Raw genomic sequence first — 57,671 nt, forward strand, 5'->3', positions numbered from 1 at the left:
GCCGCCTCACGCCGCGCCACATCACCTTCATGGCGCTTGGCATGGCCATCGGTGCCGGCCTGTTCCTCGGTTCCGCCGATGCCATCAAGCTCGCTGGCCCGTCCGTGTTGTTCGCCTACATGGTCGGCGGCGTGATGATCTTCATCATCATGCGTGCGCTGGGCGAGATGACCGTGCACGATCCGGTACCCGGCTCGTTCAGCGTATATGCGCAGCGCTATCTGGGCTCGTTTGCGGGTTATCTCACCGGCTGGAACTACTGGCTGCTGATGGTCGGCGTGGGCATGGCCGAGGCCACCGCGGTAGGTGCGTACATGCAGGCGTGGTTTCCCGACTGGCCGCGCTGGATCTGGGTGCTGGGCAGCGTGCTGATGATCGGCGGCCTGAACCTGCTCAGCGTGAAGATCTACGGCGAGATGGAGTTCTGGTTCACCCTGATAAAGGTGGTGACCGTGCTGGCGATGATCGCCGGCGGCCTTGCCATCATCTTCCTGGGCTGGGGCAATGGTGGCCAGCCGACCGGGCTTTCTAACCTGTGGTCGCATGGTGGCTGGTTTCCCCACGGCGTGATGGGCATGGTGCTGGCGCTGCCCGTGGTGGTGTTTTCCTTCGGTGGCGTGGAAACCGTCGGCATCGCCGCGGGCGAGGCTGCGCAACCCGAGCGCACCATTCCCCGCGCTGTGAATTCGGTGCTGTGGCGCATTCTGATCTTCTACGTGGGCGCGCTGTTCGTGATCATGGCGATCTATCCGTGGACCGGGCTGGGCGAGCACGGCAGCCCGTTCGTCACCACGTTCGCCAAGCTCGGCATTCCGCAGGCGGCCGGCCTGATCAACTTCGTGGTGATCACCGCCGCGCTGTCCGGCTTCAACAGCACCACGTTCAGCGGCAGCCGCATGCTGTACAGCCTGGCGACCAAGGGGCAGGCGCCGGCGGCGCTGGGCACGGTAAATACGCATGGCGTGCCGCTGCGCGCGATTCTGGCGACGTTGGCGGTGCTGCTGCTCGCGGTGTTGTTGAACTACCTGCTGCCCGCCAAGGTGTTCGGCATGATGATGTCGATCCTGTCGTTCAACACCGTGTGGACGTGGACCATGGTGCTGCTGGCGCATTACAGCTTCCGGCGCCGCATGCGCCTTCGCGGTGAAGCGCCTTCGGGCTTCAGGTTGCGCTGGTGGCCGTTCACCGGCCTGGTGTGCCTGGCGTTCTTCGCCTTCGTGGTGGTGATGCTCGGGGTCAATCCCGACACGCGTGTGGCGCTGTATGTCGGCGCGGCGTGGATTGCACTGCTTGCCGGCACGTATCGGTGGGGCAATGTGCGGCGGTCGGAGCAGCCTGCCTCTGCCTGAGCGGTTTCACTGACTCAAATCATGGAGGCCCCGGGCTTGCGCGGCCCATGCTGTCGTGGTCCATCCAACCGGGGCTTCCCATGGCATCACCGTTCCCGCGTGAAACCGTGCATATCTTCGACGCGCGTGGCGTGGCGCGTCGCTTCCGTCACTCCGCCATCTTCGGCGCGCTGGGCGCATTGCAGCCGGGCGAAGCCATGCGCTTCGTTAACGACCACGATCCGTTGCCACTGATCGAGCAGTTGCAGCAGCGCTTCGGTGATGCGCTCACCGTCAGCTATGTGCAGCGCGACGAGCACGCCGTGGTGATCGATTTCGGCGTGGTGGCCTGAACGCAGGCATTTAACTGCGGGACGCTGCCTTTGCCGTGTCGCAGTGGTGTGCCATGGATTTCTCCCCGCGTCCTGAATGACGCGGGGCAGCGTCGAGCTGTAGGTGGCTTATCGCAGTGCGAGGAAGTCGGGGCTCACCACGAAACGCACCGCGTCGAGGCGCAGGCGCGATTCCGGCAACGCCTTCAGCAGTGCGGTGCGTTCATCCGCCACGGCGGCGATTTCGGCTTCGCTGATGGCGGGATTCACGGCGCGCAGGCCAAGCAGGCGTGCCAGTTCCGCATCGAGTGCATCGGTGGCCTGCGCCACCGCTTCCTCGACGTTCACCCGTGAACGCTCCTGCACGATGGCCTCGGCCTTCTCCAGCATGGGCGGTACCAGCTTGCCGAGGAACTTGCGGTAGCGCGCCACTTCGATGTTGCGGTCCGCGGCCTTGCGCAGGGCGACTTCGCTGGGGCGGAAGTCGGCGCGCTCGGCAAGGCGCGTGTCGATGGTCACCATGATCGGTTGCGCGGGCAGGAAGCGCTCGACGTCGAGCGCACGGTCTGCCACGCATTCGAGCAGGAACACGGCCTGCAACAACGCGCTGCGCGGCGGCAATGCGTCATCCACCAGGAACGCGGCGTTGCCCTGTTCGTTGGACAGCGTGAGGTCGAGCGCGCCCTGCACCATCGGATGGTCCAGACGCAGCAGCGGCAGTTCTTCGCGGGCCAGTGCCACTTCACGGGCGAAGGTGACGGCCTGCGGACCTTCGGCAAAGCCGGGCAGGGCGTCGGTGGAGAGGTATTGCGGATCGAGCAGCAGCACCTTGCCGCCCAGTTCTTCGGCGTGGATGCCGAAGCGTTCCAGCAGGGCCTGGATGAAGGTGTCGCGGCTGGGATCGTGATCTTCGCGCGTGAACGCCTGCTGCAATTCGTCGGCATGCAGGTCGCGGCTGGCGGCGAGTTCGAGCAGATGGTCGCGACCATCGCGGATCAGTGCGGCCATTTCCTCGTGGGCGCCGCGCGTTTCCGCCAGCAGTACTTCGAGTTCCTGGTCGCGGTTGTCATCGTCGCGCGCGTGCTCGCTGGCCAGGCGGGTCAGGGCCTCGCCGAAGCGGCGCAGCAGTTCGCGGCCATCGGCCGGGCTGGAGCGGAACGCATCCACGCCTTCGTCGTACCAGCGGGCCAGCACGTGCTGCGCGCTGTCGGCGACGGCGAGGATATGGATGCTGATGTCGTGTTTCTGGCCGATGCGATCGAGGCGGCCGATGCGCTGTTCCAGCAGGTCCGGATCGAGCGGCAGGTCCCACAGCACCAGGCGATGCGCGAACTGGAAGTTGCGGCCTTCCGACCCGATCTCCGAGCAGAGCAGCAGGCGCGCACCGTCGGGCTGCGCGAAGTAGGCCGCGTTGCGATCGCGCTGCACGATGCCCAGCCCTTCGTGGAAGCGCGCCACGCCCACGCCGCTGCGGGTGCGTAGTGCTTCCTCAAGCGCGACCACCTTGGCCTGGCTACGGCAGATCAACAGGAATTTGTCCTGCGGGTGCGCGTCGAGCAGACCGACCAGCGCGTCCAGGCGCGGGTCGCTGGCGTAATCGATCTCGATCGCGGGTGCGGGCTGCTGGATGTCCGCGTGGAATTCGGCGAGCAGGCTCTGCCGGCGATCCGCGCTGAGCGTATCGGCATCGAGCAGATGCCACACCGGCAGGCGCTTCGGGAAGCCGCCGATGCTCGCGCGGCGATTGCGGAACATGGCGCGACCGGTGCCATGGCGATCGATCAGGGCCGCCAGGATCTCGCGCAGGTTGTCCGGCTTTGCCGTGTCGGCCAGGCGCGCGAGCAGCGCTTCGTCGCCGGCAAAGGCTTCGCGCAGGAGGGCGAGCTGCGCCTCGTCCAGCGGCTGGCTTTCGAGCAGGCGGTCGGCAATCTTCGACAGGTTGTGGAACCGGTCGGATTCGGACAGGTAGATGTCCAGGTCGTGGTAACGCTGCGGGTCGAGCAGGCGCAGGCGCGCAAAGTGGCCGCTGCGGCCCAGCTGTTCCGGCGTGGCGGTAAGCAGGATGACGCCGGGCGTGGCCGCGGCGAGCTTTTCCACCAGGGTGTAGCGGGGACTGGCCGCCTCCGGCGTCCAGGCCAGGTGATGGGCTTCGTCCACCACCAGCAGGTCCCAGCGGGCGTCCAGCAGTTGCTGCGCGCGTCGGGGCGAATGCTCGAGGAAGCTGAAGTCGGCGATGACCAGCTGCTCGTCCTCGAACGGGTTGAGACTGGCGTCGGACTGCTCCAGCGCCTCGCAGCGCTCCTCGTCATAAATGGCGAAGCTGAGGTTGAAGCGGCGCAGCAGCTCCACGAACCACTGGTAGACCAGGGTGTCGGGCAACAGGATCAGGGTACGACCGGCCCGGCCCGTGGCCAGCTGGCGGGCAATGATCATGCCCGCCTCGATGGTCTTGCCCAGGCCTACCTCGTCCGCCAGCAGCACGCGGGGAGGGCGCCGCGCCGAGGCGATGCCGGCGACACGGAGCTGGTGCGGCACCAGGCCGATGCGGGACGCACCCAGGCCCCATGCCGGCGACTGGCGGGCGTCTGCGCGGCGGCGCAGGCCTTCCAGGCGCAGCTCGAAATGCGAGGCGGGGTCGGTACGGCCGCCGATAAGGCGGTCGTCAGCCTGGCTCACGCTCTGTTCGTCGTCGAGCTGGCCTTCCTCGAGTTCGCGCCCTTCGCCGCGGTAGATCAGCAGGTCTTCACGTATTTCCACGCGTTCGACCAGGAAGGCGATGCCCTTGCCCGCCACGCGCTGGCCCGCTCGGAACTCCGCTCGCACCAGCGGTGCCGAGTCGACGGCATAGGGGCGCAACACCCCGGCCTTCGCAAACAGCACCTGCACGCCGCGCCCTTCGACGCGAAGCACGGTGCCGAGGCCGAGCTCAGGCTCGGCGGTGGAGATCCATCGTTGACCGGGTACAAACATCAGGGAGGGGGCCACAAGCTGCAAGGACCCCCGATTATCCCCGTTGCGGGCGTCAATGCACAGCGAAAAGGGACCTGGGAGGCAGCGCCCCGGGCCTCGCAGCCTGTGATCCGAATCACCCGCAGACGCGTCCAGGACTCCGCTTGTCGGCCAAATCCCCCCGCTGATCGACTGCCATCTGGCGGTGGGGATGGCTGCGAGTAGATTGCGCAATCGCAGTCACAGGGGGATTTCATGCGCGTTCCGTCGCAATCGCGGAGTATTCCGTCTACCGGCATGCCCTGTCGTGTGCGCGGCTTCACCATGGTCGAGTTGATGATCACGCTCGCCGTGGCGGCGATCCTGACGATGATTGCCGTGCCGAGCTTCAGCAACATGATCAACGCCAACCGGCTCACGACGGCGACCAACGCGATGGTCGGCGCGCTCAACAGCGCGCGGATGGAGGCGATCAAGCGTAATGGCTCCGTGCAGTTCTGCAGCAATGTGGCCGCCACCAATACGGCGGGTGCGAGCGACGCGCTGGGCAATGCCTGTGCGACCAATGCGGGCGCCGTTCTCGCACTCACTGGTACCACCGTGACTCAGGTGCTGGCGGCTCCGTCGGCGTTGTCGATCCCCTCCATCCAGGTGCGCGGCACCATGGCGGCCATTCGCTACAACGGAACGGGTCTCGGTTATGCGCCCGGTTCGACCACGCCCTTTGGCACGGGTGCCAACGGCAGTACGGTCGTGGAGCTCTGTTCGACGGCACTCAGCAGCAACAACGACATTCAGATCGATATGGCGACCGGCAGCATCATCACCTCGTCGCCCCCTTCCACGGTGACTTGCCCATGACCATGCGCATGCAATCCGCCCGCCTCGGGCGGCGCCCTGGTTTGCTCCCCGGAGCGGTCCGCCAGGCCGGCGTCGGCCTTATTGAGGTTCTGATCGCTGTGCTGGTGCTGTCCATCGGCTTCATCGGCATGGCCGCGCTGCAGGCGCGTTCGCTGTCCACCAACAACAGTGCGATGGCGCGCAGCATGGCCACGGTGGCGACCTATTCCATCCTCGATGCGATGCGCGCCGATCTCGTCAATGCGAAGAACGGGGCATATAACAGCAGCGCTACCGGTGCAGTCGTAGCGAATGCGTGTCCCGCTGCAGCGGGAACGCTGGTAAGCGTGCAGATCAACCAATGGTGCAAGACAGACCTGGCGCCACTGGGCGTCAGTGCCGATACCACCGGCACGATCACCTGCACTCCGGTTACCGGCACCAATACCGCGAACTGCACCATCATCGTCCAGTTCAATGACAGTCGCGCCGCCCTGGGCGGTAGCCAGACGCAGCAAGTCGTCACGCAGGCCATGCTATGAGCAGGAAGCGTATGAGCTATCGGCAACACCGAGGCTGTGGCGTATCCGCACGCGGCTTCACCCTGGTCGAGCTGATGATAGCGATGCTGCTCGGCCTGATCGTGATCGGCGGCGTCATAAGCGTCTTCCTCGCCGGCCAGCAGACGTATCGCGCCAACGAGGCATTGGGCGATGTGGAGGACGGTTCACGTACCGCCTTTGAAATGCTGACGCGTGATCTGCGCGACGTAGGCTTCACCGGTTGCGACAACACCAGCGGTCGCGTTGCGAATGTAATCAACACCAATACCACGCTTTGGTATGCCAACTGGGCGGTACCGTTGCAGGGCTACGACGACGCGAGCACCGATCCCGCTCTGTCTTCCCTCACTGGTGCCGGCGCTCCGCTGGTGGGCAGCAGCTCAGTGCGCATCCTCGGTACCGTCAGCTCGGACGTGTCCGTAGGCAGCGCATCCGGTAGCCCCACGAGTTTCAACATCAATGCGACGAGCACCCAGCTGGCTGCCGGCGACATCATCATGGTGTGTGACTTCGACCATGCCACGCTGATGCAGATCGGTACATACAGCGGCACGTCCGTCGGATTCACCAACGCCACCACGCCCACGCCCGGCAATTGCTCCACGGGACTGGGCTATCCGACCATCTGCACCAGCACGGGCAACGCATACACCTTCCTGCCCAACGCTCGCATCAACATCCTGACCGCGGTCGACTGGTACATCGGCACCAATGCGGCGGGCACGCACTCGTTGTACCGGTTGCCTGTGACTTACAGCGCAGCGGGCGCCTCGGTGGCGACACCTCAGGAGATGGTGCGCAACGTCGACACCATGCAGATCAACTATCTGCAGTCGTCGGGGGCGACTTTTGGGAACGCTGCGGCCGTGGGTGCCAACTGGGGGGCGGTCAATGCCGCGCAGGTCACGCTTACCGTGAAGAGCACGAATGCACATGCCAGCGTCAACGCAGAGCCTCTCGCGCGGACCTTCACTTCCACCACCACCATGCGCAACCGGGTGCAATGAGATGACCGCGACGAATGTTTTCCATCGCGCCCAGCGGGTATCGTCCGGCGCCAGCGCGCAGCGTGGTGTTGCGCTGGTGGTGGCACTGATCCTGCTGGTGTTGATTACCCTGGTGGGATTGGCCGCGGTGCACGGCACCATCATGCAGCAGAAAATGACGGCCAATCAGTATGATCGTGAACAGGCGTTCCAGAGCGCCGAGGCCGCGGTGCGCGTGGCGTCCGCCATGATCCCGACTACGCCGAACCTCAGTTGGCACAATTGTCAGGCCGGTGGCATCACCTGTCTGCCCAATCCGTTCAACGACCCGACGCTCACAACCGACGCTATTCATTCGGTGGCGCAAGGGACCGGGGCAGGCCAGTACACCGCCAGCGCGACGGCAGCCGGCCAGCCGCAGTTCGTGGTGGAGAACATGGGCAACTGGGTGGACCAGACCACCAATACCGGCTTTGGCCAGACCGGCAACTCGCGCAACTACGGCGTGCAGGGCAGCTCAGGTACGGCTGTGTTCTACCGCATCACCGCGCGTAGCGGCGACCCCGCCCTCGTGGGCGATCGCGCCGTGGTGGTCGTGCAGGCCATCGTCAAGCAAGGCTGATCCATTACCGCGCTCGCCGCCATGGTCGACGAGCGACAAACCGATCGAATCCAGGACACTCCTCGATGAACACGAAGCCGCACGCACTGCGCCGCAGGAGCTCCGCCGCCATCAGGGCGATGGGCACCATGTTGGTCGTATGGATGCTGGGTTCCCTCTACACGCCTGCCGTGGCCGCAACGACCACGGTGACCGTGGATCAGCAACCGCTGACCGTGCAGCCGATGATTCCTCCGAACGTCGTGCTGATGCTCGATGACTCGGGATCGATGTCCGCCGACTACATGCCAGACCTGTCGTATCTGAACAACAACACGAACAACGATGCGCTCATCGATTCGAGCAACAACGGTCTCTACTACAACCCGACGGTGATCTATACGCCGCCGCCTTTGGTGAGTGGCGTAACCAATACCACGTACACCGATATGACCGCAGTGCCGCATGATGGCCTTGCTGCCACGCTCGTCAACGTCAATCTGTTTACATACAACGGCTCATACGAATGCAGCGATACGCAAAGTTGCGGTACCGGTAAGGGTTCAATCGCGTTCAATACCTCGACCCAGCACGCTGTTCTTACCGGTGGAACGACAAACTATAGCCAGACGGTGACTTCCTCGGGCTCTGGAGGTAGCACCATCTATGCTGATGCGGTGTGCCAGAACACTGCGAATACGTATACGGGCGTCACCAATTATCAGTTCACGGGGACTACGAAAAATTCCGGCGGTAAATGGACGAAGGGTACCTGCACCTTTACTTACCAGAACACTACCCAGAAGACGGTCAATTACTTCCAGTATTCAACCGGCCCCGCCGCTGGAACCTACACGGATTATTACGTCGCGCTAAATACCGGCGACTGCGCATATGCGCCGACACCGGCCAACTGCGTGTTGGTTGGTGACACAACCGGCGCTGCGGCGCCCGCCAAGGATGCATCTGGCAATCAGCTGACCGCCGGCCAGAACATTGCCAACTGGTTTGCCTATTACCACACGCGCATCCTGATGGCGAAGAGCGGCCTGATGACCGTTTTTGCCTCGGTGGATCCGTCGTTTCGCGTGGGGTTCGGATCGATCAATGGCAGCGGAGCGAGCTGGATCAGTAGCAACATCAATAGTAACAAGTACTCGTTTTCCACTACGACGAATTCGAGCAACTATCTTGCTCAGGTATCGCCGTTTGGTGATGGCAAGACGGGCGTCCAAAGGGCAAATTTCTGGAATTGGATCAGCCAGTTGAGCCCTGGCAACAGTACGCCGCTGCGCATGGCGCTGGCCGCTGTCGGCAGCTATTACAAAACGAGCCAGCCATGGTCGACGTTGTCGAGCGATCCCACTTACGGGACGGCCAATGCATCGACGAATATTGCTTGCCGTCAGTCCTACACGATCATGACCACGGACGGTTTCTGGAACGAGAGTTACAGTTCCACCACGATAGCCGGAGCCACTAATGCTGCGTGGGCAAGCGTCCCGGGACCCAACGGTCAGTCGTGGCCGACCCCGGCGGGAAGCAAGCCAGGCGTACCATTTGCCGGCGGCACCACGGGGACCACCGGAAACCCGTCGCTTGCCGACGTGGCCCTGTACTACTGGGAAAACGATTTGGCCGATGGCAAAGGCTCCGATCCCAACATCGCCAACGAAGTGCCGACCAGCAAGGATGACCCTGCGTTCTGGCAGCACATGGTCACGTTCACCATGGGCTTGGGCTTTACCCCGACGGGAATTTCCGGCACGGCATCGAATGGCGATTCGCCGCCAACCACCGACGATATTTTCAATGCGGTGAGCGGCAAGACGACGCTCAGCAATTTCAGCTGGCCGGTGCCCAGCGGAAGCAACAATGGCTCTATCAACAATATCGCTGACTTGGAGCACGCGGGCGTGAACGGTCACGGTGGCTTCTTTTCCGCGACCAGTCCGCAGACGTTTGTCAGTGGTCTGACCAATGCCTTGAACCGTGCATCGTCTCGCGTGGGTAGCGGCGCCAGCCTGGCGGCCAATTCCACCCAGCTCACCAATGGTACGGTGGCTTACCAGGCGCAATATCACACGGTGGAGTGGACCGGTGAACTGATGGCCCTGCCGATCAACTCGAGCACGGGAGCCATCAGCACGACGGCCAATTGGTCGGCGACGACGCAGTTGCTGAAGAGCGCCACGGTGACGGGTTCTGTGATCACGTATCCGAGTCGGAAGATCTGGACCTACGTGCCACCGGCCTCGCCCACCAGCAGCGGCACTTTCGTGAGTTTCGCCAACAGCAGCTCTACCTCGCCCCCGTCCCTGTCCACCGCCGAACTGAATGCGCTGGGCAGCACGGCGACCGCGCAGGCGACGATGGTGAACTATCTGCGCGGCGATAACACCTCAGAACAGGGGAATAGCGGCACGCTTCGTACCCGTACAACCCCGCTCGGGGACATCGTGGATTCGCAGCCGGTGTATTCCGGCGCACCCAACCCCAATGAGTTCGAGAACCAGCTGTTTACCGGTATGAGCAATACCGCGTCGACCGGTGACAACTCGTTCCAGGCCTTTTCGGTCGGCACCACCACGGCTGGCGTTACCACGCCCAGCGTCGCCTCCACCCGTGCGGGCTTGGTGTTCGTGGCGGCCAATGACGGCATGCTGCATGCGTTCGATGCCAGCACGGGTAATGAGGTTTACGCCTACTTGCCGGGTGCAGTCATCACGGCCGGAAACGTGATGCAGCTGTCGAATACCAGCTACGGTTCAACCACGAGCAGCACCGCGCCACACCAGTACTACAACGACGGTGAGCTGACCATCGCCGATGCGTTCTTCGGCTCTGCCTGGCACACGGTGCTGGTGGGCACGACGGGCCGCGGCTTGGCCAAGGCCGTGTATGCGTTGGATATCACTGACCCCACCAAGATCACCCCGCTGTGGGAGCGTTCCGCAGGCGATGGTCTGCCCAACAGCAACTACATCGGCCAGATGGTGGGCAAGCCGGTGATCGCCAAGGTGCAGGATCTCGGCACCAGCGATGATTGGCAGGTGCTGATCGGCAATGGCTACAACAGCAGCATCGGGCAGGCAGCCCTGCTGGAGTTCAATCTCGCTACCGGTGCGCTCAGCGTACACACCACGGATTCGACTACGGCCAACGGTCTCGCGGCGCCGGTAACGTGGATGGACAACCCGGCCAATGGCATCAGCATGGAAGCCTATGCGGGCGATCTGGGCGGGCGCGTGTGGCTGTTCCCGTTGGACACCGCGACCACCAAAACCTCCGGCACGACCACGACGACGACCTATGCCGCCGATCTCAGTACGGGAGGCACCAAGGAGTTTAGTGCCACCGATCCCAGCGGTACTGCACAACCCATCACCGCCGGCATGCTCGCGGGCCGCGATCCGGTGACGGGCTACGTATGGGTGTTCTTTGGCACGGGCCAATACTTGACCAGTGCCGACACCACCAACACCCAGGTGCAGAGCTGGTACGGCGTGATTGTCCAGCCCGCCTCGAACGCGTCGCCCTTGCCGGACCTGCCCGCAAAGACGTCGGACAGCAGCATGGTGCAGCGCTACATTACCTACGAGCAGGACGGCGATCCCACTGCCACGCCGCCTACGCTGGGCGTGCGGACAGTGACCACGCTTCCCGTGCCGAGCGACATGGCAGGCAAGCGCGGTTGGTACATGAACTTGCAGCAGCCCGCCATTAGTCCCACAGGCAGCGTGAGCTACAACAAGCAGGGCGAACGCATGGTTTCGCCCAACCAGTTCCAGGGCAACCTGTTGCTGGGTACCACGCGCATTCCCCAAGGGGCATCCAGTTCCGATATTTGCAACCCGTCGGGCAGTGGCTGGGTCATGGCGGTCGATCCGTTCACCGGCACCAACCCGAGTGGTAATTTCTTCATGGTCAACGGCACCGCCGGGTCCGTGACTCTGCCCAATGGAAGCGTGGTGGCCGCCGCTGGTGTGGGCTTCAGCTCGCTGCCCAACAACCCCATCTTCGTAGGCGGAGACATGTTGATGAGCTTCGACAACGGCACGACGTCCAGCCTGAGTACCTCGGGTGCGGCGGGCTTCCCCCAGCGCGTTTCCTGGAAGGAACTGGTGAACCCATGAGCAACGTCATCATGAATCGGTCTGAGAACGATGGCCGCTGGCAGCTGGGCTTCACCTTGGTCGAGCTGATGATCGTGGTGGCGATCATCGCGATCTTGGCGGCGATTGCTTACCCTTCGTACGTCAAGTCCATCACCAAGACGAACCGCGCAGCGGCCGAAGGATGCTTGTCGGAGTACGCCAATTACATGGAGCGTTACTACACGACCAACCTCAGCTATTCGCAGGACACGTCCACCCCGGCAAACCCGAACGTGCTGCCAACGCTGGATTGCGCCAATCAGACGGCCAGTAACTACAAGTATCAATTCGCAGCCGGCTCACCGGCACCTGCCACGTTTGTCGTACAGGCGGTGCCCCAGGGTGCACAGCTCGCCAGGGATACGCAGTGCGGCACGCTTACGCTGGACCAGACCGGCACTCGTCTGGACCTGGGGACAGACACGACCGTGAGCGATTGCTGGTAACGAGTTCGCCTGACACATCTGCGCTTTCACGCTTAGGCTCGTCGGTTCCTCCTTCAATGCAACACCCATCACGGGGCATGAGCTAGTCTCGGCCCCGTGATTTATTTGGAGGGTGTGGCATGCGTATTCTGACCGTGGGTGCCGGAGCTACCGGCGGGTATTTTGGTGGGAGGCTGCTGCAGGCGGGGCAGGACGTCACCTTCCTGGTCAGGGCGCATCGTGCCTCTCAGCTGGCCCAGCATGGGCTGGTCATCCGCAGTGCGCTGGGCAACGTGGAGCTTCCGGCTCCTGCGACCGTGCAGGCCGGCAAGCTGGGCGAACCCTTCGACCTCATTCTGCTCAGCTGCAAGGCCTATCACCTGCCACAGGTGATCGAAGACATCGCACCTGCAGTCGGACCGCAAACGATGATCGCGCCGCTGCTCAATGGCATGCGGCATCTCGAAGTGCTGGATGCACGATTCGGGGCGGAGCATGTACTCGGTGGGCAGTGCGTGATCGCGGCAACGCTGGACAAGCACGGCGTCGTGCATCACCTCAATCAGTCGCACTCGTTGACGTTCGGCGAGCGCGACGGTTCGCGATCGGAGCGTGTGGAACGCGTGCTCGCGGCGATGTCGCAGGCGCGGTTCGATCCGCGCCTGAGCACGACGATCCTGCAGGACATGTGGGACAAGTGGGTGTTCTTGGCTTCGTTGGCGGGTATTACTTGTCTGATGCGTGCGCCGGTGGGCGACATCATGGCGGCTGCCGGTGGCGAGGCCGCCACGCTGCAATTGCTGGAGGATTGCCGTAGCGTCGCTGCGCTCAATCACCATGCGCCCGCCGATGCGGTGCTCGCGCGCGCGTGCAGTGTGCTCACCGAGAAAGGCTCGAAGCTGAGCGCGTCGATGATGCGCGACCTGGAACAGGGCGGTCAGATCGAGGCCGATCATGTGATTGGCGACATGCTGGCTCGCGCTGGTGCCGAAGCAGAGTCGCTGTCGATGCTGCGCACTGCATACGCGCACCTCAAGGCATACGAAGCCCGGCGCGACGGCAACGCTTGAATGTTCAGTGCCCCTGCGGCGTGATCGCCGGGTCTTCCGTCGGACAGGAGGGCGGCCCTTTCGGTGGTGTGCTGTGCGCCATCAGGTTGCGGCGCAGGCCTTGTTCGGGTGTCACCCATAGCTTGCCCTGTTCGGCGCAGTTGGCCGCGTAGTCGAACAGCGCGCGCATGTTCGCCGGATTGAAATCGATGAAGCTCGTCTCCGGATAGTCGACCGGGATCGATGTCATCAGGAAACGGATGCCCAGTTGCCGGCTGATCGCAATGGTCTCGGCGATCGCCTCGCGCGTCTTGAAGGTGAGGCCCGCGCCGAAGCTGCTGATCAGCAGCGGTAGCGTCTTCACGGGTGTGGTCTTCGGGAAGCGATGGACCTGGCTGTTGACGATCATGTACAGGTTGGCGCCGTGCAGCATCGATAGCGTTTCCGGGTGCAGCTCGGCAATCAGTGGCGTGGTGAATACCGGTGTGGTCACGCTGCCGTCGACATGCAGTTCGTCATAATGGTGCTCGCCGTCCTGCACGTGGATCAGCACCGGTGGAAACATGCCGGGTACGCTGGCCGAAGCGACCAGCACGTCGCGGAAGGTGGCGCGTGCGACCTCACCGCCACGGGCGGCAATCGCGCCCATGTCCCACAGCACGGTTTCGCTCTTGTCGAGGTCCGTGGTGGCGACGACCAGCCGCCGCCCCTTGGCGTTCTCGCGCGCCACAGCTTCGACCATGGCCGGCGTCACGAAGTGGTCGACGAGCTGGTACAGCGAGCCATGGTGATGGCCCATCGGTGAAATGAGTCGCGCAAGCAACGTACTTCGTGGCGAGCCGAGCAGGTGTGTCGTGGCGTCGCCACCGAAGGCCTGCTGCATGGCGTCGTCCCAGTCCGTTCCCAGATAGGCAAATGGCGCGAGCAAGGCGCCCACGCTGACGCCAGTCACCAGTTCGTACTGCGGATGCGTATGCGCACGGCTGAGGCCGGTGAGCGCGCCTACGCCAAAGGCACCGCCCGCACCGCCGCCGGAGAGCGCCAGGATGTCGATACTGCCGTCGGTCGAGGAGTCGCGGATGCCCTGGAAGAACTCGGGCGAGCGCTTGGCGAACTGCTCGACATCGGAGGCGAGCAGGCGCACGTGTTCCGTATAGCCTTCGGGTACAGCGCCAGAGATCAGGCGGGGCGGGGCAGGGCGGCGCGTCGGCGCGCTGCAGGCGGTGAGCAGCGCCAGGGCCATCAGCAGCGGCGCGGTTCGGTGCAAGGCCTTCCCCCAGGCATGGATGCAGGGGCGATTGGGCCATGCGGGGTGTGCATCCTGTGTGTGGGCCTCGGGTGCGTGCACGGTGTCGTCCCTGTATAGGTTGTTCGCGCACAGGGTGCGCTCCTACAAGAGACGGAGCGGGGCAAAGAAAAAGGCGCCGCGTTTGCACGCGGCGCCTTCGGGTCGGTCACGCGGACCGGCTGGGAGTTACCAGATCTTCACCTGCTTGTCGCCCGAACGCACCATCGGATCGGTCGGCTTGCACTGGTACGCGGTAGCGAACGCTTCCATGTTGGACGGAGCGCCGATCGCACGCAGCGAAGCAGGAGCATGCGGGTCGGTGTTCAGACGCAGCAGTGCTTCCTTCTCGCGGATGTTGCCGCGCCACACGCGGGCCCAGTTGAGGAAGAAGCGCTGGTCCTGGGTGTAGCCGTCGATCTTCTCGCCGGCTTCCTGCGGGTTCTTCTTCAGCGCCATCTGCAGCGCGTCGTAGGCCGAGTTGAGGCCGCCGAGGTCACCGATGTTCTCGCCCAGGGTCAGCTTGCCGTTGACGTGTGCGTCCGGCTTGTCCTGGATCGGCGTGTAGTCGTTGAACTGCTGCACCAACTTGTCGCTGCGCTCGTCGAACTTCTCGCGATCGGCCTTGGTCCACCAGTTGACGTTGTTGCCTTCGCCATCGAACTGGCTGCCTTCGTCATCGAAGCCATGGCTGGCTTCGTGGCCGATGACGGCACCGATACCGCCGTAGTTGATCGCGTCGTCGCCATTGGCATAGAAGAACGGCGGCTGCAGGATCGCGGCCGGGAAGTTGATGGTGTTGTCGGTCGGGTTGTAATAGGCGTTGACCGTCTGCGGGGTCATGCCCCACTCGAGGCGGTCGGTCGGCTTGCCGATCTTGTTGAGGTCGTACTGGTAGTTGAACTTGGCGGCGGCCATCACGTTGCCGTAGTAGTCGCCCTGCTTGACGTCCAGGCCCGACCAGTCACGCCACTTGTCCGGGTAGCCGATCTTCGGCAGGAAGGTGTTCCACTTGGCGATGGCCTTCTGCTTGGTCTCGTCGCTCATCCAGTCGAGGTTCTCGATGCGCGCCTTGAGGGCGTTGCGCACGTTGTCGACCAGCACCTGGGCACGCTCCTTGGCTTCGGGCGTGAACATCTTGGCCACGTACAGCTGGCCGAGCGCTTCACCCATCGACTCGTTCACGCCACCCAGCACGCGCTTCCAGCGCGGCTTCTGTTCCGGCTGGCCGGAGAGGGTCTTGCCGTAGAAGTCGAAGCGGTTGTCCTGGAATGCCTTGCTGAGGAAGGGCGAGGCATCGTTGATGGTGTGGAAGCGCAGGTAGGCCTGCCACTGGTCGACCGGTGCGCTGGCGAGCAGCTTGTCGACTTCGGCCATGAACTTCGGCTGCGACAGCGAGAAGCCCTTGTCGACGGTGACGCCCTGGGCCTTGAAGAAATCTTCCCAGCTGAAGTGCGGGGTGATCTTGTCCGCTTCCTTCACGGTGACGAAGTGGTACTGGTTGGCCGGGTCGCGCAGTTCAACCGGTGCCAGCGAGGCCTTGGCCAGTTCGGTCTCGAACGCGAGCACCTGGTCGGCCTGCTTCTTCGCATCGGCTTCGGACACGCCGGTCAGCTGCAACGCCTGGGCAATGTGTGCCACGTAGGCGTCGCGAATGTCCTTGTACTTGTCGTTGAGGTAGTAGTCCTTGGTCGGCAGACCCAGGCCACTCTGGAAGACGACACCGATCTGCATCTTGGCGTTCTTGAAGTCGGCGCTGGAGCCGAACTGGAACACCTGCATGTCACCCTCGGCGAAGCTCTGGGTGAGGTAGTTGGCCACGTCCTTGCCGCTCTTGAGGGCGGCGATGGCGTCGAGCTTGGGCTTGATCGGGTCGAAGCCGGCCTTCTCGATGGCGGCGTCGTCCATGCCCGAGGCGTACAGGTAGCCGATCTTCTGCTCGATCGAACCGGCCTTGGCGTTGGCGGCGTCCTTGGCGGCGGCGTCGACGATGTCGTGCTGGGTGTTGAGGCTGTCCTCGGCCAGCTTGTCGAACGCGCCCCAGCGGGTGCGGTCGTTCGGGATCGGGTTGGCGGCGACCCACTTCGCGTTGACGAAACCGTTGAAGTCCTGGCAGGCCTGGCCGTTGTCACCCAGCTCGGTCACGTCGAACACCTTCGGCGCGGGAGCCGCAGCCGGTGCGGTCGAAGCGGGGGCAGGGGCCTGGGCGGTCTGCTCGGCCTGCTCGTGCTTGCCGCAGGCGGTGAGCGACAGGGCCAGGCTGACGGCGAGCGCCAGGGGCTTCAGATACGGTTTGGTCATGGGATTCCCTCTCGTGGTTCGCCCAGCGGGCGCTAAGTGATGCCGGTGGCCACGCGCTGCGCAGCGACCGAGTCGGCAATCGTGACCCATCAGGCTAGGCCGGAGGTCACGGTGCAGACAGTGTCAAAGGTCAGGGGCGCGTCCTGCAACCAGGGCCAGCCAGGCCCGCGCGGCCGGGGACAGCGTCGCGTCCTGGCGCCAGGCCAGCACCATGTTCCAGCGCAGGTCGCTGGTAGCGAGCGGAAGGGGCACCAGGCCGCTGAGCGAGCGCCCTTCGACCACCAGGCGGGGTAGCAGGGCCACGCCGCCGCCCGCGGCGACCAGGGCCAGGATGAAGTCGACCTGCGCGCTGCGCACCGTTTCCTGCGGGGCCACGCCATGGCGGGCACAGGCCTCGCGGATCAGCCGGTTCAGGGCGAAACCTTCCTCGAACAGGATCAGCGGGGTTTCGGCGAGCCATTCGAGGCGGAACCGTTTCGCGCCTGCACGCGGGTGCGATTGCGGCAGCAGGGCGAGCATGGGCTCGTCGCGCACGGGTTGGTGGGCGAGCCCTTCACCAACCGGTGTCAGCGTGGCGGCGACTTCGATCTCGCCGGCCAGCACGGCCTGCTCCAGCCGGCGGCTGCCATGCTCGAGCAACTGGATATCGATGTGCGGATGCTGCTGGCGGTAGCGCGCCAGCAGCGGCGCAAACAGCACGCTGCTGCCCAGCGGAGGCAGGCCGAGCCGCAGCGTGCCCGCTTTCAGCCCGCGAAGCGCGTCGAGTTCTTCATGCAGTCGAGCAGCCTCGCCCAGCATGGCCAGCGCATGCCGATGCACCACTTCGCCGGCCGAGGTGAGCCGCACGCCACCGCGGCCGCGTTCGAGCAAGCGTGCATCCAGTTCGTCTTCAAGCTGGGCGATGGCCTTGCTCAGCGTGGGCTGGCTCGCGTGGGCGTGCGTGCTGGCGCGGGCAAAGCCGCCGTGGCGCACCACTTCAATGAAGTAACGCAGGCTGCGCAGATCCATGAATATTCCAATATGGAATGCATGTGATGGAAACAATTCATTTCCATCATAGATGGGGCGGGACTAGCCTGCATCCATGAACTCCCTACATGTCCGCATGCGCTGGCTCGCCTGGCGCCGGCCGCTCGTGGCGCGCTGGGCACAAGTGCTGCTGATCGTGCTGGTATGGCAGGCCTGCGATCAGCTGAGTCGCCACCTCCACCTGCCCATGCCGGGCAGCCTGCTCGCCATGGCCCTGCTGCTGGCGATGCTGCTTGCCGGCGCCGTGCCGGCGGCCAGCCTGCGCCGCGGTGCGGACTGGCTGCTGGCGGAAATGCTGCTGTTCTTCATTCCTGCGGTGATGGCGGTATGGGAACACCTGCCGCTGATGCGTCAGCAGGGCGCGCGCATCCTCGTCGTGATCCTCGTGGGCACGATGCTGGTGATGGGCACGACGGCCTTGCTGGTCGACCTGATGTTCCGCTGGAGGCTGCGTCGTGCGCGCTGAGTGGCTCTCGCTGCTGTGGCTGGCCGCCACGCTGGGTGGCTATTACGCGTTGAAGCCCCTGTATCGGCGCCATCCCTGTTGGTGGACATCGCCGCTGCTCACGGTGCCGCTGCTGCTCGCCTTGCTCGGGCTGCTGCTCGGCATGAACTACCCGGTGTACATCCGCGATACGCATTGGCTGGTGCTGATGCTGGGCCCGGCGACGGCGGCGTTTGCGTTGCCGATCTTTCGTCATCGCGCGTTGATTCGTGCGCACTGGCCCGCCTTGCTGGTCGGTGTGCTGGGCGGCAGCACGATGGCGATCGCCAGCGCGTGGGGGCTTGCCACGTGGTGTGGCCTCGACGATGAAGTGAGGCGCAGCCTGCTGGCGCGCTCCATCACCACGCCCTTGGCCATGCTGATGTCGGCCGATATCGGTGGCGTGCCGGAACTCACCGCGCTGTTCGTGGTGATCACCGGCGTCGCCGGCATCGCGCTTGGTGAACTGTTGCTGCGCTATCTGCCGTTGCGTTCTGCGCTGGCACGCGGCGCGCTGTTCGGCGTCGGCGCGCATGGCGCGGGTACGGCGAAGGCATATGACGTGGGCAAGGAAGAGGGCAGCGTGGCAAGTCTCGCCATGGTGCTTGCGGGCTTGCTCAATGTATTGCTCGCCCCGACGCTCGCGAGCCTGCTGCGGTGATGCGCCAAGTGTAAAAATCGCAGGAAAATGCGTCGTTTTCCTGTTATTCGACTGTCACTTTCGCAGCCTATCGTTCGTCGAATCCAGCGCTTGGGATAGCCTGATACGGGGATCCCACAGGGGGGCGCTTCACCGCGACCGTAGGGAGCCTTCCATGCGAAATCACCTCGCAGTCTGCATTGCCGCGTGTGTCCTCAGCCTGTCCGCTGTATCGCTAGCCCAGCTTCCCGTCCATGCCGAAGAAGCGTCGAACGCTTCGTGGCACCGTGACAAGGACGACCACACGTCCACGCCCATCAAGCATCTCGTGGTGATCTTCCAGGAGAACGTCTCCTTCGATCATTACTTCGGCACCTATCCTTATGCCGCCAATGCGCCGGGTGAACCGAGCTTCTATGCGCGTCCGTTCACGCCGAAGGCCAATGGCCTGACCGCCAGCCTGCTCAACCACAATCCGAACCAGCAGAACAGCGCGAACGGCGCGAGTGCGATCAACCCGTTCCGTCTGTCGCGCGCCCAGGCGGCCACCGCCGACCAGGATCACGATTACGGTCCGGAACAGCAGGCGTTCCATGGTGGCGCCATGGACCTGTTCCCCAAGTACACCGGTTCGGGCGAAACCCTGCCCGGCGCGCCGGCTGACGAGAACGGCACCGGCCAGGTGATGGGTTACTACGACGGCAACACGGTCACCGCGTTGTGGAACTACGCGCAGTGGTTCTCGCTGAACGACAACAGCTACAACACCACGTTCGGTCCTTCCACGCCGGGCGCGCTGAACCTGATTTCCGGACAGACCAACGGCATCACGCAGACGCTCAACGGCACCGGCGAAGAGATCGACGACGGACAGGGTGGACTCACCCTGATCGGTGACGCGGATCCGGTCGGTGACGTGTGTTCGTCGCCCAGCGGCAACCAGGTGCAGATGAGCGGCCGCAACGTCGGCGACCTGCTGAACGATGCGCATGTCTCCTGGGGCTTCTTCGAAGGCGGCTTCGACCTCACGCAGGTCAACGCCAACGGCACCACGGGCTGCAAGCGCACGACGGTGTCGGCAGTGACCCAGACCACCAAGGCGGATTACATCCCGCATCACCAGCCGTTCCAGTACTACGCCTCCACCGCCAATCCGACGCACGTGCGCCCCACCTCGGCCTCGACGGTCGGCCACGAGGGTGATGCCGCCAACCACCAGTACGACCTGTCGGACTTCTACGCCGCGGTGCAAGCCGGCAATTTCCCGGCCGTGAGCTTCCTCAAGGCGCCGGGCTACCAGGACGGCCACGCCGGCTATTCCGATCCGCTCGACGAACAGCAGTTCATCGTGCACGTGATCAACTTCCTGCAGCAGCAGCCTGAGTGGCGCGATACCGCCGTGGTCATTGCCTACGACGATTCCGACGGCTGGTACGACCATCAGGCGGCACCGCGGGCGAATGCCTCGGCTTCGGCGGCAGATGCGCTGGACGGCGCAGGCGTGTGCAATGCGCGCGGCACGCTGGCGGGCACCGACAGCAAGGGCAAGCCGGTGCAGGGTCGTTGCGGCTATGGTCCGCGCCTGCCGTTGCTGGTGATCTCGCCGTGGGCACGCAGCAACCATGTCGACCACACGCTGACCGACCAGTCTTCCGTCACTCGTTTCATCGAGGACAACTGGTTGCATGGCAAGCGTCTCGGCGGCGGTTCGTTCGATGCCCAGGCCGGTTCGCTGGAGCACATGTTCGATTTCTTCCAGCCGTTCCCCGGTCATCGCAAGCTGGTGCTGGATGAGCAGACCGGCTTGCCTGTGCAGCAGCCCTCGCCCTGGCCGTGGGCGAGCGCACCGCACGGACATCACGGCTGATTGATTGACGTGTCGTCAGCGCCCCGGCAGTGCCGGGGCGCTTCGTCGTTTCTGCAAGCGGAGTTGCCCGAACGTGCCATCCTCGCGTCGCCGTTTCTTGCAAGGCGTCGGCCTGATCGCCGGCAGTGGAGTGCTGCGCGCCTGGGGGGCGCCGATGTCGATGGCCATGCCGAAGAAAAGCGGCGGCTTGTGCCAGCACGACATTGCCGAGCAGACGAACGTGCCCCGCCTGCTCGATCCTGCGCAGCTCACGCCGTATGTTGATCATCTGCCACTTCCACCCGTGTTGCGGCCATCGCATGGCGAGGTGTTGCGCATCGCCATGCGCGAGACCATGCAACGCCTGCATCGTGACCTTCCGCCGACACGCCTGTGGACCTATGGCGGCTCGCTGCCCGGGCCGACCATCGAGGCGCGCAGCGGCACTGCGCTGAAGGTGGAGTGGATCAACCAGTTGCCGAAGAAGCATTTCCTGCCGGTGGATCACCATATCTGCGGTGCCGAGCCGGAGCTGCCGGAAGTACGCAGCGTCGTGCACGTGCATGGCGCGCGCGTGCCGGCGTCGGAGGACGGTTATCCCACCGACTGGTTCGTGCCCGGTCAGTCGCGTCGTCAGAACTATCCCAATGGCCAGGATGCCGCCACGCTGTGGTACCACGACCACACGATGGGCATCGAACGGCTGAATCTCTACGCCGGCATGTTCGGCATGTACCTGCTGCGCGACGAACATGAGACCTCGCTGGGTTTGCCTTCCGGCGAGTTCGAGTGGCCGCTGGTGTTGAGCGATCGCCTGCTCACCGAGGATGGCCAGCTGTACTACCCGGTGTCAGGCGTGGCGGATGCGCCGTGGGTGCCGGAGGTGTTCGGCAACGTCATGCTGGTCAATGGCGCGGTGTTGCCCAGGCTCGATGTGCGCGCCCGCCGTTATCGCTTTCGCGTGCTGAATGCGGCGAACGGCCGCTTCTTTCGGCTGAGCCTGCGCGGACAGCGGCCCTTCCTGCAGATTGGCAGCGATCAAGGTTTGCTGGCGGCTCCGGTCAGGCAACGCAGCTTGTTTCTCGGACCAGGCGAGCGCGCCGACCTCGTGATCGACTTTGCAGACATGGCCGGCAGCCAGGTCGAACTGATGAACGACAGCCTGCCAATGATGCGTTTCGATATCGCATCCACCAGTGAGCATGACACCAGCAACATTCCCGTGGTGCTGCGCGAGGTGTCGCGCATGGCGGAAAGTTGCGCCACGCAGACGCGGGTACTGAGTATCGACGAATACGCCGACTGCGTGGCCGAGCCCATGCTGATGCTGCTCGATGGCAAGCATTGGCACGACCCGGTAAGTGAAAAGCCTCGACTGGGCAGCACGGAAATATGGAGCCTGGTGAACCTGACGGGGGACACGCACCCGATCCACCTGCACCTGGTTCGCTTCCAGATCCTCGACCGTCGTCCGTTCGACGTGAATGCCTATCTGGATTCGAAAACGTTGCGCTATACCGGGCCTGCGCAACCGCCACCGCCGCACGAAGCCGGCTGGAAAGACACCGCGCAGGTCTACCCGGGCATGGTGACGCGCTACATCATCAAGTTCGAAGGCTATACCGGCCGCTATGTGTGGCACTGCCACCTGCTGGAGCATGCGTCCAACGAGATGATGCGGCCGTTCGAAGTGGTGGCCTGAAGGAAGGGTGATCGCGCACTGGGTGCGCTCCTACAACAAGGCTTCGCTGTAGGAGCGCACCCAGTGCGCGATCGCAACGTACCGGATTACTGCTGCACCTGCTTCAACGCCGCCGCGTCCAGCTTCACGATCGGATACGCGCCCACGTCCTGTGCGGTGTACCACGGCGAGCGCTCGAAGAAGAACATCAGTCGCGCCATGGGGCTGGCCGCGAAGGTGGCATCGCTCTTCAATTTCTGCTCGAACTCCGCCTTCAGGGCCGGGTCCTTTGCCATCATGTCGCGCGCGAGCTTCTCCAGCACGCGCGGCTCGCCGTACTCCTTGGGCTCGAAGATGGCGTTGAGGAAGCCCCAGCGCAGCAGCGAATCAGCGGCCTGCGGCTCCAGCAGATTGATCGCCACGTTCGCACCGCGCTGGTTCATCGGCACGATCACCGAGCCGGCCGGCAGTTCCACTTCGTGCGTTGCTTCGCTCAGCTTGAAGTCGTGCAACATCAGGTGGCTTTCGAACGGCTTGCTTGCCCACTGCGGCTGATCAAGCTGATATGTCGTTGCCTTGACCTTCATCGGCCTGGCGAGACGCTGGTAAGCCACGCCGTGCGCGTCCAGCCTGGCGATGACCTCGGTCCACTGCACCGGAACGGCATAAGCCGCTGGCGGCGTGATCGAGATGTCGGGCAGCAGGCCATTCCAGTCAGGAATGGTGTAGGTCTGCTTGTGGGTGGGGTCGTACTGGATCCAGTCGCTGTTGGAGACGTCGCTGTGCGTGATGCTGAACCGGTAACCTTTCAGCTCGTACATCGTCGAGTTCGGATCGCCCTTGAAGGTCACCGGCACGCTGGCGTGGGCGTCCGCGACGCGCGCGATCACGTTGGCGTCCGCCTTGCGATTGAGGGCGATCAGCGCAGCGGCATCCCTGGCGACCTGTTCCAGCGTCAGATCGACCAGATCGTAGGTGGCGCGCACACGGACTTCATAAGACTTGAGCATGTGCGTCTCGACCAGCAGCGCGGGGCGGTTCTGCAACGCAACGTAGCCGGTCGAAAAGCGCTGGCCGGAACCGAAATTCTCGATGCCCTTGCGCGGATCGCGGCCGTCCTTGAATTCGAGATAGCTCGACTGCAGATGACCGCGCCTGTCGTAGGCAGGCATCACCTTGTTGACGAAGAAATCCTGCTGCCACGCGCTGGTCGCCGGGTCGAGCTTGTGGGGATCCTCCAGGTACCAGGTCAGGTCGTACTGGTAGTCGGCACCGTCGGTGGTGTGGATGTCCATGAACAGGTCGGGCAGCCAGCGCTGCCACAGCTTCAGCCAGTCGCGCATCTCCGGCGCGTCGGCCTTGACGTAGTCGCGGTTGAGGTTGAGGTACTGCGACTGGCCGCGGAAGCCCATGCTCCCCGGACCGTTCTGGTTGATGCGGTGATACGGCGAGGAGTTTTCGTGGCCATCCACGCTGAACACGGGGATGTAGACCAGCACCACGTTGTCGAGCAGGTGCGGGAGCTTGCCGGTGGCAGCGAAGTCGCGCAGCAGCATCAGGCCCGCGTCCTTGCCCTCGATCTCGCCCGGATGGATGCCGGCCTGCACCAGCACCACGGGCCTGCCTTTGGCATGGGCCGCCGCGGGATCGAACGTGCCGTCGCCGCTGGCGATCACCACCGTCATCGGCCGTCCCTGCGGCGAGGTGCCGTAGGACTCGATCCTGATCTTGCCCGGCGCAGCGGCCGCCAGGCGCTGCAGGTACGACAGCGTGTCGGCGTAGCTTGGCGTGGTGCGGAAGTGCGAGGCCTCGGCGGGCGTGGTCCAGTCGGTGGCTTGCGCGGTGAGCGTGGCGAGGCTCAGCAGCGTCAAACCAAGCAGGCGAGGTGGCTTCATGCGGAGTCCTGATGATCGTCGCGCAGCGACACGGGGGATGCTGGCAAGGTATCGGGGGCAACCGCGCCGCCGGAAATGATGAACGCCATGGCCTGGTCCATGGTCCAGTCGGTGGGTGTGAGTTCGTCCACCGCCACGACCTCGAGATAGCCGCCGGTTGGATTGGGCGTGGTGGGGATATAGACGGCGGCCATCTCGCGGCCGGTGCCTTCCTCCGTCATCACGCGCGTGACGAAGCCCACCACTTTCATGCCCCTGCGCGGAAAGTCGATCAGCACGACGCGCTGTACACCCGACGGCTTCTGCTGCAGCACGGCCATCAGCTTCTTGGTGCCGCCGTAGATCGTCTGCACCAGCGGAATGCGTGCCAGCACGGCGTCAAAGCCATCGATCAGGCGCTGGCCGATGACGCGGTTGGCGAGCCAGCCGATCAGGTAGAGCACCAGCAGGGTGAGCAGCAGGGCAAGCACGAACAGGACGGTGTCGCTGTTGAGCGCGGCCTCGGCTTTCGACGAATGCGGCGAGAACGAGCCGAGCAGGGTCGTGACCAACGGGGCGCCGATACCGGCGAGCAGGCTCAGCACGAACTTGAACACCACCCACGTCACCCACAGCGGGATGACGGTAAGCAGGCCGGTGATCAGATAACGTTTGACGCGTAGACGCTTCATGGGCAATGCCGTGAACCAAGGGGACACGGCATTCTCACACGGGGACTAGCTTTGCGCCGAAGGGGAGATGTCGCTCCGGTCGCAGCTGCGCTTCACTCGCAGGTAGCGCAAGTCTCCGCCGGTGCTTCGGCGCGGGCCTTGGGCTTCAGTCGCACATAGAGCTGCTTGCGAACCCGGGCCACGACTTCGCCGCTGGCGGTGGTAACCGGCACGTCGAACCAGCGCAACACTTTTTCTCCGTTCGCTGCGGCGATCCGCAGTTCATCCACCATCGACGCGCTCAGCCGGAAATGTGCGTAGACGTCCTCGCGTCCCGGAGCAACGAAGTCGATGGCGCCGGCCTTGTCCCACACGTAGTAGTCGTCGCCAAGCTGGTGCATGGCCAGCAGCATCCAGAACGGATCAGTCATCGCGAACAGGTTGCCGCCGAACTGGGTGCGCACGTAGTTGCGGTTCCAGGGGCGTAGCCGCAGCACTACCTTCAGCTCCGACCAGTCCTCGGCGACGTGCTGGACGCGGATGCTGTTGAAGAGGAAGGGTGGCCACAGGTTCATCAGGCGGCGAAAAGTGGAGGCACGCATAAAGGGGCGGGTATCGGGGCGGGCCCCCTAAGATACCTCAAACATACGGATGCGTATGTTTTGCCGCCAACCACCCGAACAGAGGGGGGGCGAAGTCCGGCACGCCCGATATCGTTCCGTTCGGCTTCGTGCCTGGCTTGCATCCACACGGGAGGGGAAAAGTGCGGGGCCGGACCAGCGATCGGGCTGGTGGTGCCTGCAGAACGGGAATGACTCCATACGCCATCACCGGCGATCGGCGATGGCCGGGCGGCTCATACCTTGGTCGAATCTTCGCGCGCGACCGCGCCGGAATGGCTGCCAACGCTTGTGGTGGCGCGTTTCAGGGCCCGTCGGCGCAGGGTGAAGGCGCTGGCCTCGTTTGGGACTCGCTGGTGTGGGGCATTACAATGACGGGCTGAAGACGCGGATGGGTCATCGTGTCTTCTGTCATGGGTGAAATGTTCGCCTTCATCGCCGACGCACGGGGATAGAACGGTCACTTCCATCCGCCCGGGCGTGCGCGGCATCGGTCCATGAGGCGAGCCGCACGCGCCGATCGAGCAGCGGCGCGCGCAGCCGGCGGGTGCGTGCCGTGTGTCGCGACCTGCGGTCCGCCGAACGTCACATCTAGGGTTCCCCACATCATGAACAACGCCTACCGCCAATCCCTTCCCGGCACGTCGCTGGATTATTTCGATGCGCGCGCCGCCGTGGAGGCGATCCAGCCGGGTGCCTATGACGGGCTGCCGTATACCTCGCGCGTGCTCGCCGAGAACCTGGTGCGCCGCTGCGATCCCGCGATCCTCGCCGATTCGCTCAAGCAGATCATCGAGCGCAAGCGCGAACGCGATTTCCCGTGGTTCCCGGCACGCGTCGTGTGCCACGACATCCTCGGCCAGACGGCGCTGGTGGACCTCGCCGGCCTGCGCGACGCGATCGCCGAGCGTGGTGGTGACCCGGCCAAGGTGAACCCGGTGGTGCCGGTGCAGCTGATCGTGGACCACTCGCTGGCGGTGGAGTGTGGTGGTTTTGATCCGAATGCGTTCGCCAAGAACCGCGCCATCGAGGATCGCCGCAACGAGGATCGCTTCCACTTCATCGAGTGGACCAAGAAGGCGTTCGAGAACGTCGACGTGATCCCGCCGGGCAACGGCATCATGCACCAGATCAATCTGGAGAAGATGTCGCCGGTGATCCAGGTGCAGGACGGCGTGGCTTATCCCGACACCTGCGTGGGCACCGACAGCCATACGCCGCACGTGGACGCACTCGGCGTCATCGCCATTGGCGTGGGCGGCCTGGAAGCTGAGAACGTGATGCTCGGCCGCGCCTCGTGGATGCGCCTGCCTGACATCATCGGCGTGGAGCTCACCGGCAAGCGCCAGCCCGGCATTACCGCCACCGATATCGTGCTCGCGCTCACCGAGTTCCTGCGCAAGGAAAAGGTGGTCGGTGCGTACCTCGAATTCCGCGGTGAAGGCGCATCCAGCCTGACCTTGGGCGATCGCGCGACCATTTCCAACATGGCACCGGAATACGGCGCCACCGCCGCGATGTTCTTCATCGACGGCCAGACCACCGACTACCTGCGCCTCACCGGTCGCAGCGACGAGCAGGTCAAGCTGGTGGAAACCTATGCCAAGGCCGCCGGCCTGTGGGCCGACACGCTGGCGAACGCGCAGTACGAACGCACTCTGACGTTCGACCTCTCGTCGGTCGTGCGCAACATGGCTGGCCCGTCCAATCCGCACAAGCGCCTGCCGACGTCCGATCTCGCCGCGCGCGGCATCGCGGGTGAATGGACCGAGCAGCCGGGCCAGATGCCCGATGGCGCGGTGATCATCGCCGCCATCACCAGCTGCACCAACACCAGCAATCCTCGCAACGTGATTGCCGCCGCGCTGCTGGCGCGCAACGCCAATGCGCGCGGTCTCACGCGCAAGCCGTGGGTGAAGAGTTCGCTCGCACCCGGCTCCAAGGCGGTGCAGTTGTACCTGGAAGAAGCGAACCTGCTGCCGGATCTGGAAAAGCTCGGCTTCGGCATCGTCGCGTTCGCCTGCACCACCTGCAACGGCATGTCCGGCGCGCTCGATCCCAAGATCCAGCAGGAGATCATCGACCGCGACCTGTACGCCACCGCCGTTTTGTCGGGCAATCGCAACTTCGACGGTCGTATCCACCCGTACGCGAAGCAGGCCTTCCTGGCTTCGCCGCCGCTGGTGGTCGCCTACGCCATCGCCGGCACCATCCGCTTCGACATCGAGAAGGACGTGCTGGGCCACGATGCGAACGGCCAGCCGGTAACGCTCAAGGACATCTGGCCCTCGGACGAGGAGATCGATGCGATCGTGTCGTCCAGCGTGAAGCCGGAGCAGTTCCGCAAGGTCTACGAGCCCATGTTTGCTCGCACCGGTCACACCGGCACCAGCGCCGCACCGCTGTATGCCTGGCGCCCGCAGAGCACCTACATCCGCCGTCCGCCGTACTGGGAAGGTGCGCTTGCGGGTGAACGCACGCTCAGCGGCATGCGTCCGCTGGCCGTGCTCGGCGACAACATCACCACCGACCACCTGTCGCCGTCGAACGCGATCATGCTCAACAGCGCCGCGGGCGAATACCTCGCCAAGATGGGCCTGCCGGAAGAGGACTTCAATTCGTACGCAACCCATCGCGGCGACCACCTCACCGCGCAGCGCGCCACTTTCGCCAACCCCACGTTGACCAACGAGATGGCCGTGGTCGATGGCGAAGTAAAGAAGGGTTCGCTGGCCCGCGTGGAGCCGGAAGGCAAGGTCATGCGCATGTGGGAAGCGATCGAAACCTACATGGAGCGCAAGCAGCCGCTGATCATCATCGCCGGTGCCGACTACGGCCAGGGTTCGTCGCGTGACTGGGCGGCGAAGGGCGTGCGCCTCGCAGGCGTGGAGGCCATCGCGGCCGAAGGCTTCGAGCGCATCCACCGCACCAACCTGATCGGCATGGGCGTGCTGCCGCTGGAGTTCAAGCCGGGTACCAACCGCAAGACGCTGGATATCGATGGCACCGAAACGTTCGACGTGATGGGTGCGCGCACGCCGCGTGCGGACCTCGCCTTGGTCATCCATCGCAAGAATGGCGACCGCGTCGAAGTGCCGGTGACCTGTCGCCTGGATACCGCCGAGGAAGTGTCGATCTACGAGGCAGGCGGCGTGCTGCAGCGCTTCGCGCAGGACTTCATCGAGGCTTCGCAGGCTGCTTGACCGCACGTCGCCGGGTTTCGCAGCCTTGTTCGTCATTCCTGCGAAAGCAGGAATCCAGCGCCTCTGCTTTTGGAAGGCAGGAAAGTCGCTGGATTCCCGCCTTCGCGGGAATGACGGATTCATTGCGGGGTTTATGAGTTATTAGAGGCGCCTGGCTGGCACCCCTCACATTGATGGCCCCGCTAACGCGTAGCGCGCGGAGTCCAGTCACTACAGGACAAAAAACGATGGCACACGCTCCCCAGATCCGCATCCCCGCCACCTACCTTCGCGGCGGTACCAGCAAGGGCGTGTTTTTCCGCCTGCAGGACCTGCCGGAGTCGGCACAGGTGCCGGGCGCTGCGCGCGATGCGCTGCTGCAGCGTGTGATCGGCAGCCCCGATCCGTATGGCAAGCAGATCGACGGCATGGGTGGCGCCACCTCAAGCACCAGCAAGACGGTGATCGTGTCCAAGAGCGGCCGGCCGGATCACGACGTGGACTACCTGTTCGGCCAGGTGGCGATCGACAAGGCGTTCGTCGACTGGAGCGGCAACTGCGGCAACCTCTCGGCGGCGGTCGGTCCGTTCGCCATCGCCGGCGGCCTGATGGATCCCGCGCACGTGCCGCATGACGGCGTCGCCATCGTACGCATCTGGCAGGCCAATATCGGCAAGACCATCATCGCGCATGTGCCGATCGCCAACGGCGCCGTGCAGGAAACCGGCGATTTCGAACTCGATGGCGTGACGTTCCCCGCCGCCGAAGTGCAACTGGAATTCATGGATCCGGCCGCCGAAGAAGAAGGTGCCGGTGGCGCGATGTTCCCGACGGGTCATCTCGTTGACGACCTGGAAGTTCCCGGGGTCGGTACGCTCAAGGCCACCATGATCAACGCCGGCATCCCGACGATCTTCGTCGAGGCCTCCGCGATCGGCTACACCGGTACCGAACTGCAGGATGCGATCAACAGCGACGCCAAGGCGCTGGCGATGTTCGAGACCATTCGCGCGCACGGTGCGTTGCGCATGGGCCTGATCAAGTCGCTCGACGAGATCGCCACGCGCCAGCACACGCCGAAGGTCGCCTTCGTTGCCAAGCCGGCCGACTATGTCGCGTCGAGCGGCAAGCCGGTGGCAGCGGGGGATATCGACCTGCTCGTGCGCGCCATGTCGATGGGCAAGCTGCACCACGCGATGATGGGTACGGCGGCGGTGGCCATCGGTACGGCCGCTGCGATCCCGGGCACGCTGGTGAACCTCGCGGCCGGTGGAGGCGAGCGCCAGGCGGTCCGTTTCGGTCACCCCTCAGGCACGCTGCGCGTGGGTGCCGAAGCACAGCTGGTGGACGGTACCTGGGCTGTCACCAAGGCCATCATGAGCCGTAGTGCACGCGTGCTGATGGAAGGCTGGGTGCGCGTGCCAGGCGCTTCGTTCTGAGCTGAGTGGGCTCTTCATCGAGTGGGTGGCCTGGGCCACCCCTCGTCGTGGGGGCCTGGTCGTGCCTCTCGCTGCATCGTGCAGAGCAACAAGTAAGGCCGTTCATCGGCTTCAATGGCCGAGCCCATGCCTACGTCGCGCGGGGCTTCCCTCCCCCTATGAACTTGCGATCTGCTGCCTATACTGCGGGTTCAACGCGACTGTCTGGAGGCGGCGCGTAACCAGGGGGAGAACGTATGAAGAAGCTGCTCAAGCGCGCAGTTGTCTGCGCGCTTTGTCTGTTGTCGGGTACGGTGTTCGCGGAGAGCGTGTCTTTCGCCGATCTTGCGCGTCACGTGCAGTACGACAAGGTGAAGATTTCACCCGATGGGCATTACCTCGCTGCCACCACGGTGGTCAACGGCAAGCCGATGCTGGCGCTGGTGGACCTGGTCAAACAAAAGGGCACCATGGTGCGGCCTCGCGAAGGCAACCAGGTGGTCGACCTGTGGTGGGCCAACGATCATCGTGTGCTCTACACCGAAGGCACCAAGGTCGCCGGATGGGATCGTCCTTTCTCCACCGGTGAAATCTTCGCGATCAACGGTGACGGCTCGGGGTCGGAGCTGCTCTTCGGTTACCGCGCCGGCGGCCCGGTCAAGGCGACGCTTATCCAGCAGCGCCAGCCGGAGCGAGCCACCGGTGAAATCATCGACACCTTGCGTCATGACGACGACCACGTGCTGATCGGGGTCACGCCATGGGACAGCGGTGCGGACGGCGACTTCACCAAGGTCTACATGATGGACGTACGCGATGGCAGCAAGCATCCGATTGCGATCGCACCCGTGCGTAGCGCCGAGTTTGTCACTGACAACAAGGGCGTGGTCCGGTTTGCTTTTGGTTGGGATGCTCGCGCCCATATGCAGGTGTTCTATCGCGAAGGCGATGGCAAGCCGTGGACGCTGTTGTTCCAGGGCACCGATGAAAAAGACGTATCGGTGCCTTACACGTTCAGCCGGGACGACACCCGCGTATACATGTCATGCATCGTGCCCGGCACGGCCAGTGCGCTATGCCAGTGGGACGTGGCGACGCAGGCCATGCAGGAAAAGCCCGTATGGAGCAGCGCCGTTGCGGGCCTCGATGGTCTCGTCTACAGCCTGGATGGGCTGGATGTCGTCGGCGTGAACTCGATGCCGGGGATGCCGACCACCGAGGCGATCGTGGCCGGGTCCGATACGATGAAGGCGATCATCGGCATGTCCAAGGAGTTCCCGGGCGAAAGCGTGCGCATCGTCTCGAGCACGGACGACGGCAGCAAGGCCGTCGCGCTGGCATCGTCGGATATGGACCCCGGTACGTTCTATCTATGGGATGCGGCAACGGGCAAGGCATCAGTGCTCTTGCAGCGCGCGCCATGGATCAAGCCTGACCTGATGGCATCCATGGAGCCGGTGGAGTTCAAGGCGCGAGACGGCCTGACCCTGCATGGCTACCTGAGCACGCCACCGGGCAAGGAGAAGTCCAAGCACCAGCCGTTGGTGGTTTTTGTGCATGGCGGTCCTTTCGGTATCCGCGACGAGTGGGCTTACGATTCTTATGTCCAGGCGCTTGCCACGCACGGCTATGCGGTGTTGCAGGTCAATTACCGTGGGTCAGGCGGTTACGGCCATGCGTTCGTGAAGGCTGGCTATGGCCAATGGGGCGGCAAGATGCAGGATGACCTGACGGATGCGACGCAATGGGCGATCCAGCAGGGCATCACGGATGCCGGGCGCATCTGCATCTTCGGCGGCAGCTACGGCGGCTATGCCGCGCTCGAAGGGGCGGTGAAGGAACCCGATCTTTATCGCTGCGCCATCGGCTACGTTGGTGTGTACGACCTGACCCTGATGTATTCCAAGGGTGACGCGTCGGATCAGGTAGCCGGCAAGAGCTTCCTTCGTTACTCCCTTGGAAGCGATTCCGCCGCCCTGGCTGCACATTCACCGGTCAACCAGCTCGACAGCCTCAAGGCAAACGTGATGCTGGTCGTTGGCGGCCAGGACACGCGCGTTCCGCCGCAGCATGGCGAAAGCCTGCATGCGGCGTTGCAGAAGCGTGGTATTGCCCATGAGTGGCTGTACAAGGGCGACGAGGGCCATGGCTTCTACGACGAGAAGAACGAGGCAGAGCTGTTCGAGCGGGTGACGCAGTTCCTCGATCGCAACCTGTCCGGCCAGTCAGCGGGCGCAGGTTCGCCTTGAGCGAAGCCACGGCTTCCACGACATTCCGGTCTGCACCGGAATGTCGTGGGGTCGACATCGGGAAGGGATGAGAAGCGACGCGAATGCGTCGCTCAGAACAGCAGCGAAGCCATCCGCCGGCGGTAGCGCCCGACGAGCTCGGCATCATCCAGCGTGGAGAAAGCAGCCAGCAGGCGCTTTTTGGCCTGGCCGTCGTTCCAGTCGCGGGCCTTTTCGAGCGTGGCGAGGAACTGATCCAGTCCTGCCGCTGCATCACCTTCCAACAGAAGCCGAACGCCCAGCAGGTCGCGAGCTTCCCAGTCTGCGCCGTTGCCCTGGACGCGCTGTTGCAGCTCGGGCAGTGACGGTGCGCCCTTCAATGCGCGCGCCAGGTCGAGCTGGCTACCCAGGCGCAAGGCGCGGGCATCGTGGGCGAGGTTGGCGGGCAGGGCGGCGAGCTCGGCCTCTGCGGCGTCGGCGTGGCCGGCCTGCATCAGGGCCAGCGCCAGGTCGAGCTTCAGCTCCGTGCGCTCCGGCTCGGCGGCGATGGCCAGCTGGATGCGGTTGACGGCTTCCTCCGGCGATTCCGGAATCTCTGCTTCGGCGTCGTTGGCGGCGTCACCGTCCTGCGGCTGCACATGGCGCAACAGGAACTCGCGCAGCTGGCCTTCCGGCAGGGCGCCGGCGAAGCCGTCGACGATCTGGCCGTCCTTGACCAGCATCACCGTGGGGATGCTACGGATGCCGAACATCCCAGCCAGCTGCTGGGACTTGTCCACGTCGATCTTGGCCAGCCGGAAGGCGCCATTGAACTCGCCGGCCAGCTTTTCCAGCATCGGGCCGAGGGTCTTGCACGGGCCGCACCAGGTCGCCCAAAAGTCCACCAGGATGGGCGTGGTCAGCGAGGCCTGCAGCACCTCGGCTTCGAAGTTGTCCTCGCGCACGTCGAAGACATGCGTATCGGCGGTCGTGGCACTCACTGGAAACTCCCGTTGACGAATGGCCCACACATCAGGGCAAAGCCCAGCATATCAAGGGTTAACGGCGGAGGACCCCCTTGTGGAATCGGTTCGGGCACCCATAAGGCGCTTACGGCCGCTTCAGGGTGGGGCGTGTAACAGGGTGTCCAAGGTCCTATCGGCGTTGGGCCGCGATATTTGCGAAAATCACGGAATGACCATGCCAGCGCAAGGCATCAAACCCGGCATCGCGCCTCCCACGCTGTGGATCTGCGAGCACTGCGATACCGTCTATCGCCGGCGCGAGCTGGTGTGCGGCGAGGTGGCGCGCTGCACGCGTTGCGACGCGATCCTGGCGAGGCACCACAGCCTGTCGGTGAACGCCATCCTGGCGCTGGTGGTCACGGCCATGATCGCCTTCATCCAGGCCAATATCTGGCCGATCGTCACCCTGGGGCTCAACGGGACCCTGATCAGCACCACCTTGTGGGGCTGCATTGTGATGATGTGGGACGAGAGCGCACAGGTCGTGGCCGTGCTGGCGGCTGCCACGCTGTTCTTCTTCCCCATCATCAAGATGCTGCTGCTGGGCTGGGTGTCGCTGTATGCGCGGTCCGGCCGCCGCGCGCCCGGATTCCGCTGGGCCATGGTGACGCTGTACCGCATCGGGCCGTGGACCATGACCGAAGTGTTTGTGCTCGGTGCGCTGGTGGCCATCGTCAAGGCGCACATGTATTTCGACGTGATCCCCAACCCTGGCATCTTCGGCTATGGCGTGCTGATGCTGATCATCACCGCGTTCTCCAGCATCGACGTGCGCCGCTTGTGGGACACCACCGAGGAAACTCCGGCATGAACGGCCTGCCGCGCGCCAGCGACCTGGGCCTGATCGGTTGCCATGTGTGCGGCATGGTCTGCCGTGACGTCGAGGCAGACCATGCCGCCTGTCCGCGCTGTGGCTCTTCGCTGCACAAGCGCAAGGAGGCGAGCTATAGCCGTACCTGGGCGCTGCTGATCGCAGCCTTCATCTTCTACATACCCGCCAACGTGCTGCCGATCATGCGCACGGTGAGCGTGGGCGACGTGGACGACAACACGATACTGAGCGGCATCATCGAGTTGTGGGTTAAAGGCTCGCCGGACCTTGCCGTCATCGTATTCACGGCCAGCATCGTGGTGCCGGTGCTGAAGTTCTTCGCCCTCAGCCTGCTGCTGGTCAGCGCGCAGCGGGGCAGCCTCTGGGCGCAGCGCCAGCGTTCGAAGCTGTATCGGCTGGTGGAGTTCATCGGCTACTGGTCGATGCTGGATGTGTTCGTGGTGGCGCTGCTGACCGCGTTGGTGCAGTTCGGTTTCTTCAGCCAGGTGGAGCCTTTGCCTGGCGTGGTGTATTTCGGCCTCACGGTAATCATTACCATGCTGGCCTCGATGACGTTCGACCCCCGACTGATCTGGGATGGCAGGGACTTCGATGACTGACGACAAAAAGCCGATCACGGACGATCTCCCCGAACCGGTGGTGCGACGACCGCGCGTCAACGCGTCGATCGTGTGGCTGGTGCCCATCGTTGCCGCGCTGGTGGGCCTGTCGCTGGTGATCCATGCGTGGACCCAGGCGGGTCCCACCGTCAGCATCAGCTTCCTCAGCGCCGAAGGCCTCGACCCCGGCAAGACGCCGGTGAAGTTCAAGAACGTCATCATCGGGCGCGTGACTGCCGTGCGGCTCAGCGAGGATCGTTCGCGCATCATTGCCAAGGTGGCGCTGGAGAAGAGTGCGCAAGGCTTCGCCACGGCGGATACCCGCTACTGGGTGGTACGCCCGCGCATTGGCCTGGGCGGCGTCTCCGGCATTGACACGCTGCTGTCCGGCGCTTTCATTGGCGCGGATGTGGGCGAGTCCAGCGAGCCCAAGAGCGAATTCACCGGGCTGGAAAACCCTCCGCCGGTCACCCATGGCGCGCCGGGCAAGACCTTCGACCTGCAATCGGATGACCTTGGGTCGCTCGATATCGGTTCGCCCGTGTACTACCGCCGCATCCAGGTCGGCCGCGTGTCGACCTATCACCTGGACAAGGACGGCAAGGGCGTCACCCTGCAGATCTTCGTGGACGCGCCGAACGACCAGTTCGTTACCACCTCCTCGCGCTTCTGGAATGCCAGCGGCATCGACGTGTCGCTGGGCGCGGATGGCCTGAAGGTGAACACGCAGTCGCTGGCCACGGTGCTGGCGGGCGGCGTGGCCTTCCAGGACCCTCCGGGTCCGCATGACGCCACGCCGGCGCAGGAAGATACCGCCTATCGGCTGTTCAACGACCGCGCTACCGCGATGGCGCCGCCGGATGGCGAGCCCAAGTACATCCGCATGCGTTTCGACCAGTCCCTGCGCGGTCTGGCGGTGGATGCGCCGGTCGAATTCCTCGGCGTGCCGTTCGGCCGCGTGGTGTCGGTGAACCTCGATTTCGACGAGAAGACCCAGACCTTCCCGACCATCGTCGGCGCCGTGGTCTACCCGGCCCGCCTGGGCAAGGCGCACGACAAGCTGGTGGCGCTGGCCAAGGCGCGCGGCGACGACGAGCAGATGTCCCAGATGATGGGTCGCCTCGTCGAGCATGGCCTGCGTGCGCAGGCGCGCACCGGCAACCTGCTCACCGGCCAGCTGTACATCGCCATGGACTTCCTGCCGAAGGCGCCGAAGGTGGCCTTCGATGGCACGGCCAAGCCGCTGGAGATACCGACCGCGCCCGGCGACCTCGACAAGATCCAGCAGCAGCTGGCCGATATCGTGTCCAAGCTGCAGAAGGTGCCGTTCGACAGCATCGGCAAGAACCTCGACCAGTCGCTGGCCGAGCTCAACCGCACGCTCAAGCAGGTCAACGGCAGCGTGCTGCCGGAAGTGAAGAACACGCTGAAGGGCGCGCAGCAGACGCTGGGCACCGCCAACAGTGCCTTTGCGCCGGACGCCCCGCTGCAGCAGAACCTCGGCGGCACCCTGCAGGAACTGCAGCGCGCCGCGCGCTCGCTGCGCGTGCTTACCGATTACCTGGGTGATCATCCGGACGCGCTGCTGCGTGGACGCCGTGCCGACGACAAGCTGCAACAGACGCCGCCACCGCCACCGCCGGCCGCGCCGACACAAGGGAGCAAGCCATGATCCGTGCCCGAACCCTGAACCTGGGCGTGGCCCTGCTCGCATTGGTGGTGGGCGCGTGCAGTTCGGTGCCGCCGGTGCGCTACTTCACCCTGGTGCCGGCTCCCGGTGGCGAAGCGACCGGCGCGCCTTCGGCGCAGCCATTCCAGTTCGAACTGCTGCCGGTCACCGTACCGGCCCAGGTCGACCAGCCGCAGCTGGTGGTGCGCCAGGGCGGACAGGGCGTGGCGATGTTGCAGGGCCAGCGCTGGATCGCGCCGTTGGGCGACGAGGTGCGCGGGGCGCTGTCCGCCGACCTGACGCGGGACTTCCATGCGCAGGACGTCACCAGCCTGCCGGCCCAAGGCAAGTCCACCGTGCGCATCAAGGTCGACGTGCGTCGCTTCGATTCGGTGCCGGCCAGCTACGCCTACCTCGATGCCGCCTGGAGCGTTCGTCCGCTCAAGGGTGGCGAGCCGCTGGCCTGCACCAGCCGGATCACCGAAACCGTGGGCGAGGGCTATGACGCCCTGGTGCAAGGTCACCAGCAGGCGATCGCTCGCCTGGCTGGCGAGATCGGGGCGGTTGCCGGCGCCCTGGCCAGCGGCCAGTCCGCCAGCTGCCCGACCACCTGATGCGTACCCCTCGGCACCCGTAGGAGCGCACCCAGTGCGCGACCGCAGCGCTCCGGCGCACCCCAGTCCCGCATGGGCACAAACAGCCTCCGCGGGACGATTTGACGCCATTTCTGCTAGTCTGCCGCGTTCATCATCAGTCATTGCCGACTGAGAAAAACATCACGGCGCCGGACACATGCAGGACAATCAGGATCAGGGTACCCACGAGGGTAACGAACAGGGCTATCAGCCGCAGGTGGTGGAAACCTCCGCGCAGGCTTTCTGGCGCGACCACCGCGCCTACGAGGTGAAGGAAGACGCCTCGCGGCCCAAGTTCTACTGCCTCTCCATGCTGCCGTACCCGTCCGGCGCGCTGCACATGGGTCATGTGCGCAACTACACCATCGGCGACGTGATCAGCCGCTACCAGCGCATGCAGGGCAAGAACGTGCTGCAGCCGATGGGCTGGGACGCGTTCGGCCTGCCGGCCGAGAACGCCGCGATCAAGAACAAGACCGCGCCGGCCAAGTGGACCTACCAGAACATCGAGCACATGCGCGCCCAGCTGCAGCGCATGGGCTTCGCCTACGACTGGACCCGCGAGTTCGCCACCTGTCGCCCGGAGTACTACCGCTGGGAACAGTTGATGTTCACGCGGTTGATGAAGAAGGGCATGGCCTACCGCAAGAACGCGGTGGTGAACTGGGACCCGGTCGACCAGACCGTGCTGGCCAACGAGCAGGTGGTCGACGGCCGCGGCTGGCGCTCCGGCGCGCTGGTGGAAAAGCGCGAGATCCCGCAGTGGTTCTTGAAGATCACCGATTACGCGCAAGAGCTGCTGGACGGCCTGGACACGCTGCCGGGCTGGCCCGATGCGGTCAAGACCATGCAGCGCAACTGGATCGGTCGCTCCGAAGGCCTGGAAATCCACTTCGAGGTGGAAGGCGAGAGCGAGCCGCTCACCGTCTTCACCACGCGCCCCGACACGCTGATGGGCGTCACCTTCGTCTCCATCGCGGGTGAGCATCCGCTGGCGATCAAGGCCGCGCAGGACAACCCGAAGCTGGCCACGTTCCTGGAAGAGCTCAAGCACGGCGGCGTGTCCGAAGCCGAGCTGGAGACGCAGGAAAAGCGCGGCATGGATACCGGCATCGAGGCCATCCATCCGCTGACCGGCGAAAAGATCCCGGTATTCGTGGCCAACTTCGTGCTGATGGGCTATGGCACCGGCGCAGTGATGGCTGTGCCGGGCCACGACCAGCGCGACTGGGAGTTCGCCCAGAAATACAGCCTGCCTATCAAGATGGTGGTGGTTGACCGCTCCGTGCTCGATGCGGTGGCGGAGATCAAGCACGACCTGTCCAAGGGCGTGGGCTCCGATCCGCTGCGCGCTGCACTCGGCGTCGGCAGCGTCGATGTGTATGACATCCCCGCGGCAGTGCAGCTGATCGAATCGTTCGAGAAGAGCATCCAGGAAGACAGCGCCTACACCGAGCGCGGCTACCTGGTGAACTCCGGCGAATTCGACGGCATGGATTACGGCCAGGCTTTCGAAGCCATGGCTGCGCGTTTCGAGCGCGAAGACAAGGGCGTGCGCCGCGTGAACTGGCGCCTGCGCGACTGGGGCGTGAGCCGCCAGCGCTACTGGGGCTGCCCGATCCCGGTGATCTATTGCGCCAAGTGCGATGCGGTGCCGGTGCCGGAAGACCAGCTGCCGGTGGTGCTGCCCGAAGACGTTGCGTTCTCCGGCGTGCAGTCGCCGATCAAGGCCGATCCGGCATGGCGCAAGACCACCTGCCCGCAGTGCGGCGGTGCGGCCGAGCGCGAAACCGACACCTTCGACACCTTCATGGAGTCGAGCTGGTACTACGCCCGCTACACCAGCCCCGGCGCCCAGGACCAGGTCGACGAGCGCGCCAACTACTGGCTGCCGGTGGACCAGTACATCGGTGGCATCGAGCACGCGATCCTGCACCTGCTGTACTTCCGCTTCTATCACAAGCTCATGCGCGACGCGGGCCTGGTGAAGGCTGACGAACCGGCCACCAACCTGCTGTGCCAGGGCATGGTGATCGCCGAGACGTTCTATCGCGACAACGCCGACGGTTCGAAGGACTGGATCAATCCGGCCGACGTGGAGATCGAGCGCGACGAGAAGGCGCGCGTGATCGGTGCACGGTCGAAGCAGGACGGTGAGCCGGTGAAGATCGGCGGCACCGAGAAAATGTCCAAGTCAAAGAACAACGGCATCGATCCGCAGGCGATGGTGGACAAGTACGGCGCCGACACGGTGCGCCTGTTCTCCATGTTTGCCGCGCCGCCGGAGCAGTCGCTGGAGTGGAGCGAGGCCGGCGTCGAAGGCATGGCCCGCTTCCTGCGCCGCTTCTGGCGCGAAGTGACCACACATGCGTCGCAGCCGGACCATCCGGTGGTCGATCCGGCCGCACTCGATGCGGGCCAGAAGACGCTGCGCCGCCAGGTGCACGAAACCATCCAGAAGGTCAGCGACGACTTCGGCCGCCGCCACTCCTTCAACACCGCCATCGCCTCGTTGATGGAGCTGCTCAACGCGCTCAACAAGTTCAACGACATGAGCGAGCAGGGCCGCGCCGTGCGCCATGAGGCGCTGGAAACCATGGTGCTGTTGCTCAACCCGGTGGTGCCGCACGTCAGCCACACGCTGTGGCAGGTGCTGGGCCATGCGCAGTCGGTGCTGGAAGACCAGTCCTGGCCGCAGGTGGACAATGCCGCGCTGGTGCGCGATTCGCTCACGCTGGCGGTTCAGGTCAACGGCAAATTGCGCGGTACCATCGAAGTCGCCGCCAACGCCTCGAAGGAAGAGGCCGAGGCGCTTGCCCTGGCACAGCCGAACGTCGTGGCCTTCCTCGAGGGGCAGACCGTGCGCAAGGTGATCGTCGTTCCGGGCAAGATCGTCAACATCGTCGCAGGATGAAATCCATGAGCCGTGTGTTCAAAGCTTCGCTGCTGTTGATCTCCACCATTGCCCTGGCGGCATGCGGCTTTCATCTGCGCCAGAGCGTGGCATTGCCAGCCTCGATGCAGCACGTGCACATCACGGGGAACGGCGATCCCAACCTGCAGCGCGGCCTGGCCCGTGCGCTGGCGAGCTCGGGCATCACGGTGGAAGAACACACCGGCGCCGACATCGCCGAACTCAACATTCCGGTGGCGAACTTCAGCACCGACACGCTGACAGTGAGCGGCCAGGCTCGCGTGACCGAATACACGGTGCGCTACCAGGTGCAGTTCGAAGTCCATGACGGTGCCGGCCAGCCGCTGGTGCAGCGCCAGCGCATCGACATGTCGCGCGAGTTCAGCTACGACGCCACCAACACCATCGGCACGACGGCCCAGGTCGATGCGATCCGTAGCAGCCTCAACGACGACATGGTGCAGGCCATCCTGTTCCGTCTGCAGGCCGCGGGCCGCCATCCGGAAAAGACGGCCGCCCAGGCCGTACAGGCCGCTGACTCGGCGCCCGCGCCGGCCAGCAGCACGCACTGAGCCGCCATGCCGCTCAATGCCGCCCAATGGCAGAAGTCGCTGACGGCGGACCATCTGCGGTCGGTCTATCTGCTCGCCGGTGAAGAACTGCTCGTGCTGGAGGCGGCCGACGCCTTGCGTGCGCAGGCACGCAAGCTCGGTTACGCCGAGCGCGAAGTGCTGGACGTCGGCAACCATTTCGACTGGGATGACCTGGCGCGCTCCGCGGCCGGCATGTCGTTGTTCGCCACGCGTCGCCTGCTGGATTTGCGCCTGCCCACCGGTCGCCCCGGTACCGAGGGCGCCAAGGCGATCAACGAGTTTTGCGCCAATCCGCCGCCCGACGTCACGTTGCTGATTACCGCCACCGAGTGGAGCAACAAGCACGAAGGCGCGTGGACCAAGAACCTCGACGCCGCCGGCGCCCTGGTCGTGTTCAATGCGCCGCGCCCGAATGAATGGGCTTCATGGATTGGTGCGCGCCTCACCTCGCGCGGCCTGTCTGCCACACCTGATGCGGCTGCCTTGCTGGCCGAGCGCGTGGAAGGCAACCTGCTCGCCGCCGCGCAGGAGATCGACAAGCTGGTCGTGTTGCATGGCCAGGGCAAGATCGATGCGGCAAAGATGGAAAACCTCGTCGCCGACAGTGCCCGCTACGATGCCTTCAAACTCACCGATGCCGCCTTCGCAGGCGAGGGTGGGCGAGCGCTGCGCATCCTGCATGGCCTGCATGCGGAAGGCGATGAACTGATCGCATTGATGGGCTGGCTGGTGAACCAGCTGCAGCTTGCCTTGCGCCTGGCGAATGCACGCGACTTTGCCGCGCAGGCGCGCACCGAGCGCCTGTGGCCCGCGCGCGAGCAGCTGTTCCGCAAGGCATTGCGCCGCGCACCGCGCGAACACTGGCTGCAGTGCCTAGCGCGCGCCGCGCGCATCGATCGCATGGCCAAGGGCCGCGAGCAGGGCGATCCCTGGCTCGAGGCGGAACGCCTCATCGCCGCCATCGCCGAGCCTCGGGCGGCGCAGGCGCTCGCATGACAAGGCACGACACCTCTCCCTCTCCCGTGGGGAGAGGGGGCCAACGATCATGATGCGTCCACTCGCCATCTTCGGCGGCACCTTCGATCCGATCCACCTGGGTCACCTCAGTGTTGCCTGGGAGGCATCCGAGCTGCTCGACGCCGACGTGCGCCTGATGCCGGCGAGCGTACCGCCACATCGTCCTTCGCCGCTGGCGAATGCTCAGCAGCGCGTGGCGATGTTGCGCGCTGCGCTGCAGAAGCAATCGCGCCTGACCTTGGATACGCGCGAACTGGAGCGCAGTGGTCCGTCCTACACGATCGACACGCTGGCCGAGCTGCGCAAGGAAGAAGGCGATCGTTCACTGGTGCTTTTGTTGGGTGCCGACGCTTTCGCCGGGCTGCCTTCGTGGCACCGCTGGCGTGAACTGTTCGATGTCGCGCACATTGGCGTGCTCAGCCGCCCCGGTGTGGAGATCACATGGTCCGATGCGTTGCTGGCCGAAATCGGGCCGCGGCTGATCGAAGATGCGGCTGTATTGCGCGCATTGCCAGCGGGCAAGGTGATCGAGCTCTCCGTCACGCCGCTGGAAATTTCAGCGACGCGCATCCGAGAGTTGCTGGCCGAAGGCCGTGACCCGCGATACCTGCTGCCGTGCGGGTTGTTCGACGATGCGGGCATTCTTGCGCCCTACCGCAAGGGCTGATGCCCGCCACACCGTAGGAGCGCACCCAGTGCGCGACCGCAGAGTCACGGTTTTGCCGCTTCGTAGGCTTTTCGCGCACTGGGTGCGCTCCTACAAAAAGCCGGTTTGTCACGACGTTCGCGGTACGAACCTCAACGCCACCGAGTTCATGCAGTAACGCAACCCGGTCGGTGGCGGCCCATCATCGAAAACGTGCCCGATATGACTGTCGCAACCTGCGCAGCTCACGGCCGTGCGTTCCCAGCCAAAGCTGCTGTCCCGCTTTTCGATGACGTTCTTCCTGGCGATCGGCTGCCAGAAGCTTGGCCACCCCGTGCCGGAATCGAACTGCGTGGCGGCGTCGAACAATGCCGTGTCGCATGCCGGGCATCGATAAAGGCCGGGCACTGGCGGCTTCTCGTGCTGGCCGCTGAAGGCGCGTTCGGTGCCTTCGCGACGCATGACGTAGTACGCGTCATCGGACAAGCGCTGATGCCACTGCGCATCGTTGAGAACCAGCTTGCGCACGTGGCAGGGGCCCAGGTGATGTCCATCGTCGGCGAAGCACTCGAGCATCAGGTCTTCGCCCTGTGCCACGGGAGTCGCGGCCATGGCATCTCCCGACGCTGCCCCGCGGCGGAGGAAATCAGGCAGCAGCCATGCTCCCGTCACGGCGATGGCGCCGCCGGTGAGTGCCGCACGCAGGAAGCGGCGGCGTTCCAGCATCACGATGTCTTTGGTGCGGGACATGGTGGCCTCCACCACGCGAAGACGCGTATCAGCCGAACGTAAAGGCGTAAGCCTGCACGCCGGGATCGAGGAAGGTGATTTCGAAGGTGCGCTCGCCCGTGCCGGCCGCCTGGCGCACCAGTTGGTACAGGCGTTGCGATGTCACCGTGCCGTTGCCCTCGGCATCGGTGTCCATGCCGTGATCGGCGGACGGCGCCTTGCCGTCGATGGTCACGCGGAAGCGCACCGGCTTGCCGTCGGACGAGGGGCCAAGCACCAGGTGCAGATCGCGCCCGCGGAAGCGATAGACGATGCGTCCATTGGCTTGGTCCAGTCGAGCGCTTTCCTCTCGCACGGTCCAGTGGCCATCCAATGCCCATTGATTGGCCATCAATGTAGACGGCACGCGGTAGTTCCACGCATCGTCATGCGCGACCTGGCCACCCGCAAAATTCTCGGCGCGTGCATAACCGACGTAGGTTTCCGGCGAGCGCTGCGCGTCGCCTGAACTCGCCGCTTCCGCACCCTGTGCCCCGGGCTGCACGTAGCCGCCGGGCAGGTTCTTCTGGCCGGCTTCGGTAAGCAGCTGACGGATCACGTCCTCGCTCTGGTCGTACTCGCCCTCACCAAAATGGTGATGGCGGATATGCCCCTGGGCGTCGATGAAGTAGTGCGCTGGCCAGTATTCGTTGTTGAAGCCTTTCCAGATCGAGTACTCGTTATCGAGCGCCACGGGGTAATCGACGCCGAGATCCTTCACCGCCTTGATGACGTTCTGCGGCTCCTTCTCGAACGCGAACTCCGGTGCGTGCACGCCGATGACGACCAGGCCATGGTCCTTGTACTTGTCGGCCCAGCCGCGCACGTAGGGCAGCGAGCGGATGCAGTTGATGCAGGAGTAGGTCCAGAAATCGACCAACACCACCTTTCCGCGCAGCGACTGGGCGCTAAGTGGTGCGCTGTTGAGCCATTGCGTCGCGCCCGCCAGCGAAGGCAACTCGCCCTCGATCGGCAGCGGATCGCCCGCCTTCACCGCAGGCTGTGGTGCTGGTGCGGGGCGCACGGCATCGATCAGCTTCTGTTCGATACTGCTGGTGCTGGCGAGCGACACACGCGTCAGCAGGCCGGTGTCCATGCCCAGTGCAATCGCGGCCACGCCTGCAAGCACCAGTACACCGAGCATGCGGCGCACCCATTCGCCCGCGCCCAACGAGCGCTTCATCAGAGAGAACACGCGACCACCCACGACAAGTGCCAGCGCGAGAGAGGTGGCCGCGCCTGCCGCATAGGTGAGCAGCAGCAAGGTGGTCTGCACGCTGGCGCCATTGAGCGCCGCGCCCGTGAGCAGCAGACCGAGGATGGGGCCGGCGCACGGTGCCCACAGGAGACCGGTAGCCACACCCAGGCCCGCCGCCGACCACACGGAGTCGCCTTCGGTATCCGAGCGCTGGGTCAGCTTGTTGCCCAGTGCCACGAACGGCCGGCTGATCCACTCGGCGAGATGGCTCGACAGCAGGGTGAGCCCCAGCACCGCGAGCACGATCATGGCGACGATGCGGCCATATTGATTGGCGCGGATGGCCCAGCCACCACCGATCGCCGCCAGCGTCGCCACGAGTGCGAAGGTGAGCGCCATGCCGAGCAGCATCGGCAGGCCATTGCGCATGAAAGGACGGTCGGCGCGCGCAAACACAAAGGGCAGCACCGGCAGGATGCACGGGCTGAGTATGGTCAGCACGCCGCCGAGGTAGGCCAGGATCAGCACGAGCATGTGGGCAGCATCCTTCAGAGAGTCTTATACGTATTCGCCGGGTGTGGCCTTCCGGTTACCGCGATTCTTCTCGGGGCAGGAAGGGGCGGCGACCTGCTCGAAGCATCCTCCTGGCCGACGCCGCTGTCATTCCCGTGCGGGGCGAAGAGCCTGCCAGGCACGTGACCTGGATCCGGGCAAAGCCGGCATCTGCGCGAAGTAACGCGGCCCGCCGCGACGTCGAATAAACAGAAGGCCCACTGACACCACTCCATGACCCCTGCCTTGACCGCCACCCGTCCGATGGTTCTAGATAGCGTCCTTCCCCCATGGGCCAGGGCCGACTTTGCCGTGAGTGACGCCGCCGACAGCGCCATCGATTCGCCGGAACGGCGGCGGGCGGCATGGATGGCGGCGGCGCAAGCCGGTGACCGGCAGGCCTATGAGCGTGTGCTGGCCGACTCGGTGCCCCTGATTCGCGCCGCGGCCCGGCGCCAGGGTGTGGACGTGGACCTGCAGGACGATGTGGTGCAGGAGACCCTGCTTACCGTGCATCGCGTGCGCCACACCTACGATCCGGGCCGCTCGTACGATGCGTGGCTGTCCGCCATCGCTGCGCGGCGTGCCATCGATGCATTGCGCAGCCAGGGACGACGCGGGCATCGTGAGCTGCACGACGAGCGTGCCTACGACATGCATCCCGACGAGCACGACGCCACGGCGGCCACCGAGCGCGAGCAGGAAGCACATCGCCTGCACGAAGCCATTGCCTCGTTGCCACCGGGGCAGCGCGAAGCCGTCGAGCAGCTTGGTCTCAAGGAGCGCTCGCTGGCCGAGGCATCCGCACACACCGGTCGCCAGACGGGTGCGCTGAAAGTAAATCTGCACCGCGCGATGAAGGCGCTGCGTGCCCGTTTCCATGGAGAACCCTGAGCATCATGTCCGAGTCGCGACTCCCCGAGTCACTGATCCAGTCGCTGGGCGTGCAGCTGACCCCGGTGCGGCGCCTGCCGCCGCCCTGGCTGCGCACGGTCAGCTGGCTGTTGGTGGTGGCGGTGATCGCACTGGGGTTGCTGTGGCACTACGGCGCCGAGCACATGATCCGCCGCTGGATCGCCGAGCCGGATATCGCCGTGGCGGGCGTCGGCGCAATCATCACCGCTGTATCCGCCGCCTGGGTGGCGTTCACGCTCGGCGTACCCGGGCGCTCCGCCTGGTGGGCGTGGCTGCCGGTGCCCGGTCTGCTGCTATGGGTAGGAGCCAGTGGATTGGGTTGTCTGCGTGGTGTCGTCATCCCGGGAGCGCAGGTGGCCACCGCGCATCAGTCCGGCGACTGTCTGGTGTTCATCATCAGCATCTCGATACCGTTGTCAGCGTTGCTGGTATGGCTGTTGCGTCGCGCTTGCCCGCTGCGCCCCGTGTTGACGGCGATCATGATCGGCCTTGCCAGTGCGGCGGCTTCTGCTGCGCTGCTGGAGATCTGCCACGGCTTCGCCGTCGCCGTCACTGACCTGATCACGCACGCGATCGCCGTGGGGATTGTGGTGTTGGCCAATGCGCTGATGGGCGGCCGCCTGCTGCAGCCTGCATTGAAGTAACTCTCCTCTTCGTCGCAACGAAGGAAGACATGCGGCATGTACCGCATCGTCCATCTTTCAGGAGAGTTCCCATGAAGACTGTCATTTCGCTGGTTCTTGCAGCGTCGTTTGCCTGCGCGTCCGTCGCCTTCGCACAGGATGCGATGCAGCCGGCGAGCGCCGGTTCCGCCATGAAGCAGGACGCGATGAAGAGCAGCGACACGATGATGAAGAAAGATGCTTCAGGCATGAAACACGACAGCATGAAGAAGCATGACGCGAAGAAGGGTGATGCGATGCAGCACGGAGACGCGATGAAAAAGGATGCCGGCAGCACCGATGGCGGTGCCATGTCCGGTGGTCAGTGATACGGGCCGTATGCCGCAAGAAAACGCGATTTCGCGGACGGCGTGAGCACCGCAGCAAACCGTCCTGAGTGCTTGTGGCCTGTCGATATTGACGCTGAACAGAGATGTCGACAGGTCGCATTTCCGTGTCGTGCATGGGTATACCCTAAGCCCGTTCCGGGCGTATGCGACACGGGGGCGAGCCCGGTGGACATGGTTTCACGAACCAGGGACGGGGCGTTCGCATCGGGCAGGACCGCTGATGTGGCGTGGCCGGGATCGACGCAAGCCGGTGCCGGATCGTCGGAGTCGCTAGGGAAGAGCGACACCGGCAGTTCCATGGAAGTGCGGCGCGGCCGCACGGTTACTTCACCGCTCTCGGAGATACGTACCCATGAAAGTTTCCCGTTACGCCATCCTCGCCCTTGCCACTGCCGTCGCCCTCGGATTCGCCGTGTCGCCAGTCATGGCTCAGCAGAGCACGCCGACGCAGTCCGCACAGGACGCCAGCAAGGACGCGATGAAATCCAGCTCGGATGCCATGAAGTCCGGCTCGGACGACATGAAGTCCGCCAATGATTCGATGAAGAGCGACACCAAGAGCAGCTCGCATCACAACAAGAAGCAGCACAAGAAGGGCAGCGAGCCTGCTTCTTCGTCGACCGCCGGTCACTGATACCACGCCTGACGGGCAAGCAAGGCTCCCCATGTGGGAGCCTTGTCTTTTTTGCGTGGTGTAATAGCCATGATCACGTGGCGGAGCACTCACCATGGCAAGCCGTTTTCTGGAACGCCTGGGTATCGCCCAGCCTCTTGTTCTGGCTCCCATGTCCGGAGCATCCACGCCGGCGCTGGTGGCGGCGGTATCCAACGGCGGTGGGTTGGGATCCCACGGTGTGGGCTATCTCGAACCGCAGGCGATCCTCGATGAGGCGGCGAAGATCCGCGCGCTTACCGATCGCCCCTTCGCGCTGAATCTGTTTGTCTTGCCCGATGGTGTCCACGAAGACGAAGCCGCCATCGACCATGCTCGTGCCGCGCTCGATGCGCTGATGGAGCACGAGGGCCTGGCCGTGCGTACGACGCGGCCGGAACGCTGGGCGCCGCGCTTCTCCGACCAGTTCGCCGCGTTGTGCGAGGCGCGTCCGCCCGTGGCCAGCTTCACCTTCAACCTGCTGACGCCCCGCCAGATCGAAGAGCTCCAGCGCCGCGACATCATCGTGATCGGCAGCGCGACTTCATTGGCCGAGGTACGGGCCTGGGCCGCACTGGGCGTGGATGCCATCAGCCTGCAAGGCGCCGAGGCTGGCGGCCACCGCGGCACCTTCCTGCATGCCCCGGAGGAGGCCGTGATCGGGCTGTTCGCCCTGATCCGGCTGGCGGCCCGCGCGGTGAACGTGCCGCTGATCGCGGGCGGCGGGATCATGGACGGGCGGGGCATGCTGGCTGCGGAAATGCTGGGGGCGGCGGTCAGCCAGCTCGGCACGGCGTTCCTGGGCTGTCCGGAATCGGCGGCGGCCGCGGCCTGGAAGCACGATCTGCCGGGAACGGACGACACCCGGGTCACCACGATACGCAGCTTCTCCGGGCGCGCGGCCCGCGGGCGGCGCAACACCTACGTAGACGCGATGGAAGCCCAGGCGGGACATTTTCCGGCCTATCCGGTGATGAACGCGCTGACCTCGCCGCTGCGCAAAGCCGCAGCAGCAGCGGGGCGGGGTGACCTAGTTTCGGAATGGTGCGGGCAGGCTGCGAGCCTGTCACGAGCCATGCCGGCGACGGATTTGGTCGCGATCTTGCTTGAGGAATATGCCCAGGCCCGGGCAAATCTCGCTTGACGTGGACTTCAGGGTGGGGCGGTATACTGGCGCCGCGCTATCCCGCGCATCGATCATGCATCGAGGCAACCGCACTTGAGTCAGACGTCCCCTCGCAGCACCAAATCCGCCACCACGGCGGTCATTCGCCAGCAAGTCCTCGACGCGCTGGACGAACTGAAGGCCAAGGACATTCGTGAGATCGACGTCCGCGGCAAAACCTCCATCGCCGATCTGCTGGTCATTGCCTCCGGCACCTCCGCGCGCCATGTGAAATCCATCGCCGACGAAGTCGTCAAGTTCGCCAAGAAGGCGGGCGTGATGCCGCTCGGCGTGGAAGGCGAGCAGGAAGCCGAATGGGTACTGGTGGACCTGGGAGACGTGATCGTCCACGTCATGCTCCCGCGCATCCGCGAGTTCTATGGCCTGGAGAGGCTGTGGACCGTGGGTGACCGCGAAGTCGACGCCGAAGTCGCCAGCGTGGGTTGATGTCCCACGCTCAGGCGGTCATCGCCGCGCGCCTCCCAACGCGCGTGGCAGTTCTTTTTGTTTCCCTGCTTTTCGGTGAATACGCATGCGCGCGCGCCTGATTGCCGTCGGTGAACGCATGCCCGCCTGGGTGGCGGAAGGTTTCGCCGAATACCGCAAGCGGCTGTCGCATGACTTGCCACTCGAACTCATCGAGCTGAAGCCCGGCGTACGCGGCAAGGGCCGCGATGACGCGCGGGCGATCCAGGATGAAGGCGCCGCGATCCTCGCTGCCTTGCCGCGCGACATCCACGTCGTGGCATTGGACGGTCGCGGCAAGACGTGGTCCAGCGAAGACCTGGCGGCGCAGCTTGAGAAATGGCGGATGTCCGGGCGCGATCTCGCGTTCCTGATCGGCGGGCCGGATGGCCATGCGCCGGACGTACTCGCGCGCGCTGATCAGAGCTGGTCGCTGGGGCCGCTTACGCTGCCGCACATGCTGGTTCGCCTGGTGCTCGCCGAGCAGCTTTATCGCGCCACCACGCTGCTTTCCGGCCACCCGTACCATCGCGCCTGATCGTCGTCGCCGCTCGCGGCTATGCGCCGGGGGTATGTGCCACCACGGCCACTTTGCGTGGAAAAGTGGTCATATGCCGCCCCATCGAGCTGCCGCATACTGCGGTCACTTCAGCTTTCCGGGACCGGTTCATGTCCTTCACGGTGCGTCAGGCCACCATCCACGACCTTGATCGTGTCGTGCCGTTGTTCGATGCGTACCGGCAGTTCTACGGCAAGCCGGCGAATCTCGAACTGGCACGGCGCTTTCTGCTTGAGCGGTTCCAGCATCACGAGTCGGTGATCCTGCTTGCAACGGATAGCGAAGGCCGGGGCGTGGGTTTCACCCAGCTCTATCCCTTGTTCTCATCGGTACGCGCGGCGCGCACCTATCTGCTCAACGATCTCTTTGTCGCAGCCGACGCACGCCGGAGTGGGGTGGCTGCGGCATTGCTACACGAGGCTGTCGATTACGCACGGGCAGCCGGGGCGGTGGGCATGTCGCTCACCACGGCCCATACGAATGAGGCGGCGCAACGCTTGTATGAGTCCCTGGGGTGGAAAAGGGACCTCGAGTTTCGCGAATACAGCGTCGCTTTTTGAGCGGATTCCTACCTCAGACCATCGTCTAGCTTGCCAAGAGTTTGACGTGGCCGGGCGCTAACATGGGTGGATTGCACTTCAGGAGCAACCCCCATGGAACAGCGCATTCGCCACGCCGGACTCGCCAGCAAGGTCATGACCGCCGCCAAGGCGGCCGAGCTGATCGATCCCGGCATGACGATCGGCATGAGCGGCTTTACCGGCGCGGGATATCCCAAGGCCGTGCCGCAGGCGCTGGCTGCTCGCATGATGGCGACGCATGAGCGTGGCGAAGCGTTTCGCGTGCGCGTGCTCACAGGTGCATCGACCGCGCCCGAGCTGGACGGATCGCTGGCGCGTGCCGACGGCATCGACCTGCGCCTGCCTTACCAGTCCGATCCGGAGCTGCGCGCGCGCATCAACCGCGGCGAAATGGATTATCTGGACATCCACCTCAGCCACGTTGCGCAGTACGCCTGGTTCGGTTTCTTCGGCAAGCTCGACCTGGCGGTGGTCGAAGCCACGGCGATCATGCCGGATGGCCGGCTGCTGCCGTCATCGTCGGTGGGCAACAACAAGACCTGGCTGGATCTCGCCGACAAGGTGATCGTCGAGGTCAACCACTGGCAGCCGATGGAAATGGAGGGCATGCACGATGTGTATTACGGCACGGCGCTGCCGCCGCATCGCAAGCCCATTCCGCTGCTGAAACCGGATGACCGTATCGGCGAGCCGTACCTGCGGCTCGATCCGGACAAGGTCATCGCCGTGGTGGAAACCAACGCGCCTGACCGCAACAGCGCGTTCTCGCCGCCGGATGATTGCTCGCGCCAGATCGCCGGCCACCTGATCGATTTCTTCCGCCACGAGATCGCCAAGGGGCGTCTCTCGCCGCAGCTGCTGCCGTTGCAGTCGGGCGTGGGCAACATCGCCAACGCCGTGCTGGGTGGATTGCGCGATGGTGGATTCAAGGGACTCACTGCCTTCACTGAGGTGATCCAGGACGGCATGCTCGACCTGCTGGCCAACGACGTGCTCAGCGTCGCCTCGGCCACGTCGTTCTCGCTGAGTCCGGCGGGCATCGAGCGCTTTCTCGACAACATCGATTTCTTCCGCAAGCGCATCATCCTGCGCACGCAGGAAATCTCCAACCATCCGGAGCTGGTGCGCCGACTCGGCTGCATCGCCATGAACGGCATGGTGGAGGCGGATATCTACGGCAACATCAACTCCACGCATGTTGCCGGCACCAGCATCATCAACGGCATCGGCGGGTCGGGCGATTTCGCGCGCAACGGTTTCATGTCGTGCTTCCTTACGCCCAGCACGGCGAAGAACGGAGCGGTGTCGTGCATCGTGCCGATGGTGAGCCACGTGGATCACACCGAGCATGATGTGGCGGTGGTGGTCACCGAGCAGGGCCTGGCCGACCTGCGCGGGCTGTCGCCGCGCCAGCGCGCCAAGGTCATCATCGAGCGTTGCGCGCATCCGGACTACCGTCCGCTGTTGCAGGACTATTTCAATCGCGCGATGCACGACAGCCGCGGCAAGCACACGCCGCACCTGCTGGGCGAGGCGCTGTCCTGGCACCAGCGTTTCCTCGAAACCGGCGATATGCGACCTTAAGGGTCCCTACGCCAACGGTCACGCGTCCGCCATGCTCTATCTCGCCTCGCAGTCGCCTCGTCGCCGCCAGTTGCTGGAGCAGATCGGCGTGGAGTTCCGGGTGGTCGACGTCAACGTGCCGGAGCAACGCGCCCACGCGGAAGCGCCACGCGAATACGTCAGCCGCGTGGCGCGCGAAAAGGCGATCGCCGGGTTCGTGGCGTTGAACGATCCGCAAGCCGTCGTACTGGGCGCGGACACCGAGGTCGTGCTGGACGATGAGGTGTTCGGCAAACCGGCCGATGCTGCCGACGCCGCGGCGATGCTGCGCCGGCTATCGGCAAGAGTCCACGAGGTGATCTCCACCGTGTGGCTGGTAAGCCGCAAGGGCGAGTGGAGCGATACCAGCCTGTCGCGCGTGCGCATGCCCGAACTGGATGACGCCACCATTGCGGCCTACATCGCCACCGGCGAAGCCTTTGGCAAGGCGGGCGCCTATGCCATCCAGGGGCACGGCGCGAAGCTGATCGAGCACCTCGATGGCAGTCATTCCGGCGTGATGGGATTGCCGGTGTTCGAGACGGCGAGACTGCTGCGCGCGCATGGCGTGATCCGCGCCTGAAGCGTTGCAACCCGGTATCAGTTGCCGGGCATCATCATGAACCAGGACACGACCGCGAGCAGGTTGTTCGCACCGTGCGCCAGCACGGACGGCCAGATCGAGCCGGATTGCACCCGCAACCAGCCGAGCACCAGTCCGAGCAGCGCGAGGTTCGGCAACGCGTACCAGAGGAACGACAGGTCCGGCAGGTGTACGCAGGCAAACAGCACGGCGGTGATGGCGACGGCCCAGCCGTTGCCTACGTGTCGGCTGATCGATGACAGCAGCACGCCACGAAACAGCAGCTCTTCCACCAGCGGTCCCAGGCTCACCACCAGCAGCGCCAGCGGCAGGCGCAGCATCAGCGGAATGTGCGCGCCCAGCATCTTGATGTCCTGGCTGACCTCGTGCCCCTGCGCCAGCCATTGCGTCAGCATGCCGCCCACAAAAGGCATGAGTACGCCCAGTGCAAGGGCAACGGCATAGAGGGCGGGTATGGGCGTCGCGGTGAATCCGAAGCCCGGCAGTTCGCCGAGCGTCCACAGCGAAGGCCACCGGCGCCGGACCAGGTGAATGATCAGCACCGCGGAAATCACCAGCGTGACCATGACCGCGACGGCACTGGCATCGGACTGGCCGAGCCACGCACGGGCCTGATGAATCAGGTCGGCTAGACCATCGCCGTGCCGCAGCACCGCGACCAGTCCGGCCACGAGGCCGATGCCGCCACCGATGGCGAGCTGCAGGGCGAAGTACAGCGCGATGAATCCAAGGGCATGCCAGACGGAAGGTGCCGGCAACAGCAGTGGCAAGGATGGCGGCGAATCAGAGGCGTATTTCAATCGGTTCGCATCCATCGATGGCGAGTCCAGCAAACGCGCGTGCAAGTCGAGCTGCCGGGACGCAACGCGCTCGCTGCCCGGCAAGAACACGCTAGTCCCTGCCGCAGCGCGGGCGCAATCCTGTCCTTTGGCACGGTTGGCGGGATGGCTGGCGCCGTGTTCACGCGGTCGCCCTGTATAGTGGCGGGACGTTCCAAGGAGGAATACGGCGCGCCGAGCGCCGCCCCATGTTCGCATTCGACTGGCTGGCCGACCCTACTGCGTGGGCAGGTCTCCTCACCCTGGTGGTGCTGGAGATCGTGCTTGGCATCGACAATCTCGTCTTCATCGCGATCCTCGCCGACAAGCTTCCGGTGCGGAAGCGCGACCAGGCCCGCGTACTGGGCCTTTCGCTGGCGCTGGTCATGCGCCTGGCGTTGCTGGGAGCGATGTCCTGGCTGGTGAAACTCACGACGCCCATCCTTGTGTGGGGCGCCGTGTCGCTGTCATGGCGCGACATCATCCTGCTGCTGGGCGGCACCTTCCTGTTGTTCAAGGCCACGGTGGAACTGCACGAGCGGCTGGAGGCAGAAGACGACCACGACGCGGCCAAGCGTGCGCCCGCGCGATTCTGGCTGGTGGTGGCGCAGATCGTGGCGCTGGATGCGGTGTTCTCGCTCGATTCGGTGATCACGGCCGTGGGCATGGTGGATCACCTGTCCGTGATGATGATTGCGGTGGTGGTGGCGATGATCCTGATGATCAGCGCCAGCAAGCCACTGACGAATTTCGTCAACGCACGACCGACGGTGGTGATCCTGTGCCTGTCGTTCCTGCTGATGATCGGCTTCAGCCTGGTGGCTGAAGGCTTCGGCTTCCATATCCCGAAGGGTTACCTGTACGCCGCGATCGGCTTCTCGATCATGATCGAGGCCTTCAACCAGACCATGCGACGCAACCGCCAGCGCAGCCTGCTGGGGAGTGCACGCTCGCTGCGCGATCGCACCGCGATGGCGGTGATCAATCTGCTCGGCGGCGCGGGCAAGGAAGAGGAAGAGGCGACGCCCCATCCCGCCGCCGCGAACGCGGACGGCAACGTGGCCGTGTTCGGCAAGGACGAGCTGGCGATGGTGCAAGGCGTGCTCGATCTTGCGCACCGACCCGTGCGCTCGATCATGACGCCGCGCCCGGAAATCAACTGGATCGATCCGCGCGAAAGCGTGGAGCAGCTGCGCGCGGAAGTGAGCGCCTCCAGCCACGCATGGCTGCCGGTGGCCGGCGACGATCTCGACCAGCTGGTCGGCGTGGCATCGTCACGCGACCTGCTGGAGAGCCTGCTCGAACACGGCCGCATCGAGGTGGATCAGGTGGTGCGCAAGCCGCTGACCGTGCTCGAGTCGCTCAGCGTGCTGCGCCTCATCGAGGAGTTCCGCCGCTCGCCGCTGCAGGTGGCATTGGTGGTGGATGAATACGGCAGCGTGTTGGGCCTGGTGACGCCTACCGATGTGCTCGAAGTGATTGCCGGTGAGTTTCCCGACGACCAGAGCGGCGATCCCGCTGCCGTGCAGGAAGTGGACGGCAGCTGGATGCTTGATGCCAGCCTGGACCTGCGTCGCGTCGAACACCTGCTCGGCCTCAAGCTGAGCGGCGATGACAGTTTCTCCACGCTCGCAGGCTACGTGCTGCAACAGCTCGGGCGCTTGCCCAGTGTGGGCGACACCTTCACCAGCGAAGGGCTGAACTTCGAGGTGGTGGCGATGGACGGTGCGCGCATCGACCGGTTGAAGGTGACGCCGGAGGCGTGACGCCTCCTTCGCCTCATCCCGCCATGAGCGCCCGCGCGAGGCCCACCACGCCCAGCAGCAGCGTGGCCAGCCAGCCGGCCGCCGACGCCATGTAGCCCGGTCCGCGCTTGGAGGCATCCTTCAGGTAGGCCACGGCATACCACACGCGTCCCAGCACCCAGACCAGCCCGGCCAGGCCGCCCCAGAGCGGCATGCCGTATTGAACGGCCAGCCACAGCGAAGGCAGGAACATCACGGTCGATTCCAGCGTGTTCATCTGTACGCGCAGGGCGCGCTCGAAGGCCGGATGGCCGGTGACGGCCGGTGCCTTGATCCCGTACTTGCTGCGCGCGTGGCCGGCCGCCCACATGGTGCCGAACTGCAACAGGACGGTGAGCAGGACGATGATGGCGGGCAGGTGCTGGATCATGACGGGCTCTCGCAAAAATGGAGGCCTACTCTAGCCATCGACGCTGGCCGGCGGGAGGGGGTATCGTGGACCGACGGCACCGCCACGGTGCACCAGCGAGGGACATCGCATGGACTGGCAGAAGGGCGAGCGCAGTCAGAATGTCGTCGTCGACGATGGCAGCGGTGGTGGCGGTGGCCCGCGCTTCGGTGGCGGGCGCGGCATGGGGATCGGCGGCATCATCATCCTGGCCATTCTGGGGCTGGTGTTCTTCAAGGACCCCACTGCGCTGCTCAACCAGGCAAACACCGGTGGCCAGGTGGCGGCGCCGACCGGGCAGCCGACCGAGGTCGATCCGCAGACCAAGGATTTCATCAGCGCCGTGCTGGGCTCCACCGAGAAGACCTGGACGGACATTTTCGCTAGCCATGGTCGCCAGTACGTCGATCCGCAGCTGAAGATCTTCAGTGGCGGCGTGAACACGGCATGCGGCATGGCCTCCACCGCGGTGGGACCGTTCTATTGTCCCGGCGACCAACTGGTCTATCTGGACGTGGCGTTTTTCAAGGAACTGGAAACCCGCTTCCACGCGACCGGGGATTTTGCCCGCGCCTACGTGATCGCCCACGAGGTGGGCCACCACGTGCAGAACCTGCTGGGCATCTTCGACCAGGTGGAGCAGGCCCGCCGCCGGGGTGCCCGCATGGAAGGCGCCGATGGCCTGTCCGTACGGCAGGAGCTTCAGGCCGACTGTTTCGCCGGTGTCTGGGCCAACCGCACCCAGCAGCGCCTGCAGTGGCTGCAGCCGGGCGACGTCGAATCCGCGCTCAATGCGGCCAGCAAGATCGGCGACGACGCCCTGCAACAGCAGGCACAGGGGCGGGTGGTACCTGATTCCTTCACCCATGGCACGTCCGCACAGCGCGTGAAATGGTTCCGTGCCGGCTTCGACAGCGGCGATATCGCCAGCTGCAACACCTTCGCCGGGGAACCCTGAGTCACCTCGATGGCGCATCGCAGGAGCGGCGTGCCGACAGCTGCACGACGCACCCCTGCGCGTTCTAGAATGCCGGCGCTGCGTGCCTTGGGGTGCGCCTCCGAACGACACCCATGCATCCCTGCCTGCGTTGCGGCGCTTGCTGCGCCTATTTCCGTGTGGCCTTCCACTGGTCCGAGGCGGACGCATCCCTGGGAGGCGTGGTGCCCCCGGAACTCGCCGAGACACTCGATCCGCATCGCTTCGTCATGCGCGGCACCCAGGCGTCCAGGCCGCGTTGTGTCGCCTTGCACGGCACCGTGGGAGAAACCGCGCATTGCGGCATCTACGAGCAGCGGCCGTCGGTGTGCCGCGAAGTGGAGCCTGCGTGGGAATCGGGGCGTCCCAGCCTGCAATGCGACAAGGCGCGCGTCGCCCACGGCATGTCGCCGCTGACACTTGCGGATTGGCAGGCGGTGCCACAGCACGCCTGACGGCGAACTACCTGGCGCCCGAGGTACTGCCGTCGTTCTGGAACGCCAGGGCGAACTGGCGGAGATCGCTCTCGCTGACGTCGGAAACCGCCACGTATTGCATCCCGGCATCCGACCAGCGGATCACCGTATAGCCGTGTTCCTGCACCACTGTCTGGGGCGATGGCACGCCGGCTTCCACCGGCCATTGGTAGAGGTTGATCACGTGCAGGCGGCGCTTGTACACCAGGGCCGCCACGCTGCGCCCGTCGACGGCATCCAGACGGCCGCCGATCAACGGGAAGCCTTCGTCGCCCAGGTCCTTCACCCGTGGTGCGAAATCCAGTCGCCCTTCGAACCAGGGCTTGACCGTGTGCTGGTCGGTCGACACCACGTCCATCAGGTGCTGTCCCTGCAGGGAACGCACATGGCCGGAGATGACATCGGCCACGAGCTCATGGTTGACGCGCCCCGAGCGCATGAGCTGCAACCACGCCGGACCGGAAAGCAGCATCGCCGCAACGAAACCCGCTGCCGCAGCAACGGAAAGCGGCATGCGCGCACGGCGCTGCCGGGGACGGACGATGGTCGCCGGTGCCTCCGCTGCGGTTGTCCAGCGCTGACGCAGTGCGTCCGGCGCCTTCTCGTAAAGGCCGGGTTGCGCCAGTGCCTTGTGCAAGGTCGCGTAGGCGTCGTAACGCGCCGTGCAGGCAGGGCATTCGCGCATGTGGCCGGCGATGGCAGCGCTGTTGGCGGCGTCGAGTTCGTCGTCCAGGTAG

Annotated in this window: 50 protein-coding genes (2 of these 50 running past the window's edge); 37 read left to right on the forward strand and 13 right to left on the reverse strand. The window is 64.8% G+C overall.

All coding sequences use genetic code 11. From position 1 onward, the window contains the following. Positions 1–1,349, forward strand: partial view of an amino acid permease gene (locus tag EPB08_RS16145; protein WP_130620152.1) — the 3' portion only. The gene continues 19 nt to the left of window position 1, outside the view; the window shows 1,349 of its 1,368 coding nt (coding positions 20–1,368); its start codon lies off the left edge, out of view; it ends in the stop codon at positions 1,347–1,349. An 80-nt stretch (positions 1,350–1,429) separates the two neighbouring features. Beyond that, positions 1,430–1,681, forward strand: a complete 252-nt coding sequence (locus EPB08_RS16150; protein WP_130620153.1) for a DUF2249 domain-containing protein — start codon at positions 1,430–1,432, stop codon at positions 1,679–1,681. 108 nt (positions 1,682–1,789) lie between these two features. On the opposite strand, the gene rapA is transcribed toward EPB08_RS16150, so the two are convergent. After that, on the reverse strand, positions 1,790–4,630 hold the full coding sequence (gene rapA / locus EPB08_RS16155; protein WP_130620154.1) for an RNA polymerase-associated protein RapA: 2,841 nt from the start codon (positions 4,628–4,630) through the stop codon (positions 1,790–1,792). A 234-nt stretch (positions 4,631–4,864) separates the two neighbouring features. Between rapA and EPB08_RS16160 the strand changes: the two genes are divergently transcribed. From EPB08_RS16160 to panE, 7 genes are all read left to right on the forward strand, one after another. After that, positions 4,865–5,470, forward strand: coding sequence for a GspH/FimT family pseudopilin (locus EPB08_RS16160; protein ID WP_130620155.1), 606 nt, complete (start codon positions 4,865–4,867; stop codon positions 5,468–5,470). Further along, on the forward strand, positions 5,467–5,991 hold the full coding sequence (gene pilV, locus EPB08_RS16165) for a type IV pilus modification protein PilV (RefSeq protein ID WP_324615317.1): 525 nt from the start codon (positions 5,467–5,469) through the stop codon (positions 5,989–5,991). The genes EPB08_RS16160 and pilV overlap by 4 nt, the downstream gene beginning before the upstream one ends. An 11-nt stretch (positions 5,992–6,002) precedes the next feature. Next, the gene (locus EPB08_RS16170; RefSeq protein WP_130620156.1) at positions 6,003–7,019 is read left to right on the forward strand and encodes a PilW family protein; all 1,017 of its coding nucleotides are present in this window, start codon (positions 6,003–6,005) and stop codon (positions 7,017–7,019) included. A 1-nt stretch (position 7,020) separates the two neighbouring features. After that, a complete protein-coding gene (locus EPB08_RS16175; RefSeq protein WP_130620157.1) occupies positions 7,021–7,620 on the forward strand; it encodes a pilus assembly PilX family protein in 600 nt (199 codons plus the stop codon). Between the two features lie 65 nt (positions 7,621–7,685). Continuing rightward, entirely contained in the window at positions 7,686–11,735 is a 4,050-nt protein-coding gene (locus tag EPB08_RS16180; RefSeq protein ID WP_130620158.1) for a pilus assembly protein, read from the forward strand. Then, a complete protein-coding gene (locus EPB08_RS16185; RefSeq protein WP_130620159.1) occupies positions 11,732–12,202 on the forward strand; it encodes a type IV pilin protein in 471 nt (156 codons plus the stop codon). The genes EPB08_RS16180 and EPB08_RS16185 overlap by 4 nt, the downstream gene beginning before the upstream one ends. Before the next feature lie 119 nt (positions 12,203–12,321). Then, positions 12,322–13,251 (forward strand): 2-dehydropantoate 2-reductase, encoded by a 930-nt coding sequence (gene panE, locus EPB08_RS16190; protein ID WP_130620160.1) that lies wholly within the window; start codon positions 12,322–12,324, stop codon positions 13,249–13,251. A 4-nt stretch (positions 13,252–13,255) separates the two neighbouring features. Here panE and EPB08_RS16195 read toward each other — a convergent pair whose 3' ends face one another. From EPB08_RS16195 to EPB08_RS16205, 3 genes are all read right to left on the reverse strand, one after another. Next, the gene (locus tag EPB08_RS16195; RefSeq protein ID WP_229238379.1) at positions 13,256–14,497 is read right to left on the reverse strand and encodes a patatin-like phospholipase family protein; all 1,242 of its coding nucleotides are present in this window, start codon (positions 14,495–14,497) and stop codon (positions 13,256–13,258) included. Between the two features lie 207 nt (positions 14,498–14,704). Beyond that, on the reverse strand, positions 14,705–16,816 hold the full coding sequence (locus tag EPB08_RS16200) for a M13 family metallopeptidase (protein WP_130620161.1): 2,112 nt from the start codon (positions 16,814–16,816) through the stop codon (positions 14,705–14,707). Between the two features lie 123 nt (positions 16,817–16,939). After that, the gene (locus EPB08_RS16205; protein ID WP_130620162.1) at positions 16,940–17,824 is read right to left on the reverse strand and encodes a LysR family transcriptional regulator; all 885 of its coding nucleotides are present in this window, start codon (positions 17,822–17,824) and stop codon (positions 16,940–16,942) included. 76 nt (positions 17,825–17,900) lie between these two features. Between EPB08_RS16205 and EPB08_RS16210 the strand changes: the two genes are divergently transcribed. The 4 genes from EPB08_RS16210 (at position 17,901) to EPB08_RS16225 (ending at position 22,517) form a co-directional block, all read left to right on the forward strand. Beyond that, positions 17,901–18,311, forward strand: coding sequence for a CidA/LrgA family protein (locus tag EPB08_RS16210; protein ID WP_205746376.1), 411 nt, complete (start codon positions 17,901–17,903; stop codon positions 18,309–18,311). Continuing rightward, a complete protein-coding gene (locus tag EPB08_RS16215) occupies positions 18,301–18,990 on the forward strand; it encodes an LrgB family protein (RefSeq protein ID WP_130620163.1) in 690 nt (229 codons plus the stop codon). The genes EPB08_RS16210 and EPB08_RS16215 overlap by 11 nt, the downstream gene beginning before the upstream one ends. A gap of 154 nt (positions 18,991–19,144) precedes the next feature. Beyond that, on the forward strand, positions 19,145–20,836 hold the full coding sequence (locus EPB08_RS16220; protein ID WP_130620164.1) for a phospholipase C: 1,692 nt from the start codon (positions 19,145–19,147) through the stop codon (positions 20,834–20,836). A 73-nt stretch (positions 20,837–20,909) separates the two neighbouring features. Continuing rightward, positions 20,910–22,517, forward strand: coding sequence for a multicopper oxidase family protein (locus EPB08_RS16225; RefSeq protein WP_229238380.1), 1,608 nt, complete (start codon positions 20,910–20,912; stop codon positions 22,515–22,517). A gap of 86 nt (positions 22,518–22,603) precedes the next feature. Here the strand turns inward: EPB08_RS16225 and EPB08_RS16230 are convergent, their stop codons facing one another. From EPB08_RS16230 to EPB08_RS16240, 3 genes are all read right to left on the reverse strand, one after another. After that, positions 22,604–24,391, reverse strand: a complete 1,788-nt coding sequence (locus EPB08_RS16230; RefSeq protein WP_130620165.1) for a M14 family metallopeptidase — start codon at positions 24,389–24,391, stop codon at positions 22,604–22,606. Beyond that, entirely contained in the window at positions 24,388–25,062 is a 675-nt protein-coding gene (locus EPB08_RS16235; protein WP_130620166.1) for a DUF502 domain-containing protein, read from the reverse strand. Before EPB08_RS16235 ends, EPB08_RS16230 begins: the two co-directional genes overlap by 4 nt. A gap of 92 nt (positions 25,063–25,154) precedes the next feature. Continuing rightward, the gene (locus EPB08_RS16240) at positions 25,155–25,643 is read right to left on the reverse strand and encodes a DUF4442 domain-containing protein (protein WP_130620167.1); all 489 of its coding nucleotides are present in this window, start codon (positions 25,641–25,643) and stop codon (positions 25,155–25,157) included. Between the two features lie 626 nt (positions 25,644–26,269). Between EPB08_RS16240 and acnD the strand changes: the two genes are divergently transcribed. From acnD to EPB08_RS16255, 3 genes are all read left to right on the forward strand, one after another. Next, positions 26,270–28,864, forward strand: a complete 2,595-nt coding sequence (acnD, locus tag EPB08_RS16245; RefSeq protein ID WP_130620168.1) for a Fe/S-dependent 2-methylisocitrate dehydratase AcnD — start codon at positions 26,270–26,272, stop codon at positions 28,862–28,864. A 227-nt stretch (positions 28,865–29,091) separates the two neighbouring features. Further along, entirely contained in the window at positions 29,092–30,282 is a 1,191-nt protein-coding gene (prpF, locus tag EPB08_RS16250; RefSeq protein ID WP_130620169.1) for a 2-methylaconitate cis-trans isomerase PrpF, read from the forward strand. 236 nt (positions 30,283–30,518) lie between these two features. After that, on the forward strand, positions 30,519–32,510 hold the full coding sequence (locus EPB08_RS16255; RefSeq protein WP_130620170.1) for an alpha/beta hydrolase family protein: 1,992 nt from the start codon (positions 30,519–30,521) through the stop codon (positions 32,508–32,510). 92 nt (positions 32,511–32,602) lie between these two features. Here EPB08_RS16255 and trxA read toward each other — a convergent pair whose 3' ends face one another. Then, entirely contained in the window at positions 32,603–33,469 is an 867-nt protein-coding gene (trxA, locus tag EPB08_RS16260) for a thioredoxin (protein WP_130620171.1), read from the reverse strand. Between the two features lie 193 nt (positions 33,470–33,662). On the opposite strand from trxA, the gene EPB08_RS16265 reads away from it, so the two are divergent. The 8 genes from EPB08_RS16265 (at position 33,663) to nadD (ending at position 42,419) form a co-directional block, all read left to right on the forward strand. Beyond that, positions 33,663–34,304: a paraquat-inducible protein A gene (locus EPB08_RS16265; RefSeq protein ID WP_130620172.1), complete on the forward strand. Its 642-nt coding sequence runs from the start codon at positions 33,663–33,665 to the stop codon at positions 34,302–34,304. Then, on the forward strand, positions 34,301–34,924 hold the full coding sequence (locus EPB08_RS16270) for a paraquat-inducible protein A (protein WP_130620173.1): 624 nt from the start codon (positions 34,301–34,303) through the stop codon (positions 34,922–34,924). The genes EPB08_RS16265 and EPB08_RS16270 overlap by 4 nt, the downstream gene beginning before the upstream one ends. Continuing rightward, positions 34,917–36,596 carry a PqiB family protein gene (locus EPB08_RS16275; protein WP_130620174.1) on the forward strand — a complete coding sequence of 560 codons (1,680 nt, stop codon included), beginning with the start codon at positions 34,917–34,919 and terminating at the stop codon, positions 36,594–36,596. Before EPB08_RS16270 ends, EPB08_RS16275 begins: the two co-directional genes overlap by 8 nt. Then, complete coding sequence (locus EPB08_RS16280) at positions 36,593–37,207, forward strand: PqiC family protein (RefSeq protein WP_130620175.1); 615 nt, start codon at positions 36,593–36,595, stop codon at positions 37,205–37,207. The genes EPB08_RS16275 and EPB08_RS16280 overlap by 4 nt, the downstream gene beginning before the upstream one ends. 178 nt (positions 37,208–37,385) lie before the next feature. Then, positions 37,386–40,142 carry a leucine--tRNA ligase gene (leuS, locus tag EPB08_RS16285; protein ID WP_130620176.1) on the forward strand — a complete coding sequence of 919 codons (2,757 nt, stop codon included), beginning with the start codon at positions 37,386–37,388 and terminating at the stop codon, positions 40,140–40,142. Positions 40,143–40,147: 5 nt separating this feature from the next. Then, positions 40,148–40,714 (forward strand): LPS-assembly lipoprotein LptE, encoded by a 567-nt coding sequence (locus EPB08_RS16290; RefSeq protein WP_130620177.1) that lies wholly within the window; start codon positions 40,148–40,150, stop codon positions 40,712–40,714. Positions 40,715–40,720: 6 nt separating this feature from the next. Beyond that, the gene (gene holA, locus EPB08_RS16295) at positions 40,721–41,731 is read left to right on the forward strand and encodes a DNA polymerase III subunit delta (RefSeq protein WP_130620178.1); all 1,011 of its coding nucleotides are present in this window, start codon (positions 40,721–40,723) and stop codon (positions 41,729–41,731) included. 52 nt (positions 41,732–41,783) lie between these two features. Next, the gene (gene nadD / locus EPB08_RS16300; protein ID WP_130620608.1) at positions 41,784–42,419 is read left to right on the forward strand and encodes a nicotinate-nucleotide adenylyltransferase; all 636 of its coding nucleotides are present in this window, start codon (positions 41,784–41,786) and stop codon (positions 42,417–42,419) included. Positions 42,420–42,527: 108 nt separating this feature from the next. Here nadD and msrB read toward each other — a convergent pair whose 3' ends face one another. Then, the gene (gene msrB / locus EPB08_RS16305; protein WP_130620179.1) at positions 42,528–43,148 is read right to left on the reverse strand and encodes a peptide-methionine (R)-S-oxide reductase MsrB; all 621 of its coding nucleotides are present in this window, start codon (positions 43,146–43,148) and stop codon (positions 42,528–42,530) included. A 28-nt stretch (positions 43,149–43,176) separates the two neighbouring features. Further along, complete coding sequence (locus tag EPB08_RS16310; protein WP_130620180.1) at positions 43,177–44,898, reverse strand: cytochrome c biogenesis protein DipZ; 1,722 nt, start codon at positions 44,896–44,898, stop codon at positions 43,177–43,179. 387 nt (positions 44,899–45,285) lie between these two features. On the opposite strand from EPB08_RS16310, the gene EPB08_RS16315 reads away from it, so the two are divergent. From EPB08_RS16315 to EPB08_RS16360, 10 genes are all read left to right on the forward strand, one after another. After that, entirely contained in the window at positions 45,286–45,810 is a 525-nt protein-coding gene (locus EPB08_RS16315) for a sigma-70 family RNA polymerase sigma factor (RefSeq protein ID WP_229238409.1), read from the forward strand. Between the two features lie 5 nt (positions 45,811–45,815). Continuing rightward, positions 45,816–46,475, forward strand: a complete 660-nt coding sequence (locus EPB08_RS16320; RefSeq protein WP_130620182.1) for an NrsF family protein — start codon at positions 45,816–45,818, stop codon at positions 46,473–46,475. Between the two features lie 71 nt (positions 46,476–46,546). After that, positions 46,547–46,822 (forward strand): pentapeptide MXKDX repeat protein, encoded by a 276-nt coding sequence (locus EPB08_RS16325; protein WP_130620183.1) that lies wholly within the window; start codon positions 46,547–46,549, stop codon positions 46,820–46,822. Between the two features lie 373 nt (positions 46,823–47,195). Next, on the forward strand, positions 47,196–47,477 hold the full coding sequence (locus EPB08_RS16330) for a hypothetical protein (protein WP_130620184.1): 282 nt from the start codon (positions 47,196–47,198) through the stop codon (positions 47,475–47,477). A gap of 94 nt (positions 47,478–47,571) precedes the next feature. Beyond that, positions 47,572–48,639 (forward strand): NAD(P)H-dependent flavin oxidoreductase, encoded by a 1,068-nt coding sequence (locus tag EPB08_RS16335; RefSeq protein ID WP_130620185.1) that lies wholly within the window; start codon positions 47,572–47,574, stop codon positions 48,637–48,639. 75 nt (positions 48,640–48,714) lie between these two features. Further along, positions 48,715–49,107, forward strand: a complete 393-nt coding sequence (rsfS, locus tag EPB08_RS16340) for a ribosome silencing factor (RefSeq protein WP_130620186.1) — start codon at positions 48,715–48,717, stop codon at positions 49,105–49,107. A gap of 85 nt (positions 49,108–49,192) precedes the next feature. Next, positions 49,193–49,663, forward strand: a complete 471-nt coding sequence (gene rlmH, locus EPB08_RS16345) for a 23S rRNA (pseudouridine(1915)-N(3))-methyltransferase RlmH (protein WP_038615946.1) — start codon at positions 49,193–49,195, stop codon at positions 49,661–49,663. 131 nt (positions 49,664–49,794) lie between these two features. Next, the gene (locus EPB08_RS16350) at positions 49,795–50,244 is read left to right on the forward strand and encodes a GNAT family N-acetyltransferase (protein ID WP_130620187.1); all 450 of its coding nucleotides are present in this window, start codon (positions 49,795–49,797) and stop codon (positions 50,242–50,244) included. Positions 50,245–50,337: 93 nt separating this feature from the next. After that, positions 50,338–51,849: a succinyl-CoA:acetate CoA-transferase ScpC gene (gene scpC, locus EPB08_RS16355; protein ID WP_130620188.1), complete on the forward strand. Its 1,512-nt coding sequence runs from the start codon at positions 50,338–50,340 to the stop codon at positions 51,847–51,849. Between the two features lie 31 nt (positions 51,850–51,880). Then, a complete protein-coding gene (locus EPB08_RS16360; RefSeq protein ID WP_130620189.1) occupies positions 51,881–52,450 on the forward strand; it encodes a Maf family protein in 570 nt (189 codons plus the stop codon). A gap of 17 nt (positions 52,451–52,467) precedes the next feature. Here the strand turns inward: EPB08_RS16360 and EPB08_RS16365 are convergent, their stop codons facing one another. Beyond that, positions 52,468–53,271 (reverse strand): CPBP family intramembrane glutamic endopeptidase, encoded by an 804-nt coding sequence (locus EPB08_RS16365; protein WP_130620190.1) that lies wholly within the window; start codon positions 53,269–53,271, stop codon positions 52,468–52,470. A 227-nt stretch (positions 53,272–53,498) separates the two neighbouring features. Between EPB08_RS16365 and EPB08_RS16370 the strand changes: the two genes are divergently transcribed. Next, positions 53,499–55,055, forward strand: coding sequence for a hemolysin family protein (locus EPB08_RS16370; RefSeq protein ID WP_130620191.1), 1,557 nt, complete (start codon positions 53,499–53,501; stop codon positions 55,053–55,055). A 13-nt stretch (positions 55,056–55,068) separates the two neighbouring features. On the opposite strand, the gene EPB08_RS16375 is transcribed toward EPB08_RS16370, so the two are convergent. Then, complete coding sequence (locus EPB08_RS16375) at positions 55,069–55,461, reverse strand: MAPEG family protein (protein WP_130620609.1); 393 nt, start codon at positions 55,459–55,461, stop codon at positions 55,069–55,071. A gap of 112 nt (positions 55,462–55,573) precedes the next feature. On the opposite strand from EPB08_RS16375, the gene ypfJ reads away from it, so the two are divergent. Then, positions 55,574–56,440, forward strand: a complete 867-nt coding sequence (gene ypfJ, locus EPB08_RS16380) for a KPN_02809 family neutral zinc metallopeptidase (RefSeq protein ID WP_130620192.1) — start codon at positions 55,574–55,576, stop codon at positions 56,438–56,440. Positions 56,441–56,553: 113 nt separating this feature from the next. After that, positions 56,554–56,913 (forward strand): YkgJ family cysteine cluster protein, encoded by a 360-nt coding sequence (locus tag EPB08_RS16385; RefSeq protein WP_130620193.1) that lies wholly within the window; start codon positions 56,554–56,556, stop codon positions 56,911–56,913. A gap of 7 nt (positions 56,914–56,920) precedes the next feature. Here the strand turns inward: EPB08_RS16385 and EPB08_RS16390 are convergent, their stop codons facing one another. Beyond that, a protein-coding gene (locus EPB08_RS16390; RefSeq protein WP_130620194.1) for an anti-sigma factor family protein crosses the window boundary here: on the reverse strand, positions 56,921–57,671 show its 3' portion. It continues 35 nt past the right edge of the window; the window shows 751 of its 786 coding nt (coding positions 36–786); its start codon lies beyond the right edge, outside the window — the gene reads right to left on this strand; its stop codon occupies positions 56,921–56,923.

This window comes from Dyella amyloliquefaciens (assembly GCF_004296575.1).
Taxonomy (GTDB): domain Bacteria; phylum Pseudomonadota; class Gammaproteobacteria; order Xanthomonadales; family Rhodanobacteraceae; genus Dyella; species Dyella amyloliquefaciens.

Coding starts and splice junctions, on each gene's coding strand:
- EPB08_RS16150 (WP_130620153.1), top strand. CDS start 1,430: ATGGCATCACCGTTCCCGCGTGAAACCGTGCATATCTTCGACGCGCGT.
- rapA (WP_130620154.1), bottom strand. CDS start 4,630: ATGTTTGTACCCGGTCAACGATGGATCTCCACCGCCGAGCCTGAGCTC.
- EPB08_RS16160 (WP_130620155.1), top strand. CDS start 4,865: ATGCGCGTTCCGTCGCAATCGCGGAGTATTCCGTCTACCGGCATGCCC.
- pilV (WP_324615317.1), top strand. CDS start 5,467: ATGACCATGCGCATGCAATCCGCCCGCCTCGGGCGGCGCCCTGGTTTG.
- EPB08_RS16170 (WP_130620156.1), top strand. CDS start 6,003: ATGAGCTATCGGCAACACCGAGGCTGTGGCGTATCCGCACGCGGCTTC.
- EPB08_RS16175 (WP_130620157.1), top strand. CDS start 7,021: ATGACCGCGACGAATGTTTTCCATCGCGCCCAGCGGGTATCGTCCGGC.
- EPB08_RS16180 (WP_130620158.1), top strand. CDS start 7,686: ATGAACACGAAGCCGCACGCACTGCGCCGCAGGAGCTCCGCCGCCATC.
- EPB08_RS16185 (WP_130620159.1), top strand. CDS start 11,732: ATGAGCAACGTCATCATGAATCGGTCTGAGAACGATGGCCGCTGGCAG.
- panE (WP_130620160.1), top strand. CDS start 12,322: ATGCGTATTCTGACCGTGGGTGCCGGAGCTACCGGCGGGTATTTTGGT.
- EPB08_RS16200 (WP_130620161.1), bottom strand. CDS start 16,816: ATGACCAAACCGTATCTGAAGCCCCTGGCGCTCGCCGTCAGCCTGGCC.
- EPB08_RS16205 (WP_130620162.1), bottom strand. CDS start 17,824: ATGGATCTGCGCAGCCTGCGTTACTTCATTGAAGTGGTGCGCCACGGC.
- EPB08_RS16210 (WP_205746376.1), top strand. CDS start 17,901: ATGAACTCCCTACATGTCCGCATGCGCTGGCTCGCCTGGCGCCGGCCG.
- EPB08_RS16220 (WP_130620164.1), top strand. CDS start 19,145: ATGCGAAATCACCTCGCAGTCTGCATTGCCGCGTGTGTCCTCAGCCTG.
- EPB08_RS16230 (WP_130620165.1), bottom strand. CDS start 24,391: ATGAAGCCACCTCGCCTGCTTGGTTTGACGCTGCTGAGCCTCGCCACG.
- EPB08_RS16235 (WP_130620166.1), bottom strand. CDS start 25,062: ATGAAGCGTCTACGCGTCAAACGTTATCTGATCACCGGCCTGCTTACC.
- EPB08_RS16240 (WP_130620167.1), bottom strand. CDS start 25,643: ATGCGTGCCTCCACTTTTCGCCGCCTGATGAACCTGTGGCCACCCTTC.
- acnD (WP_130620168.1), top strand. CDS start 26,270: ATGAACAACGCCTACCGCCAATCCCTTCCCGGCACGTCGCTGGATTAT.
- prpF (WP_130620169.1), top strand. CDS start 29,092: ATGGCACACGCTCCCCAGATCCGCATCCCCGCCACCTACCTTCGCGGC.
- EPB08_RS16255 (WP_130620170.1), top strand. CDS start 30,519: ATGAAGAAGCTGCTCAAGCGCGCAGTTGTCTGCGCGCTTTGTCTGTTG.
- EPB08_RS16265 (WP_130620172.1), top strand. CDS start 33,663: ATGACCATGCCAGCGCAAGGCATCAAACCCGGCATCGCGCCTCCCACG.
- EPB08_RS16270 (WP_130620173.1), top strand. CDS start 34,301: ATGAACGGCCTGCCGCGCGCCAGCGACCTGGGCCTGATCGGTTGCCAT.
- EPB08_RS16275 (WP_130620174.1), top strand. CDS start 34,917: ATGACTGACGACAAAAAGCCGATCACGGACGATCTCCCCGAACCGGTG.
- EPB08_RS16280 (WP_130620175.1), top strand. CDS start 36,593: ATGATCCGTGCCCGAACCCTGAACCTGGGCGTGGCCCTGCTCGCATTG.
- leuS (WP_130620176.1), top strand. CDS start 37,386: ATGCAGGACAATCAGGATCAGGGTACCCACGAGGGTAACGAACAGGGC.
- EPB08_RS16290 (WP_130620177.1), top strand. CDS start 40,148: ATGAGCCGTGTGTTCAAAGCTTCGCTGCTGTTGATCTCCACCATTGCC.
- holA (WP_130620178.1), top strand. CDS start 40,721: ATGCCGCTCAATGCCGCCCAATGGCAGAAGTCGCTGACGGCGGACCAT.
- nadD (WP_130620608.1), top strand. CDS start 41,784: ATGCGTCCACTCGCCATCTTCGGCGGCACCTTCGATCCGATCCACCTG.
- msrB (WP_130620179.1), bottom strand. CDS start 43,148: ATGTCCCGCACCAAAGACATCGTGATGCTGGAACGCCGCCGCTTCCTG.
- EPB08_RS16310 (WP_130620180.1), bottom strand. CDS start 44,898: ATGCTCGTGCTGATCCTGGCCTACCTCGGCGGCGTGCTGACCATACTC.
- EPB08_RS16315 (WP_229238409.1), top strand. CDS start 45,286: ATGGCGGCGGCGCAAGCCGGTGACCGGCAGGCCTATGAGCGTGTGCTG.
- EPB08_RS16320 (WP_130620182.1), top strand. CDS start 45,816: ATGTCCGAGTCGCGACTCCCCGAGTCACTGATCCAGTCGCTGGGCGTG.
- EPB08_RS16325 (WP_130620183.1), top strand. CDS start 46,547: ATGAAGACTGTCATTTCGCTGGTTCTTGCAGCGTCGTTTGCCTGCGCG.
- EPB08_RS16330 (WP_130620184.1), top strand. CDS start 47,196: ATGAAAGTTTCCCGTTACGCCATCCTCGCCCTTGCCACTGCCGTCGCC.
- EPB08_RS16335 (WP_130620185.1), top strand. CDS start 47,572: ATGGCAAGCCGTTTTCTGGAACGCCTGGGTATCGCCCAGCCTCTTGTT.
- rlmH (WP_038615946.1), top strand. CDS start 49,193: ATGCGCGCGCGCCTGATTGCCGTCGGTGAACGCATGCCCGCCTGGGTG.
- EPB08_RS16350 (WP_130620187.1), top strand. CDS start 49,795: ATGTCCTTCACGGTGCGTCAGGCCACCATCCACGACCTTGATCGTGTC.
- scpC (WP_130620188.1), top strand. CDS start 50,338: ATGGAACAGCGCATTCGCCACGCCGGACTCGCCAGCAAGGTCATGACC.
- EPB08_RS16360 (WP_130620189.1), top strand. CDS start 51,881: ATGCTCTATCTCGCCTCGCAGTCGCCTCGTCGCCGCCAGTTGCTGGAG.
- EPB08_RS16370 (WP_130620191.1), top strand. CDS start 53,499: ATGTTCGCATTCGACTGGCTGGCCGACCCTACTGCGTGGGCAGGTCTC.
- ypfJ (WP_130620192.1), top strand. CDS start 55,574: ATGGACTGGCAGAAGGGCGAGCGCAGTCAGAATGTCGTCGTCGACGAT.
- EPB08_RS16385 (WP_130620193.1), top strand. CDS start 56,554: ATGCATCCCTGCCTGCGTTGCGGCGCTTGCTGCGCCTATTTCCGTGTG.